Genomic DNA, 44477 nt, shown 5'->3' with positions numbered 1-44477 from the left:
TGGCTTTCCAGAAGCCGCGCCGCGACCATCGGTTGAAGCGGTTGTAGACCGTGGTCCGCGGGCCGTAGGCGGCCGGGCAATCGCGCCAGCGGCAGCCCGACGTCAGCACGTGCAGGATGCCAGAGATGATCTGCCGGTCGTCCTTGCGCTCGGGTCCGGGCTGATCCTTGGGCATGAACGGTCCGATCACCGCCCATTGCTCATCCGAGAGCCAGAACAGGTCCGCCATCACCGCCTCCAGGCCGCAGAACGGCCGCCTGGAATCACAAAACGACAGACCCCGCAACGGCTTGGTTCGGTTCACACCCTAGGGCGCGTTTCGCCCACGTCAGTAGCCGAAAGGCTCTCGGTTGCGGTGGATGTCGCCTTCCGGAGCCGCAATCCGGGCCCCTCGCCGATCTCCTTAATGAAGGTCACGCCAGCTGCTCTGACGTGGTGGGCCCGGCAGGACTCGAACCTGCAACCAGACCGTTATGAGCGGTCGGCTCTAACCATTGAGCTACAGCCCCCTAGGCCCGGATAGCCGTTGCGGCTTAGCATGCGCAACTCGGGCCGCTGCCACGAAGCAGGGATGGGGTCAGTGCCGCACGGTCGGCACGACGCCCGCGAAAGATGCCATGCCGTCCGCTTCGACCGTCGCGGTGAAGGCCTCGTAAGCCTTACGGTCCGTCGTGAAGGTCTCCTGCCAAGCGGTGCAGCCGCCAGACGACAGATCGATCACCACTAACTGCCAGGGGTCCTGCGTGTCGGCGTAGCGGTAGATCTCGACGTCGACGATCGCACCATCGCGACTGAAAGAGCCCGACAGCGGAGAGTGCTCGAATTCTCGATCCTCATCGTCCACTGACCGCTTCCATTCGCTCTACGGCCTTGCCCACGGCCTCACGCAAGACGGTCGGCCAAGCCACATCATGGTCGTGGAGAAATTGGGCGGCGCTGATGAGGGCCTTAAGCCTCTCCGGACGGGCGGACTCCTCCGCCTCAGACTGCAGGAACTGCTCTGCCAGCGCCGTCGCGAGCCGAAGGATTTCATGGAGCTCATCGGGCTGGGCGTCAGTGTCGCTCACTTCAGGTAGCCCTTCGCCTTCAGGTGCTCGGTAAGGGATTCGCCTATGGCGTCGTGCATCACGGCTTTTTTGCCTCAGCTTTGGCGGCGTCCCGTTCAAGGCGCGCGGCCTTCAGGTGTGCGGTGTTCTGGTCCGCCGCACTGACTGCCGGCTCATCAAAGGCCTTGCTGCCAAACCGGTCCTGCATCTTCGCAAAAGCTGCCTCAGCCTGAATACGCTCTTTGCTGTGGTTGTCTGCCATACGGCAATCCTCAATTCGCTCCCTCTGGAACGTCGCGCTACCACACGCGACGCGACCGGAGCACCAGTTAATGCGCGACCGCGTCATCGCGGAAGCCGCGGGCGTCGAAGATCCGCCGGACGATACCGGTGCGCTTCGCCTCGTCCAGCCACGCCGTAACGCAGGCGAGGGCGGCGGGGCGCCCCTTAGGCACGGCGACGGCGACCTGCGTCTGCTGGAAGCCGCCCGCGACGATCCGGGAACCTGGAACCTGCAGGACCACCGGCCGCAGCGTGTCGCGCGAGAGGGCAATGGCGTCCGCCTGCCCAGCGCGCATGCGCGCGACCGCCTCGGCCACGGACGGGACGGGGAGGGGTTGCGTCCGGGTCAGCGTGCGGGCGGAGGCGCGGAACGTCGTCGTGCCGTCGATAGCCACGACCCGGAGACCCGCCCGATCCACCTGCGCCACGTCGGTGATGCCCGACCCGACGCTAACCAGATAGGTGCTCTCCAGGTCGTAGTAGCCCGGCCCGAAATCGATCACCTGCCGCCGGGCCACGTCGACCGGCATGAAGCTGACATCGATCGCCGCGGCCTCGAGGGCGGCGGCCGCGGCGCCCGAGTTCGGGAACAGGGTGACGGCCAGCGGCAGGCCGACCTGCCGGGCGAGATCCGCGCTCAGATCGGCTGTCACGCCGTCGAGCGCTCCGTCGGCGGCACGGCTGACGAAGATTAGGCCAGCGGACGGCGCCTCAACGAGACCGACTCGGAGCATACCGGTCGGAGCGAGTTCCGCTTTCACGGAGGCATCCTGCACGGGGCTAGCTATCGTCATACCGGCGAGAGGAGCAGAAGCGAGCAGAGAAGTGACGCGCTTTGGGATCGCAGCGGTGACACCTTGGTGACACCGACCATCCCAAGATCAGGGCTGACGCCTGCTAAGCCATTGATAATATTGGCGCACCCGACACGATTCGAACGTGTGACCTTTGCGTTCGAAGGGTTAGCCTAACATGTTTTCCCGTGATTGCTAGAGTTTACTCGTTATTGCCAAACCGCTGCTGCCCCTTGTGAAATTGGCGCGCCGGGCATTTCTCTCGTCTCCGCCGGATGGGCTCGGTTTGCTTCCGCGTGCTTCCGCAGTGCTTCGGCAGAACCGGAGGGGAGGGCATGCCCAAGCTCAGCAAGCGCGTGGTCGAGGCGGCCGAGTCGCAAGGCCGGGACTACTTCTTCTGGTGCGATGAGCTCCCGGGCTTCGGGGTGCGCATCTTCGCATCCGGCCGGCGCAGCTACCTCGTGTAGTACCGCGCCAGCGGGCGGTCGAGGCGCTTCACGATAGGGCTGCACGGCGCCCTGACGGCTGACGAAGCCCGCCGTGAGGCGAAGGGGCTGCTGGGCCAAGTGGCGAAGGGCGAGGATCCGGCGGAGGAGCGCGCCACGCGGCGGGGCTCCATGCAGGTTGCGGGAGCGATGAGTGAGACCGGCCAAGCCTGAGCGATCAGATGGTGGCCGGGAACTCGGGCGCCGCAGCAATGACATGCCGACCCTGCAGGATCACGAACGGTCCCGACGGTACCGAGACGCCCAACGCATCCGGTCGGCTCGCTCACTGGCAGCTCGGCCTGTGCACGGCCCTCATGGACCGCTGCATCGATCGCTTGGGCGACGTCGCCGAGACTGCCCGCCGCGACAGCGAGGCCGACCTGCTCGCCACCGCCGCTGAAGCCCTGAGGACGAGGCTCTGAGACATGGGTGACGAAATTCGCTTCCAGATCCGCTCGAAGCCGGCTCGCATGGAGGAGCAGACGCGCGTCGCGCTGGCGCTCCTGCGGAGCAGGGGTGGGTGGCCCCAGGATTGGGCTCCATTCAATCCGGCGCTGCGTCGTGCCCTGGCACGTGGCGATTGGGCGCCGTTGGGCGCCGGTGTGGCCAAGGACGCGACGGCGCTCGAGCCGAAGCTGGTCAAAGGCCTGGACAGCAAGGAAGGCCTCGATCTCGGCGACGGCACGATGAAGATGCCGGACGGGTCGATCCGGTCAATCGTCCCGGCGGCGCCAGCTGGTGGGATCGGTGGCGGTGGCGGCCGCGGAATGCCCGAACTCCGTGAGCACGTGGCCGAGTTGGGCCGGCACATCGAGCGCTTTGGCCAGTCCGGCTTCCACGCTCAGATCGAAGTGACGGGGCTGCGGCAGGCGGGCCTGCGAGCCACTTCCATGAGGATCAAGGCCCGTGGCGGCCTGAGTGCCGACTTGGGGGTGACTGAGCCCGGCGCCAAGGAAGACATGAGCGACTGGACCTGAGGGCCTCGATCTCTCTCAGACATGTTCAGCAACTATCCTGGAAGCCGGCATATATCCAACGTTCTCCGTCGTCCCAGCATAGATACGCCTTGACTAGGCGTCGTTGTTGCTACGTGAGTCTCAGCCACATACGCAGGAGGCTTCAATGGACGACATTACATCAACCTCGGCTCTGGATCAGAGCAACCTAATCGAGCTCACGGCCGATATCGTGTCCGCTTACGTCTCGAAAAACTCTGTGCCTACGTCCGAAATGCCGGCGCTTCTGTCCGCGATCCACGGCGCGCTCAACGGCTTGAACAACCCCGCCGCTCCGGCCGAGGCTAAGGTCGACCGCGCCACTCCGAGCCAGATCCGGAAGTCGATCAGCAACGACGCGCTGATCAGTTTTGAGGATGGCAAGTCGTACAAGACCCTGAAGCGGCACCTCAAAGGAGTGGGCCTTACCCCGAACGAATATCGGGCGAAGTGGGGCCTGCCGGTCGACTACCCCATGACCGCCCCGAGCTACTCCGAGATGCGCTCGGCCCTGGCGAAGAACACCGGCCTCGGCAACCTGCGCAGGAACGCAGCCCCGAAGGCTGCCGTCACCGACGAGAAAGTTGCGGAGGCGCCCAAGGCCCGGGGCCGGAAGAAGGTGGCCGAGCCTGCGGTCGCGCCGGCCGAGAAGCCTGTCCGCGCTCGCAAGGCGAAGAAGGCTGCTGTCGCCGCGGAGTGAATCTGCCTAGCGCGAGAGCGGTGGGAAGCCGCCAGCCCGCGCGCGGGTCTACCCAGCATCCCTGATGCGATCACCTTGAACCGCCCGGCTCCGGCCGCGGCGGTTTATCTTTTCGGATCTGAGCTTCAAGGATGTCGAAGCTTATCGACCGCATCAGCCAAGATGGGCAGCGGGATCTCATAATCCGCATGCACACCGCCGACATTTGAAGGGTGCCCGCAAAGAAACTCCATTTGGAAGCCAAGAGCTCCCACTTGCGCGTTGAAAGCGCCCCAATTGTTGAGCTCGGGGTGCGCGAGGATGAGCAGTCTCACCGACGGATCGCAGAAGATGACGTTCTGAAGCGCCGATCCATTGGCCGCGACGATGTGGCTGGCTTCCTGGAATATTCGGACTTGCTCCGCAAAGTCGTAGTTCTCGATGATGATAGTCTCGTAGCCCTCTTTCGAAAGCAGCCCCGCGACATCCGTATCGTTCGCGAGACGACGCCACGTGCTGGTCCTGCGCGAGAGGAATATCTTGCGGTGCGGTCCAGACGGCTTCGGGAGTCCCCGCTCAACGCGCGCCTTGATGAAGCGATAAGACTGAGGATTTACCGCGTTCAGCTCATTGGCTTGCATCTGATGCGGCATCAGGTGGACGGGGAAGAAGGTCAGAGGGCAGGAATACAATAGCCTGGCCGCCCGCACCGCTCCCGAACGCGGGAGCCTGTATATGTCGTTCTTCGTGATCAGGCCGAGCAGATCATGATGCGACTGCGGCATGTCATCGTCGACGACGATCGTCGATGTCGCGAAGCTCGCGTGCTGTTCCAGAAATTCAAGCCGCGAGATGTAGTCGGACAGCCAGTGCCCATACGCGTTGCTCGCGACGCCGCACAGCATGACGGCGCGGTCGAGCTCGACGATATCGTATCCGCTGATATCGAGGGCGAAGCTCGTGCCGGACTTTCCGATGACGATCCGATCCGAGGCGTGGAGCACCTTGCGCTCCTGCTGAGGACTGCCGCCGGTCTCATTGAGGGCGCCGCCGCTCGACAGGAGGACGGTGTTGGACCGGGCAAAGAGCGTCGCGTCGATCAAGCTCGGGAAACGAATCGGTTGATCGGGGAGGTGCGTGGTGTTCGGCTCGTGCGGCTGACCGTACAGATGCGGCTGGCCGATCGGCGTCCCCTCCGCGAACCGGAACGCGGGATTTGCGGAACAGTCGGCTGCCGACAGGGTCGACGGATGGACTTGGCGAGCGACGAAGGCGCCAGACCTGACATCGCCGCCGGCGGCGGGTTCGTGCGTCAGTCTGGCGAGGGCGCGTTCGTAGAGCCAGTAGAGCAGTCGCCTGTCCGCGCGGTAGGCGGTGCGGGCGCGGTCCACAATGGTCTCGATGTACCGATCGCGATCCTGCGGCGACTTCGACGCGCCGAACGCCCGCAATAGGACCGGCACCGCCGTCAGGCCTTCGAACGCAGCCTTCGCGCGATCGTGGTCACGGGGGGACAGGCGCGAGAATTCCGCGAGGCACTCCTGCAATCGCAGGACCGACGCCCGTCGCTCCTGCGCAGCGGCGTCGCGTCCGACGCGGCCGCGCACGCCGTGGACTCCGATCAAGGCTTGCGTGGTCGCGTAGCCGAGCAGGTCGCGCACGGCGCCCCCGCGCGCGCAGGATCGACGCATCTGCTCGGCGTAGATGTCCTCGACGTCCGATCGGCGCTTGCCGCGGCAAGCCAGCGCGAGCAGGAGCGCGGGGGAGGCAATCAGCAACGCGGCTTCGAAGCGCTTGCTCAAGGAACGAATGGGTTCTCCCAAACCGTAATCAGCGAAATGTTCTGCCAGATCTACGCCACTCGCAACAACATCTGGATACCGTTCTTGGTAAAACTGCCGGTCCATTAAGGACCGAATAAGAGCAATTTTTGCCCGTCTGAAGACGCCCATCTGTATACCCAGCCAGGACCGCGCTAGCACGATCTTAATGCAGCCCTAGGTGGATATTGCAGTGCTGGCAACAGCCTCAAGTCGACAGCGCTGAGCCTATCGGCCCCGCTGGCACCGCCGCGTGGGGCTATTTCGCGCGCATCAAGCCTTGAGCGCTCACGCGTGGCCTGGATGCATCAACTGACCGAAAACAACCTGTGGTCGGTATTCCGGGCTGGACTCAAGGTTCAGTCCGTCAGACGATTTATCCATGGCCCTGACCCTCGTTCTCGCCGTCGCTGCACCACTTGGCACTGCGGTTGCAGCTGTCCTCTGGTCCGGCCTCGTCGTCCGAGGAATGCATAAACTCCCGGCGTCTCAGGCGAGTAACGATCTGCGCACGTGGTGAAGCCATATGCCCGGCCGGCCAATTGCCGGCGCGGGCTTCTTTGGCCTACATGGCTGGCGCTGAGCAGCTGCGCCCTAATTGCAGGTCAACTTCCGGCCTTCAGCCATGCCGACCTTCCGGTAATGCTCCAGACCGGACTTGATCGCTCGGCCAATGACCGCTCGGCGCACGTCCGGATTGCAGCGCAGATATTCCATCTCGTTGAAAGCGTAGTCACCACGTCCGCCCCGCGAGCCTCGGTCATAGTCCCGATCATAATCGCGGCGGTCACGGTCGCCGTAGCCACGATCGCCGTAGCCCCGATCTCCGTAGCCTCGGTCGCGGGGTCCGTAGTCGCCGCGATCGTAGCCGTAGTCGCGCCCGCCGTATGGCTGTGCGAAGGCCGGAGCGGTTCCGCTGAGTAGCGCCAGGCCAAGGACGGTCGCTGAAATCACCTTCATGTCGTGCTCTCCGTTGTTGCGGGGCGTGAACGCTTTCAAAGATGGGTAGTTCGATTTGCCTGGGCGGGCGTCGGGTCCTCGCTTCCAGCGTCACTACCGTTGGGGGGGCTTGTCTTTCCCTGCTCCTAACCCACTCTCAGTTTCAGGTTTGGCGGGATTACTCCCTTGTCGGTGCCGAGCCTAAGAAGCCCGCCCGGTCCGCCGGCGCGGGCTTTTTCGTGCCTGGAATCCTGGCGCGGGACGGCTCGCCCGCCGGCATCCGCACGACACAGAAACCAAGGCCGGCCATTCTGTCGCCGGGCCGCGTTGCATATCGGCTCCCGCAGGTGAGGCAATCGTATCCCATGCCGCCGCATAGCGAGCCGCTCGCTCCCACCACCCGAGGCGAAAAAGCTGGCCGGCTCGCAGCGAGCGAGATGATCAAGACGCTGAGCCCGCAGACAGGTAGCGTTCAGGGCCTCGTGCGCCGGGTCGAGGAGGTCGGCATCATCGTGGCCCAGGAGCATCTGAAAGCCGGCATGCTGCCCGCTGAAGTCCGGGCTTGGCACATCGGTTTCCAAGCGGGGATGAGCCTCGAGCTCGGAGATTTCATGCGCCGCTTTTGAACAGCCTCCTGACGCTCTCGAACTGATGCCTGCAACATTCCTGAAAGTATCGTCACGCTCAGCTTCCCAGAATAGTTTGGTCATGAAAGTTTCGAAGATATCGAGGCGTGGTTAGATTTTCAGAAAAACCGTCTTAAGAGGTGGGCGAATCCGAATTAGTGCTCAGGTACTAACTGCTCAATGAATCCAGCGCCCGCTGGGATCACCAGCAGGCGCCTTTCCTGTGCGTGCCCGTTGTTGATAGTACGATAGGGCGCCTTGCTCTTATCTCGCCCCGTTACCCGCCGGTATGTCAGCAAGCCCCGCAATCGATCTTCCGCTCGCCGTCGCCTCCTGGCTTTCGCTCGATCGCTGGCTGCACGAGAATAGCCCACCGGTCTCGGGCGCCGCACGGGTCAGCTGAAACCCCTGACCGGTCTTTGCTTTCCGAACGTCGTCCACACCGCTCCACCACGATTCCTCGCGCCGCGGCCGCCGTCGGTTGAAGCGCATCGCCGCCTCAGGCTTGTTCCGTATTCGTTCGCGAGCGGAAGGCCACCAGAATGGGGCGCCTGGCGGATGCGGGGCCCGGTCGGGTCTTCGTCGACTGCGCGGCCTGCAAGCGCTCGGGCCGCTACACCGTCGCCAGCCTGATTGACCGCTATGGGGCCGACACCTCGACGCTCGACCTGCTCCGGCACCTGACAGCCTCGTGCCACTACCAGCGCGCGCCCGGGGCGCCGCCCGCGCGGAAGTACGAGCACCTGTGCCTCGCGGCGATCACGCTGCCGCCAGCGCTCAAGCAAATCCCGCCGGTGCCGCCGGGCCCCCCCTACACGATCGAGATCTGGGACCGGATCGGCGGCAAGCTCGAGTTGCACCTCGCCACGATCTACCCGCTGACCGCGGCGATCGCCGCATTCGAGGCCGCCTGCCTGGAATGGCCGACGAACGAGGTCATCCTGCGGGATCGGGCTCGGATCGTGCGGAAGCGGGAGCTGCCGCCGCGGAGCGCCACCGGGTGACATTCCGGCCTCACACGCGGCCTCGGGCCGCGACAACGGCTTGCCGCCGGAGCATCTACCCTAGAACGGCCGTATGCCGACCGCCACCTACCTCGCGCCGCGCGCTCGCCGCCGAACTCATGATGAGCGAGAGCACCGTGGACGATTACGTCCGACGGGGCCTCCTGCCGCCGCCGATACGCATCTCGCCCAGCTGCGTGCGCTGGCGACCGTGGACGCCATCCTCGGCCCCTAAGAACCCGAGATGGTCGGTTGAGGATCTGAGCCCAGAGGAGCGTGCGGCTTGCGCGATCGAGGCGTCGCGGCAGCCTACGCTTTCGGATCGAGCAGCCGCGGACGGTGTCGCTCGGATACTCGCCGCCTCGAAAGAGCGGTCTCGGCCGACGAGGAAGGCTAAGGGCCGTTCAGCCGCCTAGCGATCACATTTGCGATAACGCGATTTGGGACAGCACCGGCTCGGAAGAACGCACGATGCTTCCGCAGCGCTTCCGCGGCAATCTCTCAACCGCAGGGCTTAGCCCCCTAGGTCATTGAGAAGATTGGCGCACCCGACACGATTCGAACGTGTGACCTTTGCCTTCGGAGGGCAACGCTCTATCCAGCTGAGCTACGGGTGCTGGCCGTGGCCATTCCCTAGCCCAACCACGCCGGGAGCGCAACGGCGCCCGCACCGTCGCGTGCGGACGCGGGCGACGCGGCCAGATCTCCGGCGCGTGTTGCCCCGGCGTCCTTGCCTTCGCGCGCCGTTTCCCGGCCCCTGGGCGGCGGGCAGAGGCGTCGCGGAGCGGGTAGGGGTGGCGGAGACGACGGGCGGCCGGGATCCGCGGGCGAACAATTTCGGGTCCCTGCGCCTCCTGTTCGCGGGCCTGGTGATCCTCGCGCACGCCCCCGAGCTCGTGGACGGGAACCGGTCCCGGGAGTTGCTGACGCAGGTCTTCGGAACCCTGTCCCTGGGGGAGATCGCCGTCGACGGCTTCTTCCTCGTGAGCGGCTACCTGATCACCGCGAGCTACCGCGCCAAGCGCTCCTTCAGCGACTATCTCGCGCGGCGGGCGCTGCGGATCTACCCGGCCTTCGTGGTCGCGTCCCTGCTCTGCATCGCCGTCGTCGCGCCCCTCGGCGGCGGCAACCTCGCGGCCGCCTCGCCGCTCGAGACGCTGCTGCGGCTGTCGTTGCTGCTGATGCCGGTGGTCCCGGGCGCCTTCGCCGAGTTGCCCTACCCGCTGCTCAACGGCTCGATGTGGACCATTCCGTGCGAGTTCGGCTGCTACCTGCTGCTCGGCCTCGTCGGCACCGCCCGCGCCCTGCGCCGCCGCGGGCGCTATCTCGGCCTGCTCGGGGGGCTCGGCAGCCTCCTCGCCCTGCGCTGGCTCTTCCTGCCCGTCGGGCATCCGGGCGACACCCTCGGATCCCTGTCGGAGATGATCCGCCTCACCTTCGTGTTCTGCTGCGGCGGCGCCTTCCGGCTGTTCGCCGACCGGATCGCCTACACGCGGCGCGGCGCGACCCGCGCCGCCCTGCTGCTCCTGCCGCTGATGTTCAGCCGACCGCTGGCCGAGCCGGCCTTCGCGATCCTCGGCGGCTACCTGATCTTCTGGTTCGCCTTCGCGGTGCGCCCCACCGTCCTCAGCCGCGCCACCGCCCAGGTCGACCCGTCCTACGGGCTCTACCTCTACGCGTGGCCGGTGCAGAACCTGCTGGTCGCGCGGATCCCCGGCATCTCGCCCTGGACGGTCGCCGCCCTAGCCCTCGCGGCCGCCATCCCGCTCGGCCTGCTGAGCTGGTACCTGATCGAGCGGCCGATGCTCCGGTTCAGGCCGGGACCGGGCGGCGCGCCGCCGGAGCCCGGCCCGATCCCGGCGGCCGGGGCCGCCCTCGGGGCCTAGCGCCGGAACACCCGCGGTGGCGCCGGTAACCGGCGCCACCGCGGCGCGTTCTCGATGGACCATCGGGACGCGGCCGCGGAGGCGGGACATGACGCAGGCTCTGGATCGCGCGACGCTCGACCGGCTGGTCGCCCTCGGCCGCGACCGGGGCCTCCTCACCGCCGACGATCTGCGCGCCGCGCTGCCCGTCGAGCGGATGGACGTCGACGCCCTGGTCCTCGTGATGCTGGAGCTGGAGGCGGCGGGCGTGAGCGTCGAGCCGGAGGCCTTCGGCCCCCCGACGGACCGGGCGATCCCGGTCTCGGTCGCCCTCCCGGCGCCGCAGCCCGGCACGCCGCCGGTCCGGGCCGCGGAGGCGGGGCAGGGCGCGGCCTTCGCGCCGCCCGCATCCGCCGCGCCGGCCGCCCCGGAGCCGATCCCGGACGACGGCGCCGATGCCGGCCGGGCTGTCCTCCTGGCAGGCCTGGCGACCGTGCTGATCCTCGGCGCCCTGCTCCTGATGCTGTGAGCCACCGGCGCGGAACGCTTCGGGCCGCGGCCCCGTTGGCGAGAGCCGGCCGGTGACGGCCCCGAGGATTCTCGTATCCATGCGTCAGACCCCGGACGGAACCCTCGCCCTGCTGATCGCGGCCCTGCGCGAGGGCACGGCGCATGTCGAGGCGCTGCTCACGCTGGCGCGGACGGAGGTCGACGGCAATTTCCGGGCGATCGTGTCGCTGATCGCCATCATCGGCACGATCCCGGTGCTGCTGATCGTCACCTTCTTCCTCGGCCTCGACGCCGTGGTGAAGCTGCTGGCCGTGCCGTTCGGTGCCGAGGCGCCGGCCGCGCTGATCGTCGCCGCGCCGTTCCTCGTCATAGCGCTCGGCCTCGGCTGGATGGGCGCCCGCCGGATGGCGCTCTCGAACCTCGAGCCCTGGCGGACGTGGCGGCAGGTGAAGCGCGACGTCCGGGAGGTGACGCGCGCCGGCGCGTGATATCTGGACCGGAAAACCCAAAGATATCAACGTATTGCAGAGGAATGCTCGCGCGCACTCTGAGCGCGAGTCGACCGCGCGCGACGCGCGGCGTGCGGAGGAGCGCGTTCAACCGATCTGCCAGGATCCGTGCTCAAAGCTCTGCTCTGACGACTGAATCCGCCCGAGCCGGTCTGCACCTAGCCCGTCGGCGCCAGCATGGTGCCGAGACCCGGATCGAGCGGGACGTCGAGGCGGCAGCGCAGGCCCTCGACCTCGAAGGCGAGGTCGACGGTGCCGGCGAGTTCGCGCCGCACGCCGCCGGCGATCAGCCGCGTCCCGAAGCCCACCCGGGTCGGCGCCCGCACCGGCGGGCCGCCGCGCTCCTCCCAGCTGAGCCGCAGGCGCCGCTCCCCGGCCGCGCCGGCGGCGAGCGACCACGCCACCCGGACGCGGCCCTCGCGGACCGAGAGGGCGCCGTACTTGGCCGCGTTGGTGGTCAGCTCGTGGACCGTCATGCCGAGGGCCAGCACCTCGCGGGGGCTCAGCGACACGTCCGGCCCGTCCAGGCGGATCTGGTCGTCGCCGGTCCGGTAGGGTCCGAGCTCGCTCTTCAGCACCTCGCGCAGGGGGGCCCCGCTCCAGTCCTCGCGGGTCAGGAGGTCGTGGGTCTTCGACAGGGCCAGGATCCGCGCCTCCAGGACCTCCGCGGAGCCGCGGGACTGCCGGGCGAGGGCCTGGACGGTGGCCAGGGTATTCTTCACCCGGTGGTTCAGCTCGTGCAGCATCGTGCCCTGCTGCGCCTGCAGGGCGCGCCCGCGCTGGATCTCCGCGCGCAGCTCGGCGGTGTTGCGCTGGAGGGTGCCGGCCATGGCGTCGAGCTTGCTGCCGAGCCGGTCGAACTCCGCGGCCCCGCGCAGGCCGGTGCGGGCGGCGAGGTCGCCGGCCTGCCACGCCGCCGCGGTGCGCAGGAGCCGGTCGACCGGGCGCCGGATGAACACCCGCCCGGCCACGAGGGCGGCGGCGAGCGCCAGGGCCGCCCCCAGGGCGATCAGGATCAGCCCGCGGCGGGTGGCGGCGTCGATATCCGCGAAGGCGGTGGCGTAGTCGCGCCCGACGACGACGCGCACCCCGGCCAGCGGGCCGTCCGGCATCGCGGTAGCGATGATCCGCTTCCGGCCGTCGAGGCCGGCGGCGACGCGGACGTCGCTGCCCTGGGCCTCCAGCATGGCGGCCCGGTCGGGCGGGATCGGCCTGCCGATCCAGGCCGCCTCGTCCGGGCGGCGGGCGATGATCAGGCCGTCCCGGTCCGTCACGGTGATCGCCGTCTCGGGCTGATGGAGCGCCTGCTCCAGGTGATCGGAGAGCCAGTCGAGGTCGACGGCGGCGAGCAGGACGCCCGCCGGGGCCCCCGCCGACTCGCCGACATGAACGGCCCGGGCGAAGTGGATCGACGGCCGCTTCGTCTGGAAGCCGACCGCGTAGCCGCCCACCGCGTAGCCGCCCCGCTCCAGGGCGCGGCGGTGATAGGCCCGGCCGCGGCTCGAGTACGAGCCCGCGGGCGCGCCGGCGCTGTCGCAGATCACGGCCCCGTCGGGCTCGGTGAGGGCGATCAGCAGCACGTGCGGCAGCCGCGCGGCAGCCCGCCGCAGGTAGGCGGTGCAGGCCGCCGGCTCCCGCACCTGCACGGTGGCATCCTCGGAGATCAGGTCGAGGGCCTGCTGCATCCGCTCGGAGATCTGGGCGAAATCCTCCGCGACGTCCCGCGCGGTGGCGCGGGCGTCGGCCCGCACGGCCGCGTCGCGGCTCGCCCGCAGGGCGACCTCGTTGTAGCCCTGGATCGCCAGCGCCGGGGCGAGGGCGAGCAGGACGAGCAGCAGGATGCGGGTCGTCAGCGACAGTGGCATCGGCGGTCAGTCGCGACCGGCTATCGGCGCGGGCGCCCGCGCGGCCAGGGTCTCCACGGAGCACGGCTCGGTGATCATCCGCATCCCCGATTCGAGTCCGCAGGTGGCGAAGGTCGCGTTCTCGGCGGAGCCGGTGATGACCTGGACCCTCGGATCCGGCCGTCGCGGCCACCGGGCAGGCCGCCATGGCCGACCAGCAGCCCGGCCGCCGCGTCCGCGCCCATGGGGCGCCGCCGGATCGGGCGGATGCGATCGGCGCGCGCGGGGGCGGATTCGAGGGCCGGACGCCGTCTCATGTCGGCGTTGTTGCAGAACCGGTCGGCCCTTGCCAGTGCGCCGCGCGGTCGGGGCGGCGGGAGCGTGGGCCGGCTCGCCTCAGCGCCCCCGGGGCCGGCCGGCCTCCGGACGCAGGTGCAGGAAGCTGCGCTCGCCGGTCGCGGCCTCGGCCACGTGCTGGATCGTGTCGAGCAGATCGGACACGGCCCGCGGCCCGGCCGGCCGGAAGCCCGCCCTCGGCTCGACCCAGCGTCCCTGCGTGCGGTCCGCGGCGATCTGCGCCTCGCTCAGCGCGTCGAAATCCCGGCGTCGGGTCATGGCTCAGCCCTCCGCCGGGGACTCTGTCGGGGGCATGGTTGACGAAAGGTTAACGCCGGATCCGGCGGGGCGGCGCGTCGCGAATACCCGCCGGCTTGATCCTCGGCACAGGCCTCTCTAAACAGCGAAAACCGAGGTAAATCAATAGATTAATGTGATTATAAACTGCGGTCTCCGGACCGGCCCGGATCGCGGCACCGGTCGAGGTACGGCGTGCGGGGGGCGATGACCGGTTCCGCCGGACCCGCCATCGGCACCCGGGTCGTCGACACCCTGGCAGCCCTGCGGCCGCTGGCGCCGTTCTTCTGCCTGTACGTGACCTTCGGGGCGACGCTCGGCTTCCTGTCCGGCGGGGCGCCGCTGATCCTGCGGGCGCGGGGCGTGGAGCTGGCCGAGGTCGGGCTGCTGCAGCTCATCAACCTGCCGGTCGGGCTCACCTTCCTGTGGGCGCCCCTGCTCGACCGGCTCCGCCTGCCGATCCTCGGCCACCGGATCGGCTGGATCGCGGCCGCGCAGGCCGCCTCGGTGCTCCTGCTGGTCGTCCTGAGCCTCGGCGAGGCTTGGCCGCTCCCGGCGCTGCTCGCCCTGGCGATCGCCGCCTGCGCCTGCGTGGCGACCATGGACATCGCCCTCGAGGCCCTTGTGGTCGAGACCGTGCCGGCGGAGCGGCGCGCCTTCGTGGCCTCGGCCAAGCTGTGCGGCGCCTCCCTCGGCGGGATCCTGGGGGTCGGCGTGCTGGTCGGCTCCTACGACAGCCTGGGCTGGCGCGGGGCGGTCCTGTCCTGCGCGGCCCTCGACGCCCTCTGCCTGCTGCCGATCCTGGGCTACCCGGAGTCGCGCCTGCGCGAGACCCGGAGCGCCGGTGCCGGCACCGCGGCCGGTGCGGGCCCGGAACGCTGGTCGGACTCCCTGGCGCGGCTGCGCCGCCTGGGCGGTCGCGTGCTGGTGCTCGGCGCCTACTTCGCCGCCTCCTACCTCGTGGGCGGGCCCAACACCCTGGCGCTCCTCGATCTCGGCGTCCCGCTCGGGCAGGTCGGCACGCTCACCGGCACCGTGCTCCCGGCCGTGAACCTCGTCATGGCGCTGGCGGCCGGATGGCTGGCCGCGCGGTTCGGCACGGTCCGGCTGATCGCCGTGGGGGCCCTCGGCGTCCTGGCCTCCGGGGGCCTGATGGTCGTCGCCTGCGCGGGCCGGGTGCCGGATCTCGGCATCACCGCCGCCGTGCTGGGCTTCGTCGCGGGCGGGTTCCTGGGCGTGCCGGTCTTCAACATGATCTACCGCTGGGCCCAGGGGCCGAAGCCCGCCACCGACTACGCGCTCCTGTTCGGCGCCGCCTTCTTCGCCGCGATGCCGCTGCGGGTGGCGGCCCCGGCGCTCGCCGGCTGGATCGGCTGGCCGGGCTACTTCGCCACCACCCTGCCGCTCTACGCCGCCGCGGTGGCGTGGCTCGCCGTCGCCGTGGACCGGACCCTGCGCGACGACGGGGCGGCGCGATGATCGCCGAGGTCGCCGCCCAGGTTCCCGACACGCTCGCGGCCTACCGGCACGGGGTCGCCGAGGGCCCAGGCGGCCCGGACGCGCTGCCCCTCGGCGCCCTGCGGGACGAGGCCGTGTTCGACGCGACGCTGGCCGCCTTCGGGGCCGGGTTCGGCGCGGAGTTCCGGACCGCCGACCCGCGGGTCCAGGTCTCCTACTGGAGCCAGTTCTACCTCGCGGCCCTGGCGACGCCGGCGCTGACCGCCCTGGTGCGCCTCGGCCGGCCGCTGCCGCTCGCCTTCGACGCGGTCAGCCTCGAGCTCGACGCGGCCGGCCGGCCGCGCCGCTTCCGCCTGCCCGCGGACGGGCCGGCCCGCGCGGCCTGCCCGGCGCCCGGCCTGACCGGGCTGGTGGAGGCGCATCTGCGCCCGTTCGTCGAGCTCTGCCACGCCCGGTGCGGGATCGCCCCCAGGGTCCTCTGGGGCAACGCCGCGGTGATCCTCGACTACGTCGCCCGGGAACTCGGGGACCCGCTCGCCGGGCTGGCTGGGGACGGGGAGGGGGCCGGCACCACCTGCGCGAGCGCCTGTACCACCACCTGCCCTACCGCCCGCGCCGCCGCCCGCGCCGCCGCCTGTGACGACGTCGCGGCCTGCCTCGGATGGCGCGCCGGCCCCGGCTGCGCTAGGAGCCCGCTCGAGAGTCCTCTTGCGCAGGCGCTCTGCCCGGGACCTTCGGGCTGCCGGCGGCGGCGCGTCTGCTGCCTGCGCCACCGCCTGCCGGGGGTGCCGTCCTGCGGCGCGCTCTGCCCCGTCGAGTGCGCCGCCCAACGTTGATCCGAGCCGCGCGATGCTGAAGGCCTTCCTCGCCTATTACCGGCCGTACCGGACGCTGTTCCTGGTCGATTTCGGCTGCGCGGTGCTGTCGGGCCTGCTGGAGCTCGGCTTCCCCATCGCCGTGAAGGGCTTCATCGACAGCCTGCTGCCCCGGCAGGACTGGGGCCTGATCCTGCTCGCCGCGGCCGCGCTGGCGCTGGTCTACGTCGCCAATGCCGGCCTGATGGTGGTGGTCACCTACTGGGGCCACGTGCTCGGCATCAACATCGAGACCACGATGCGGGCGCGGGCCTTCGACCACCTGCAGAAGCTCTCCTTCCGCTTCTACGACGGCCAGAAGACCGGCCACCTCGTGGCCCGGGTGACCAAGGACCTGGAGGAGATCGGCGAGGTCGCCCATCACGGGCCCGAGGACCTGTTCATCGCCGTGATGACGCTGTTCGGCGCCTTCGCGCTGATGCTCTACGTCCACGCGCCGCTGGCGCTGATCACCGCGGCGATCCTGCCGCTGATCGCCTTCGTGTCGATCCGCTACGGCGGCCGCATGACCCGCAACTGGCAGGCCCAGTACGGCCGGGTCGGCGCCTTCAACGCGCGGATCGAGGAGAATGTCGGCGGGATGCGGGTGGTGCAGGCCTTCGCCAACGAGCCCCACGAGCGCGCCCTCTTCGCCCTCGACAACGCCCGCTACCGGGACACCAAGCTCGAGGCCTACCGGCTGATGGCGGCCGGCCTGTCGATCAACTACCTGGGCCTGCGCCTCGTCCAGATCGCGGTGCTGCTCGGCGGCGCCGCCTTCGTGGTCCGGGGCGACCTGACGCCCGGGGGCTTCGTGGGCTTCCTGCTGCTGGTGGGCGTGTTCTACCGGCCGCTGGAGAAGATCGGCGCCGTGGTCGAGACGTACCCGAAGGGGGTCGCGGGCTTCCGCCGCTACCAGGAACTGCTGGCCACCGAGCCCGACATCACCGACCGGCCCGGCGCCCGCGCGGTCGGCGCCCTGCGCGGCGACATCCGTTTCGAGGGGGTGGGCTTCGGCTACGGGCCCGGCCGCCCGGTCTTCGCCGGCCTCGACCTCGCGGTGGCGGCCGGCGAGACGGTGGCGTTCGTGGGTCCCTCGGGGGTCGGCAAGACCACCCTCTGCGCCCTGCTGCCGCGCTTCTACGAGGTCGAGGCGGGCCGCATCACCGTCGACGGGATCGACATCCGCGACATCACCCTGGCGAGCCTGCGCCGCCAGATCGGCATCGTGCAGCAGGACGTGTTCCTGTTCGCCGGCACGATCCGCGAGAACATCGCCTACGGTCGCCTCGACGCCGCAGAGGCCGAGATCGACGCCGCCGCGCGGCGCGCCCGTCTCGGCGGGCTGATCGACAGCCTGCCGGAGGGCCTCGACACCGTGGTGGGCGAGCGCGGCGTGCGCCTGTCGGGCGGCCAGAAGCAGCGCATCGCCATCGCGCGGGTCTTCCTCAAGAACCCGCCGATCCTGATCCTCGACGAGGCGACCTCAGCGCTCGACACCGAGACCGAGCGGGAGATCCAGCGGGCGCTCGCCGAGCTCGCCCGCGGGCGCACGACCCTGGTGATCGCCCACCGCCTCGCCACCATCCGGGACGCCGACCGCATCGTGGTCCTGGGGGAGGGCGGGGTCGCCGAGGAGGGCCGGCACGCGGCTCTGCTCGCCGCCGGCGGCCCCTACAGCCGCCTGCACGCGGCGCAGTTCGGGCGCGGCGAAGCCGGCGCGGGCGTCCTCGCGGCGGAGTGAGAGCCGGCCTCGCTAGGGTGCCGCCGGCGCGCTCGACTCGCGCACGACGAGGCGCGCGGGGAACAGCGTCTGGGCGAGGTCGTCCGGCGGCCGCGTCCCCTCGATCAGTTCGACCAGCGTCGCGAAGGCGGACCGGACCATGTCGAGCACCGGGACATCGACCGAGGTCAGGCTCGGGATCGCGTAGGCCCCCTGGCTGAAGTTGTCGAAGCCGACGACGCGGATCTCCGCGGGGACCCGCACGCCGCCCTCGTGCAGCGCCCGCAGCACGCCGAACGCCACCCGGTCGCTGGCGGCCACGACGGCGTCCGGCCGGGCGCCGGGTCCGGCCTCCAGGAGAGCCCGCGCGGCCCGGTAGCCGCCCGCGGCGGTCCCGTCGCAGGAGATCACGAGGGCGTCGCGCAGGGGCAGCCCCGCCTCCGCGAGGGCATCCCGGTAGCCGCGGAACCGCTCGGTGGCGGCGGCGGGCCGGCGCGCGTCGCCCGCGAGCAGGCAGATCGACCGGCTCCCCGCCGCGATCAGGTGGCGGACGGCCCCGTGGACCGCGTCGCGCTCCGCCAGCGCGACGTAGTGCGTGCCGGGCACCTCCAGGCCGAACACCACGAACGGGCATCGCTTGGCCTGGAGCAGGCCGATCAGCGGGTCGTCCCGATCCTCGGCGAAGACCACGAGGCCGTCGACCCGGGCCTCGCTGACGAGGCCGGCGATCCGGCCCGGGCCGTCCGGGTCGTCGGCGCGGCGGCAGCGGTGGACCAGGGTGTAGCCCTGCCGGTCGGTGACGGTGCCGAAGGTCCGGAGGACGTGGCCGTGATCGGCCGTCTCCCCCGGGCGGCCCCCGTCGGCGGCGGGCTCCGGCGCCGGAGCGAACACGCAGGCGATGCTGCGACTGGGCTTCTTGCGCAGGGACCGGGCGGCGAGGCTGGGCACGAAGTCCAGGTCGCGCATGGCCGTCTCGATGGTCTCGCGCGTGGTCCGGGCGACCTTCTGCGGGTGGTTCAGGACCAGCGAGACCGTCTGGAAGCTCACGCCGGCCCGTCGGGCGACGTCCTTGATCGTCGTCTGGCCCATCGTCACCTCGAGAGCCGGTCCGGATGGCCGCGCCCCCCGCGCGACGCTGCCTCGTTCGGTGCGCCAATCTAGATCTGTATCGATCGGAGATAAAGCCGCGGGCCGGGCGGCGAAGACGGCGTATGCCCGCGCAAAGGCTGCGCAGGACCGGTCATTCGCGCGCGAAATCCGATCCATCCTGCGGTTTCTCGGTGCCCCGATCCCGCCGTTCGGACGGCCCGCCGGGCAGGAACCTTGTCCCCCCTGTGCGGTTCGCCGGGCAGCACCTCAAGCGATGATCGGGGCGTCGGGTGCCTCACCCAATCCGGATGCCACTCCCATGATGCACCGTCGCATGCACAGACGCGCTCTCCTCACCACGATGCTGGGCGCCACCGCGGCCCTGGCGGTCACCCGCACAGCCCTCGCGCAGGTCACACCGGCCGGCGTGATTCCGACCGGCGCCTATCTCCAGATGGCCACCGGCGGCGGGCTGTTCCTGGAGAACACGGCCCGCGACGCCCACGCGAAGACCACCAATCCCGCCGTCAAGAAGTTCGCCCGCGCGGAGGTGGTCGAGCAGGTGAACCTCGCCCGCAAGATCAGCGCCTACACGGGCGGCGCCCCGATCCCGGGCCCGGCCGCGGCGGGCCCGGGTGGCCTGATCGGCGGCCTCGTCGCGGCGCCGGTGGCGGTGGCCGGCACGGCCGTGAATGCGGCGGGCAGCGTCGCCGGCAGTGTTGCGGGCGGTGTGATCGGCGGACCGGCTCCGGCCCAGGGCATGACCACCGACGCGCAGAAGGCGCAGATCCTGGCGCAGCTCAGCGCCATGCCGCCGGGGCCGCAATATGATGCCACCTTCGTGAACGCCTCGCTCCAGGGCCATCAAGAGGCGCTGAGCATCCACGGCGCCTACGCCCGGTCGGGCGAGGATCCCGGCCTGTGCGCGATCGCCCGCGGCGCCCTGCCGCTGATCAACCTGCACATCGCCCGGCTCGACCGGATGCAGGCGATGATGGGCGCTCAGCCGGGGTGAGCGGCCGGACGACGGGGTCGGTGCGCCGCGCGGCGCACCGGCCTCCTCGCGGTTGTCTCGTAGTTGTCTCGCAATTGTCCCACCGGCCTCGAACAGGACCCCGTCAGCCGGCCCGATCGCGCAGGCGCCGCACCAATCTGAGCAGCACGCCGCGGATATGGGATCGAAGCTGGGTGTTTTCTGCCATGGGACGCCGTTCGAAGCGCCGGATCGCGGCGCCTCGAGAAACACATCCCTTGGACGGACCGTTGCTACGTAAAAAGCGGGATCGTTGCCGCGGCCGAGCCGCAGAACCACCCTCCAAGGACGTAGCCCGTGGCCCGGATCGACGGCGCCCCGCGGCCCATATGATGGGACCGGATCGTCGACAGCACGCTCCTGATGTGCGCGCGCAGCTTGTCCTTGCGGAGCGCGGCCGTCTCGGCGCACGGGTCGGGCGGGTTGGCGGAGGTCGACATGTCACGGGGCCCCGGCTCAGGCGCGCCACCGCTCCGGGCCGTCGGACGACGGCGGGGGGACGCTTGAGATTCTTGTACTTGATAACGTGAGCGGAATCTCGGGCGGACGGCGCAGATCCGAGCAAACTCCATGTTTTAGATGCATTAAGGTTTATCCGACCGAAGACCTTTCCCAGTCGTGTATCGCACTACGTAGAGATATCCGGACGATCGCCGCGGGGCTGCAGCAGGGGGGAGGTCGGTGTCCGAGCGCTTCTACTTCGACCTCGAGAGCGGCGAGGAGACGATCCGGGACGACGACGGCGTGGAGGTCGGCAGCCTGGCCGAGGCCATGGCCGAGGCGCGCAGCGTCATCGCCGAGATGGCCGACGAGGTCTGCGCGGCCGATCCCGACCGGTCCTGGAGCTTGGTCGTGCGCGACGCCGCCGGGCACGCCCGCCACCGGCTGCCGATCCGGCGGTAGCGCCCGACAAGAAGCCCGCCGCGGCCTGGCCGGGCGGGCTTGAAGGTGATCTCGTCTCGGAGAAGGCCCGACCGTAGACCCGGCACGGGGCGACCGCATCCCCCATCCGGAGGACGCCGACGCACGATCCCGCGACCGCAGGCCCGCGACTGCCGACCCGCGACCGCCCGCCGCGGCAGCTCGGACGCCGGAGGACCCGCCCCGCTGGAGGAAAGATCTGCGCAGGGGACTCACGTCCTCGGCGCCGGGTCGGTCAGCCCGCGAAGGCGCGGGGCGGCAGGCCGGCGACGCCGACGTCGAGCTCGAACAGCGCGCCGGCCTCCGGCACGTGCTCGGCCCCCCGCGCCGCCGAGGTGACGAACAGCCGGTCGAGGCCGGGACCCGCGAAGGCGCAGCTCGTGATGTTGGGGACGGGCAGGGGGATCGCGCGCAGCAGGCGCCCCGCGGGATCGAAGCGGCTGAGCCGGCCGCCGCCCCAGTGGGCGATCCACAGGCAGCCCTCTTCGTCCGTGGTCATGCCGTCGGGCCAGCCCCAGTCGTCGGGGAAGCGGAGGAAGGGCCGCTTGCCCGTCAGCGCCCCGTCGGCGGCGAGGTCGAAGGCGTAGACCGTCCGGGCGGCGCTGTCGCTGTGATAGAGGATCCGGCCGTCGCGGCTGAAGGTCGGCCCGTTGGCGACGCCGTAGCTGGTATCCATCCGCCGCCACGTCAGGTCCGGGTCGAGCCGATGCAGGGCGCCCGACACCACGGTCTCGGCCTGGTGCATGCTCCCGGCCCAGATCCGGCCGGCGCCGTCGACCTTGGCGTCGTTCAGGCGGTTGTCGGGATCGTCGGGCTCGGGGTCGCCGATCGGCGCGAGGCGGTCCGCCTCCAGGTCGTAGGTCGCGAAGCCGCTCTTCAGCCCGACGACGAAGTCGCGCCGGCCCGCGCGGGGGATGATCCAGCCGAGCGGTTCCGGGAACGGGCGCGCGCCCACGGCCCCGTCGGCGAGGTCCAGCCAGTTCAGGGCCGGCGCCTCGATATCGACCCAGAACAGCACGCCCCGCTCCGGAACCCAGACCGGGCCCTCGCCGAGCCGATCGCGCCCGGGCCGGTCGAGGATGCGGATCCGTGGGTCCATGGCGGGCTCCCCGATCTGGCCGACGCTCAGGCGCCGGCCGGCCGCGCTGCGGCGCCGGTCCGGCAACCCCAGAGCGCGTAGAACAGGACGTAGAGCTCGCAGGCGGCGGTGATCAGGAAGGAGTGCTGCAGCCCGTACCGGTCCGCCGCCCAGCCCTGCACCACCACCAGCGACCCGCCCGCGATCGCCATGATCAGCAGCCCGGCGCCCTCCTCGGTGAGCGGACCGAGGCCGCGGATGCCCAGGGTGAAGATCGTCGGGAACATGATCGCGTGGAACAGGCCGACCGAGATCAGCGCCCACAGGGCGAGGTGGCCGGTCGCGAAGGTCGCCACCAGCATCACCGCGCAGGCGCCGATCGCCGCGCCGGCCAGCACGGTCTGGGCCGGGCGCCGCTGCATCAGGTAGCTGCCGACGAAGCGGCCGACCATCATGCCGCCCCAGAGCAGGAACAGGTAGCGCGAGGCCTGGGCGTGGGTCAGGTCGCCGATCTCGGGCTGCGACACGAAGTTGATGAACAGGTTCGACACCCCGATCTCGGCGACCAGGTAGATGAAGATCGCCGGCACGCCGAGCACGAGGTTGCGGTGGCGCCAGAGCGACAGGCCGGCGCGCTCGGCCCTGGCGGCCCGGGCGGTGGTACCGCCGGAACCGCTGATGGCGGGCAGCGGGAAGCGGGCGATGACCGCGGCGAGGACGACGAGCACCACCGCCACGATCAGGTAGGGCAGCTGCACCGACTGCGCGTCGGCCAGGCGCTCGGCCGGGGTCAGGGTGGCCCCGGCGGCGGCGTTGCCCGAGGCCGAGCGGCCGAGGATCAGGTAGCCCCCGAACAGCGGCGCCAGGGTCGTCCCGAGGGAGTTGAACGCCTGCACGAGGTTGAGCCGCGCCGGGGCGCTCTCGGCCGGGCCGACCACCGCCACGTAGGGGTTCGCGGCGACCTGCAGGAGGGTGATGCCGCTGGCGATCACGAACAGGGCCGTGAGCGTGATTGCGTAGGAGACCCGGTGGGCGGCCAGGATCATCCCGAGCGTGCCCAGCGCCATGATGCCCAGTCCCGTCACCAGGGCGCGCTGGTAGCCGACGCGCTCGATCAGCTTGGCCGCCGGGATCGAGGCGACGAAGTAGGCGATGAACCAGACGGACTCGATCAGCGTGGTCTGCGTGTAGTCGAGGTCGAATACGCTGCGCAGGTGCGGCAGCAGCGTGTTGTTGATGACCGTGATGAAGCCCCACATGAAGAACAGGCTCGCCAGCAGCGACAGGGCCGGGCGGTAGCCGCCCCGGTCGCGCGCGGCCTCCGCCCCCGTCCGGGGCGCCGCGGTCCCCGCGGTCGCGATCGGTCCTGCCATCCGGCGTTGTCCTCTGCCTCTCGGGCCACCTTGTCGGGGTCCTGTGTTGTTCCTTTTATTTGTCTGAGTATATATCGGGTTCGCGGACGTCAACCGCGAGTCCCGTCGCGGTCCGGCGCACGACCGGCGCGGCGGGCGGAATCACGAAGGGGGAGAGCGCGATGCGTGGAGTGGGATCCCTGGCGCTGTGCGCCTGTGCGGCCCTGCCGGGCCTGACGCCGGCACCGGCCCGGGCGGCCGAGCCGACCCGGGCGGTGTTCGGCACGCTGCCGGACGGCCGGACGGTGGAGGAGGTGACGCTGACGAACGGCAAGGGCGTCACGGCGCGGATCCTGTCGTGGGGGGCGCTCCTGCGGAGCCTCGACGTGCCGGACCGCTCCGGCAAGGCCGCGGACGTCGTGCTCGGCTACAATGACCTCGCCTCCTACCTGGCCAAGGGCAACTATTTCGGCGCGAGCGTCGGGCGCTACGCCAACCGCATCCGCGCCGGGCGCTTCACCCTCGACGGCCGGACCTACACGCTGGCCACCAACGACGGCCCGAACGCCCTGCACGGCGGCGCGTCCGGCTTCGACAAGCAGCTCTGGACGATCACCGCGGTCAAGGGCGGCGCGGCCCCCTCGGTCACCCTGCGCTACGTCAGTCCGGACGGCGAGGAGGGCTATCCCGGCACGCTGACGGCGACCGCCACCTACGCGCTGGACGACACGAACACCCTCACGGTCACCTACGAGGCGACGACCGACAAGCCGACGATCGTCAACCTGACCAACCACAGCTTCTTCAACCTCGCGGGCGAGGGCTCGGGACGCTCGATCCTCGACCAGATTCTGACCATCCCGGCGGAGCGCTTCACGCCGGTCGACGCCACCCTGATCCCGACCGGGGAACACCTGCCGGTGGCCGGCACGCCCTTCGACTTCCGCGAGCCCGCGGTGATCGGCGCGCGGATCCGCGACGGGCAGGACGCGCAGATCGTGCGCGGGCGCGGCTACGACCACAACTGGGTCGTGACCGACGCGCCCACGGCCGAGCCGCACCCGGTGGCGCGGGTCGAGGATCCGGGATCGGGCCGCGTCCTCGACGTGGCGAGCAACCAGCCCGGCCTCCAGTTCTACGCCGGCAACTTCCTCAACGGGACCGCGGTCGGTAAGTCCGGCCTTGCCTACCGCCAGTCGGACGCCCTGGCGCTGGAGCCGGAGCTCTTCCCCGACACGCCGAACCAGGCGGCCTTCGGCTCGGCCCGGCTCGATCCCGGCAAGACCTACCGGAACGTGATCACCTACCGCTTCTCGACCAGCCCCGCCCACCGGACCCAGAAATGACCGACCGACCGATTGCACGGCCCCTGCGCTCGCGCGCGTGGTTCGACAACCCCGACAATATCGACATGACGGCGCTCTACCTGGAGCGCTACCTAAACTTCGGCCTCAGCCTTGAGGAGCTGCGCTCGGGCAAGCCGATCATCGGCATCGCTCAGACCGGCTCGGACCTGTCCCCGTGCAATCGCCACCACCTCGTCCTCGCGGAGCGGATCCGCGAGGGCATCCGCGAGGCGGGCGGGATCGTCCTCGAATTCCCCGTCCACCCGATCCAGGAGACCGGCAAACGGCCGACCGCCGGCCTCGACCGCAACCTCGCCTATCTCGGGCTCGTGGAGCTGCTCTACGGCTACCCCCTCGACGGGGTCGTGCTGACCACGGGCTGCGACAAGACCACCCCGGCCTGCCTGATGGCGGCCGCCACCGTGAACATCCCGGCCATCGCCCTGTCGGTGGGGCCGATGCTCAACGGCTGGTTCAAGGGCCAGCGCACCGGATCCGGCACGATCGTCTGGAAGGCCCGCGAGATGCTGGCGGCCGGCGAGATCGACCACGACGGCTTCATCAAGCTGGTGACCTCGTCGGCGCCCTCGACCGGCTTCTGCAACACGATGGGCACCGCCACCACGATGAACACGCTGGCCGAGGCGCTCGGCATGATGCTGCCCGGCTCGGCCGCGATCCCGGCGCCCTACCGCGACCGGCAGGAGGCCGCCTACCTGACGGGCAAGCGCGTCGTCGCCATGGTGGCCGAGGACCTGAAGCCCTCCGACATCCTGACCCGCGACGCCTTCCTCAACGCCATCGCGGTCAATTCCGCGATCGGCGGCTCGACCAACGCGCCGATCCACCTCGCGGCGATCGCCCGCCACATGGGGGTCGCGCTCGACATCGCGGACTGGCAGACCCACGGCCTCGACGTGCCGCTCCTCGTCAACCTGCAGCCGGCGGGCGCCTATCTCGGCGAGGATTACTACCGCGCCGGCAGCTTGCCCGCGGTGGTGGCGCAGCTCATGCGCCGCGGCCTGATCCGCGAGGGCGCGCTGACGGTGAACGGGCGCACCCTCGGCGACAATTGCCGCGGCGCCGCGATCGAGGACGAGGACGTGATCCGGCCGATCGACCGGCCGCTCAAGGAGGCGGCGGGCTTCCTGGTCCTGCGCGGCAACCTGTTCGACGCCGCGGTGATGAAGACCAGCGTCATCGGCGCGGAGTTCCGCAGCCGCTACCTGTCGAACCCGGAGGATCCGGACGCCTTCGAGGGTCCCGTCGTGGTGTTCGACGGGCCGGAGGATTACCACGCCCGGATCGACGACCCGAGCCTCGGCATCACCGAGGAGACCCTGCTGGTCATGCGCGGGGCCGGGCCCGTGGGCTACCCGGGGGCGGCCGAGGTGGTGAACATGCGCCCGCCCGCGCAGCTGATCCGGGCCGGCGTGCACGCGCTGCCCTGCCTCGGCGACGGGCGCCAGTCCGGCACCTCCGGCTCGCCGTCGATCCTCAACGCCTCGCCCGAGGCGGCGGCCGGCGGCGGCCTCGCCCTCCTGCGCACCGGCGACCGGGTGCGGATCGACCTGCGCCGCGGCACCGCCGACATGCTGGTCGACGCCGACGAGATCGCGCGGCGGCGCGCGGCCCTGGAGGCGGCGGGCGGCTACGCCTATCCGGCCTCGCAGACCCCCTGGCAGGCGATGCAGCGCGCCGCGGTGGGGCAGATGCACACCGGGGCCATCCTGGAGGGCGCCGAGGCGTTCCAGCGCATCGCGCAGACGCGGGGCGTGCCGCGCGACAACCACTGAGGCCGCTGAGGCCACTGGGGCCACTCGGGCGATGTCCGGGCCGGCGGCGCCCCGCCGCCGGCACCGTCAGGGCCGCATCGCCAGCTCGGTGTCGGCGAGGGCGAGGCGGACCAGCTCGGTCATCGTCGCGCGGGCGGCGTCCGGGTCGCCCGCCACGATCGCGTCGTAGAGGGCACGGTGATCCGGCATCGGATCCCGGGGCAGGCCCTGGCGGCGGTGCTTGAAGATCGTCGTCCACGTGACCGCGGCGGCGATGGAGCTCGACAGGGCGATCAGCGCGCCGTTGCGGGCCGCTTCCAGGATCGTGTTGTGGAAGGCCTGGTCGGCGGCCCGCCCGGCCTCGGTGGCGAGGCCGTGGCGGCCCATCTCCTCCAGGGCGTGCCCCATCCGGGCGATGTCGAGGCCGGAGCGCCGCTCGGCCGCGAGCGCGGCCGCGGCCGGCTCGACGATCATCCGCAGCTCGAACAGGTCGCGGATGAAGGACTCGCTCGGCTCCGACTCGAAGGCCCAGGCGAGGATGTCGGGATCGAGCAGGTTCCAGCGGCTGCGCTGGCTGACGCGGGTGCCGGTGCGCGGGCGGCTCTCCACGAGCCCTTTCGCGCTCAGGATGCGGATCGCCTCGCGATAGGCGGTGCGCGAGACGTTCAATTTCTCAGAGAATTCGATCTCGCCGGGCAGCACGTCCCCGGGCGCGTAGCGGCCGCCGAGGATCGCCGCGCCCAGATCGCGGGCGACCGAGCCGTGGATGCGGCGCGACCCCGAGGCGAGGGGCAGCGTCACGTTCTCCGAGCTCCGCTCCTGCCTCACCGCATCCACCTCCGGTCCGGGCCACCGGGTCGGGGCAGGAACGGCGTGATCGTATCCTGAAGTTGTAGGAGCGCAAAGAGGAACGCCCGCCGCACCGAAGGCGCGGCCGCGCTTGCGGCCGGAGGCGAACTGCTCTAGCCCAATTGTATGAGTAATGAATCGACAGGATCCGTCACGGTCCGCGGCAGCGTCCGGGTCGGCGCGGGGGTCGCCCCCGCGATGGTGCAGGGCGGTCCGTTCCCGGCGACCTCGGGCGGCCGCGACGGCGCGGTCGGGCCGCTGGCGACCGAGCGGATGCCGCGCCCAGTCCTCCACCGGGACCTGGCGCGCCGGATCGACGGCGCTCGCGCCCCGCAACCCGGCCACTGACGGGCCGCCGCGCGACCCTCGACGGCCGCGCGTTCAGGACGCCCCGAAGCGGTCGTCCCCGGGAGGACACAGATGGGACGATCACTCCTACAATTTTGCGCCGCCGACGAGCAGCGCGGCGTCGCGCTGCTCGTCGGCGGCCGGGCGCGGCGGGTGCTCGGCGTCGACAGCGTGCTGGCCCTGGCGCGGAGGGCCCTCGCCGCGGGGGACGATCTGGCCGCGACGGCGGGGCGCGCGGGGTTCGGCGCGCCCGTCGATCTCGACGCGGTCCGGCTCCTGCCGCCCGTCGATCACGCCGATCCCGCGCACCTCCTGCTGAGCGGCACCGGCCTGACGCATCTCGGCTCCGCCGAGGGCCGCGACGCGATGCACCGCGCGGCCGCGACCGACCCGGCGCCAACCGATTCGATTCGCATGTTCCGGATGGGCGTCGAGGGCGGGAAGCCGGCGCCGGGCGAGACCGGCGCGCAGCCCGAGTGGTTCTACAAGGGCGACGGCTCCGGCCTCGTCGCCTGCGGCGAGCCGCTGATCTCGCCGGCCTTCGCCCGCGACGGCGGCGAGGAGCCGGAGATCGCCGGGATCTACCTGATCGACGCCGACGGAACGCCGGTGCGCCTCGGCTTCGCCCTGGCGAACGAGTTCTCCGACCACGTGACCGAGCGCGGCAACTACCTGTGGCTCGCCCATTCCAAGCTCCGCCCGGCCGCCCTCGGCCCGGAGCTGTGGCTCGGTGCCCTGCCGCCGGACGTGCGCGGCACGAGCCGCATCCTGCGCGACGGAGCCGTGCTCTGGGAGAAGCCGTTCCTGTCCGGGGAGGCCAACATGTCCCACAGCATCGCCAATCTGGAGCTGCACCACTTCAAGTACGCGCCGTTCCGGCGCCCCGGCGACGTGCACGTCCACTTCTTCGGGACCGCGACCCTGTCGTTCAGCGACGGCGTCGCAACCCGGCCGGGCGACGTGTTCGAGATCGCGGCGGCGCCGTTCACGCTGCCCCTGCGCAACCCGCTGGCGATCGCGCCGGCGGACGCGCCGTCCGTGCGGGTGCTCTGACATGGCGGCCCCGATCCGCATCGGCCTCGTGGGCGTCGGCAAGATCGCCCGCGACCAGCACCTGCCGGCCATCGCCGCCTCGCCGGACTACGCGCTCGTGGCGGTGGCGAGCCGGCACGGCGGCCTCGACGGGGTGCCGAGCTACGGCAGCCTGGAGGCGATGCTGGCGGCGCACGGCGACCTCGACGCCGTCGCCCTGTGCCAGCCGCCGCAGGCGCGGTGCGCGGCGGCCGTGGCGGCGATCGCGGCCGGACGCCACGTCTTCCTCGAGAAGCCCCCGGGCGCGACGCTGGCCGAGGTCGGGCTCCTTGTCGCGGCCGCGCGGGACCGGGGCGTGAGCCTGTTCGCGAGCTGGCACTCCCGCTACGCGCCGGGGGTGGAGCCCGCCCGCCGGTGGCTGTCGGGCCGCAGGATCCGGTCGGTGGCGATCGCCTGGCTGGAGGATGTCCAGCACTGGCACCCGGGCCAGGACTGGATCTGGGACGCGGGCGGGATGGGCGTGTTCGATCCGGGGATCAACGCCCTGTCGATCGCCACCCACATCCTGCCGCCGTTCTTCCTCACCGGCGCGACCCTGTCGGTCCCGGCGAACCGGCAGGCGCCGATCGCCGCCGACCTGCACTTCGCGGACGTCGCCGGCACCCCGATCCGCGCCCGGTTCGACTGGCGCCAGACCGGGCCGCAGACCTGGGACATCCGCGTCGAGACCGACGACGGCCCCCTGGTCCTGTCGCGGGGCGGGGCCGCCCTGTCGATCGCCGGCCGCGACCAGCCGCTCCCGCCCGAGGCGGAGTACCGCGGCCTCTACGACCGCTTCGCCGCCCTGGTCCGCTCCGGCACCAGCGACGTCGACCTGAATCCGCTGATCCACGCCGCCGACGCCTTCATGCGCGGCGAGCGCCGCACGGTGGAGGCCTTCACGGACTGACCGGGAGGCCCCCTGCGGGACACGAACGCGACAGAGCCAGGCAAGGCCGCGCGGTTAAGGGGGAGTCACACATGGGAAAGCATCGGGGAAAGCATTGGCGATGGGCCGCGCTGGCGTTCTGCGCCGCGTCGGTCACGGCGGGCGCGCGCCCGGCGGTCGCGCAGGTCGAGGCGACGGCCCCGGACGGGGGACCGTCCCTGGTCAATCCGGGACCGAAGGCGAGCCCGGCGCAGAAGGCCCGGTATCGGGCGAACCGCGCCCGGCGGCGGGTCATCCGGGAGGCGCGGAGCTTCTCGGGCGCCAGCAGCGCCGCCGCCAGCCTCGACGTGCAGGGCAGCAGCGCGACGCCGCCCAGCCTGCCGCCGGGCACCCTCGATCTCGGCAACGGGATCAGCATGGTCCTGAACTACACGGGCGAGTTCGCCGCCAACCCGTCCGGCGGCATCCGGCAGGGATCGGCCTATGCGGGCCAGATCGCGTTCGGCCTCGACGCCGATCTCGCCCGCCTCGCCGGCATCGACGGCGGCTCGGTCCACACCGTCGTCACCCAGCGCCACGGCCGGAGCCTGGCCCAGGATGACATCGGCTTCAACGGCAGCGTGCAGGAGATCTACGGCGGCGGCCAGACCGCCCATCTGACGCTGCTGTCCTACGAGCAGAAGCTGTTCGACAACCGGCTCGACATCGAGGTGGGCCGCCTGCTCGCCAACCCCAACTTCCTGGCTTCGCCGCTCTACTGCAACTTCCAGAACAACGCGACCTGCGGCGCGCCCAAGTCCATCTTCAAGCTGACGAACTTCACCTACTGGCCGATCGCCACCTGGGGCGGCCACGCCAAGGCCTGGGTCAACGACAAGGTGTTCCTGCACGCCGGCATCTACGAGGTGAACCCGCGCGACCAGCTGCCGACCCGGAACGGCATCGACTGGTCGACCAGCGGCGCCACCGGATTCCTGGTGCCGGTGGAGGTCGGCTACGCGACCAATTTCGGCAACGATCCGCTGCCGCGCAACTACAGCATCGGCGCCGTCTTCGACCGGTCGGACTACAAGGATCCCGTGCTCGACCAGCGGGGCGGGGCTCAGGTCTTCAGCGGTCTCGATCCGCTGACCCGGTTCGGGCGATCGGCGGTCTACGCCCGCTTCGACCAGATGGTCTAGCGGCCGGACCCGAGCGGCGTCCAGGGCCTGTCTGTGTTCGGCGTCGTGATCGGCGGCACCGGCGGCCGGCAGACCCAGGATTACTTCCTGGAGGGCGGCGCCGTGCTGACCGGCACCTTCCCGGGTCGGCCCTACGACACCCTCGGCCTCGTCTTCGCCATGGAGAAGCTCTCGCCGCTGGGCACGGCCAACATCCGGGCGGCGCGCGCGTCAGTGGGGCTCGGCACCCGGAACGTCGAGTCCATGCAGACCATCCTGGAGCTGAGCTACGGCATCCAGCTCACCCCGGCGGTGCGGCTGATGCCGAACCTGCAATACGTGATCGACCCGGACCAGACCCGCTTCCCGTTCCGCCCGAAGCCGATCCCGGATGCCTTCGTGATCGGTGCGAAACTGTCGGTGGACCTGTTCACCCTGGCCGGCCTGGCGAAGGGGCCGGGCAGCCAGTAACACGCCGACCACCCCGGCGTCCGCGCCCTGCGCGCGTCGCGTTCCCCGGGAACTGGGCGCCGGGGAGGGGCATCCTGCAACCGTGAGACGCGGGGCGCGACCGCCGGCGGCGTTTCGCGCCCCGCGCGCCATCGTGTACGAGACCGGGCTCCGCGTTCCGTCACGCGGTCGACGGGCCGCCCGCCCGCGGGACGACGGCAGGGACCTGGACATGGCAGTGACCGATCACGACGCGGCACCGGTCTCCACCGGGGTGACCGGCCTCGACCACATCCTGGCCGGCGGCTACGCGTCCCAGCGCTCGCACCTCATCGAGGGGCGGCCCGGATCCGGCAAGACGACGCTGGCGATGCAGTTCCTCCTCGACGGCGTACACCGGGGCGAGCGCTGCCTGTACATCACGCTCTCGGAGAGCCGGCGCGAGCTCCTGAACGTCGCGGAGCGCCACGGCTGGTCCCTCGACGGCATCGAGATTTGCGAGCTCGTCGCGCCGGAACTCAGCCTCGACCCCGGGCAGCAGCAGAGCCTCGTCCACTCGTCCGACCTCGAGCTCGGCGAGACCGTCCGGATGGCGATCGCCGAGATCGAGCGGCTCAAGCCGCAGCGCGTGGTGTTCGACAGCCTCTCGGAGATCCGGCTGCTCTCGCAGGGATCGCTGCGCTACCGCAGGCAGGTCCACGCCCTGCGCAGCTTCCTGCTCATCCAGAACACCACGGCGCTGCTCCTCGACGATCTCACCGCCGAGACGGACGACCTGAACCTGCACAGCCTCAGCCACGCCGTGATCCGGCTGGAGCAGCTCGCGCCCCTGTACGGCGGCGAGCGGCGGCGCCTGCGCGTGATCAAGATGCGCGGCACGCCGTTCCGGGGCGGTTTCCACGACTACGTGATCCGGCGCGGCGGGCTCACGGTGTTCCCGCGCCTCGTCGCGGCCGAGCATCTCGGCACCTTTCCCGACGACCGGTGCGGCACGGGCAGCCCCGAACTGGACCAGCTGCTCGGCGGCGGCCTCGACCGGGGCACCAGCACCATGCTGATCGGCCCGTCCGGCGTCGGCAAGTCCACGGTGGCGCTCACCTGCGTCACCGCGGCGATCGCCCGCGGCGAGCGGGCGCTGATCCTCAGCTTCGACGAGACCACCGGCGTCCTCAGTCGCCGGGCCCGCGGCCTCGCCATGCCGGTCGACGACGCGATCGCCGCCGGATCGCTCATCGTCGAGCAGATCGACCCGGCCGAGGTCTCGCCCGGCGAACTCGCCGACATCGTCCAGAACGCGGTCGAGCACCGGGGCGTGACGACGGTCGTGATCGACTCCCTGACCGGCTATCACAACGCCATGCCGGAGGAGAATTACCTGCTCCTGCAGATGCACGAGATGCTGACCTACCTGAACCAGCAGGGCGTGCTCTCGCTCCTCGTCCTGGCCCAGCACGGCATGATCGGGGCGATGGGCGCGACTGTCGACCTCACCTACCTCAGCGACACGATCCTGCTGTTCCGCACCTTCGAGGCCGACGGGCGGCTGCGGCGCGCGATCTCGGTCGTGAAGAAGCGGACCGGCAGCCACGAGGACACGATCCGCGAATTGCGGATCGACTCCGGCGGGATCCGCGTTGGCGAACCGCTCAGCGCGTTCCGAGGTATCATGACCGGCGTTCCGACATTCGAGGGTGAGCGGTCGTCGCTCCTGCCAACCCGCGCGGCTGATGACCGAGGCTGAACTGCCGGTTCTCATCTTCGCGCCGGGTGGCCGCGACGCCGCCGTCGCCGCGGCGATCCTCGGCGAGGCGCGGATCGCGGCACAGGTGTGCGCCAGCCTCGCGGACGTGGTCTCCCGGCTCGACGCGGCCGCCTGCGCGGTCCTCACCGAGGAGGCGCTGCTGTCCTCGAACCGCCAGGCCCTGGCGGACTGGATCGCCGCGCAGCCGCCCTGGTCCGATTTCCCGTTCATCCTCCTGCGGCTGCGGGGCGCCGAGCCCAACGCGCAGCTGACCGACATGCTCGGCAACGTCAGCGTGCTGGAACGCCCGTTCCACCCGGCGACGCTGGTCATGGCGGCCCGCTCGGCCCACCGCGCCAAGCGCCGGCAGCTCGAGGCGCGCGCCCATCTCGAGGAGCGCGAGCGCACGACCGAGCGGCAGGCGCTCCTGATCCGCGAGCTGCATCACCGGGTGAAGAACACGCTGGCCACCGTGCAGGCGCTGCTCGGGGCCTCGGCCCGGTCCGCGACCAGCGTCGACGCGTTCTACGCGTCGTTCTCGGCGCGGGTGATCTCGCTGGCCAAGACCCACAATCTCCTGACCGAGGATTACTGGCAGCAGGCGCCCCTGCGCGAGATGCTGATGAACGAGCTCGGGCCCTACAACGACGTCGAGGGCGCCCGCATCCAGCTGGACGGCCCCGCGATCGACCTGATGGGCGACCTCGCGGTCCCGACCGGCATGGCCATCCACGAGCTGACGACCAACGCGGCCAAGCACGGCGCCCTGTCGGTCCCGGAGGGCCGGATCGCGATCCGGTGGGATATCGAGCAGACGCCGGCCGCCCGCATGCTGCACCTCGACTGGACCGAGCGGGGTGGTCCGGCCACGGCGGTGCCGACGCGGAAGGGCTTCGGCTCGACGCTGCTGCAGCGTGTCCTGAAGGTCCAGTGCCAAGCGGACATCGCCTTCGATTTCCAGCCGGCCGGGCTGCACTTCACCATGCGGGCGCCGCTGCCCGAGACGCGCGTCGTCCCGGCGTACTGAGGCGGTCAGGGTTCCGGACCCGACGCCGCGCCTGTCGCGGGGCGTGCGCTTTCACACAGAAGCGTCTTGCGTTCTGCGGTCCTGATCGAACTTATCGCAGGTGCGAGATTTAGGATGTCGCAGCACAGCGATACGTCTTGCGATGAATAGATTTGCTCCTCTCGTGGCGGCCGCACTGGCCTGGGCCGTGTTCGGTACCTGGGCCGAAGCCCGTCGCTCGTCCTTGCAGAAGGACGTTCCGGCGCTCCGCCCAGGGATCGAGGCCGATCTGGCCGCGAGACACTGTCCGGCCGTCCGGATCGACACGGAGCGCTTCCGTCAGTTCTCGCGCGAGAACCATCTGAACCACGCGGACTTCTTCACGAAGAAGCGCTCGGTCGCCCTGCAGCACGACCTCGACGCGGAGCTGGCGCAGCTCCGGGAGCGTCCGGAAGAGGCCTGCGCGCAGATGTGGACCAAGTACGGCGACGACGGCACCGTGCAGCACCTCCTCGTCCGCAAGTAGGCACCGCCTGCCGATCCGGAGCCGCAGGGCGCGTCGTCGACGACGACGCTGGCGACCGCGAGGGTGTCAGCGCGGGCGGCGTTCCGGTCGCGTCGGCCTCCCCCGCCGCCCCGGATCCCGGGGCTGGCGATTCGGTTCCGAGTCCGCCCACGTATCGAGAACACGCTTCTCCCGCCGGGCGCGTTGAGAGAATAAAACCCCGTCTCTCGCGCCGATGAACCGCCGACACGCAAGATCTCGCGCCCATCCCGCGCGGCGGTCGAGATGAAAGCCCATATTGGACGCCCGATTTCGGGGAGAACGTTTTTCCTTCACCGGGCAATTGGGAACGCCGTTTCATTGACGGCGGAAGTCGCAGCCATCAATTCTAGCGGCCTGTTCGGATGTCCGGCCGCGCAACCTCCGTTCTTCGGGATCGGGGCGGTCCGTCATCCTGTCTCACCGCAAGGCATCCGGAATGACACGACCGAGACTCGTCGGGCTGAGCGCCAACGTGCAGCGGCCCTCGAAGACCCGCACGCTGGTGGATGCCGTGCTCCGCGAGGCCAGCGCCCAGGCTCCCCTCGACGCGGAGATCCTCGACTTCGTCGATGCCGGGACCGGCCTCGGCGCCGCCTGGACACGCGACCAGCTCGCGCCGGCCGCGCGCGGCGTGCTCGCGGCCATCGAGGAGGCGGACGGGCTGGTCGTCGGCTCGCCGGTCTACAAGGGCGCCTATACCGGCCTGTTCAAGCACCTGTTCGACCTGGTCGATCCGGGGGCGCTCGCCGGGAAGCCCGTGGCGATCGTGGCCACGGGCGGCGGCGCGCGCCACGCCCTCGTGGTCGAGCACGCGTTCCGGCCGCTCTTCGGCTTCTTCGGGGCGCTCCAGATCCCGACCGCGGTCTACGCCTCCGATCCCGATTTCAGCGACGGCGCGCTGACGGAGGCCGGGGTGCGCGCCCGCGCCCGCGAGGCCGGCGGGCAGCTCGCCGCGCTGCTCGTGCACCGGGCGGCCGCGGCGCCGCTCACCCTCGCCGCCGCCGAGTGAGCCGGCCGATGCTCGACCGTCGCGCCCTGCTGGCCGCCCTCGCGGCCCTGCCCCTCGCGCCGGCCCTCACCCCGGCGTTAGCCCCGGGCGCCCGGGCGGCCGAGCCCGGCGTGCTGCGGATCGGCTACCAGAAGAACGGCATCCTGGTCGTCGCCAAGCAGCAGAAGATCATCGAGAAGCGCCTGGAGCCCCTCGGATACGCGGTGCGCTGGGTCGAGTTCTCCTTCGGGCCGCCGCTGCTGGAGGCCCTGTCGCTGGACGGGATCGATCTCGGCCAGACCGGCGACGCCCCGCCGATCTTCGCGCAGGCCGCGCGCTCCAACCTCGTCTACGCGGCCGCCCAGGAGGCCGGCGGCTCCGGCGCCGGGATCCTGCTGCCGAAGGGCTCGGAGATCCGCAGCCTCGCCGAGCTCAAGGGCAAGCGCGTCGCCTTCGCCAAGGCGTCGAGCTCCCACAACCTGACCATCGCGGCGCTGGAGAAGGCCGGCCTGAGCTACGCCGACATCGAGCCGGTGACGCTGGCGCCCGCGGACGCCGCGGCCGCCTTCGCCCGGGGCAGCATCGACGCCTGGACGATCTGGGACCCGTACTTCGCCATCGCCGAGCAGGGGGAGGGCGTGCGCGTGCTGGTGCGCGCCACCGACGTCACCCCGCAGAACAACTTCTTCCTGGCGAGCCGGCCCTTCGCGGAGAGCCGGGCCCCGGTCCTCACCGCGGCGATCGACGCCCTGGGCGAGGTGGCGGCCTGGTGCACGCAGAATCGCGGCGCGGTGGCGGAACTCCTGTCGCAGGGCACCGGCGTGCCGCTGGCCGCGACGCGGCGGGCGGTGGACCGGACCGACTACGTGATCGGACCGATGACCGACCGCGTCGCCGCCGAGCAGCAGCGGGTCGCCGACCGCTTCCACGCCCTGAAGCTGATCCCGAAGCCGATCCGCATCGCCGACGCGGTCTGGACGCCCCCCGCCCGCAACGGCTGAGACGACCGCAGAGAGCCATGACCGACCGATCGCCCCGCGCGCTGTCCCTGTCATCCGCCGGCGCCCCCGCCCCGAACCGCCGCCTCCTCCTGTCCGCCGGCCTCGGCCTCGCGGCTGCCCCGCTGCTGCGGCCGGCCCGCGCGGCCGGCACCATCCGCATCGGCTACCAGAAATACGGGTCCCTCGTGCTGCTGAAGGCCCGCGGCACCCTGGAGAAGGCCCTCCAGCCCCTCGGCACCGCGGTGGCGTGGTCCGAGTTCCCGTCCGGGCCGCCGCTCCTGGAGGCGCTGAATGCCGGGGCGATCGATCTCGGCTCGGCCGGCGAGGCGCCGCCGATCTTCGCCCAAGCGGCGAGCCCGGAGCTGCGCTACGTGGCCGCCGAGCCGCCGGCGCCGCGGGGCGAGGCGATCCTCGTGCCCAAGGACAGCCCGATCCGCAGCGTCGCCGACCTGCGCGGCAAGACCGTCGCCCTCAACAAGGGATCGAACGTCCACTACCTGCTGGTGCGCGCCCTGGAGCAGGCGGGCGTCCCCTACGACGCGGTGACGCTCGCCTACCTCGCGCCGGCCGACGCCAACGCCGCGTTCGTGCGCGGCTCCGTCGATGCCTGGGTGATCTGGGACCCGTTCCAGGCCGCCGCCGAGCGCGCCACGGGCGCCCGGGTCCTGGTCGACGGGCGCGGGGTCGACGGGCACGCGCTCGCCCCCAACCGCCAGTTCTACCTGTCCCGGCGCGGCTTCACCGACACCAGCCCCGCGATCGTCTCGGCCGTGCTGCAGGCGATCGGGGAGATCGACGCCTGGGCGGAGGGCCATGCCGACGCCGTGGCGGCGGAACTGGCGCCCTCGGTGGGCATCCCCGCGCCGGTTCTCGCCGTGGCGCTCGGCCGCCTGTCCTACGGCGTCGCGCCCCTCGACGCAGCCGCGATCGCCGACCAGCAGAGGGTCGCCGACAGCTTCCACCGTCTCGGGCTCCTGCCGAAGCCCGTCCGGGTCGCCGACGCGGTCTGGACGCCCCCCCGGCCCGCGGACGCCCTCAAGTCCGAGAAGCGGACGGAGAACCGCTGATGCGCCCCTCGAAGCTCGTTCGCCTGCGCGACTCCGCGGTGCCCTGGCTGCTGCCGGCCGCCATCCTGCTGGGCTGGCAGGCCGCGGTCTCGGCCGGCCTCGTCTCCAACCGCTTCATGCCGGCGCCCCTCGACGTGGTCCGGGCCGGCTGGGAGGCCGGGCGGACCGGGGAGCTCTGGACCAATCTCGGCGTCAGCACCCTGCGGGCGCTGGCGGGCTTCGTGATCGGCGGCGGCATCGGCTTCGGGCTCGGCCTCGCCAACGGCCTGTCGCGCCTGTCGGAGCGGCTCACCGACACCTCGGTGCAGATGGTGCGCAACGTGCCCCACCTGTCGCTGATCCCGCTGGTGATCCTGTGGTTCGGCATCGGCGAGGAGGCCAAGCTGTTCCTCGTGGCGCTCGGCGTGTTCTTCCCGATCTACGCCAACACCCTGCACGGCATCCGCTCGGTGGATCCGGGCCTCGTGGAGATGGGCCGGGTCTACGGCATGTCCCGCACCGAGCTGTTCACCCGCGTGGTGCTGCCCGGCGCCCTGCCGTCGATCTTCGTGGGCCTGCGCTACGCGCTAGGCATCATGTGGCTGACGCTGATCGTCGCCGAGACGATCTCGGCCTCGTCGGGGCTCGGCTACATGGCCATGCAGGCCCGGGAGTTCATGCTGGTCGACGTCGTCGTGCTGGCGATCCTGATCTACGCCGCCCTCGGCAAGTTCGCCGACGCCCTGACCCGCCAGCTCGAGCGCGCCTGCCTCGCCTGGAACCCCGCCTACAGGAGCGCCTGATGCTGCTCGACGCCGTCCGCCGCGAGGCGCTTCCCGACCCGGGCACGGATCCGCGCCCGGCGCCCGGCGCCGCCCCGGGGCACAGGCAAGCGGATCTGCCCGCGGAGCCGCCCGCGGATCTGCCCCCGTCACCGCCGGCCCGCGGGATCGCCGTCACCGTCCGCGACCTGGACAAGAGCTTCGACGGCACCGCCGTCATCGAGGGCCTGAACCTGTTCCTGCCGGCCGGCGGGTTCACCGCGGTGGTCGGCCGCTCCGGCTGCGGCAAGAGCACCCTGCTGCGCCTCATCCTCGGGCTCGACACGCCCACGGGCGGGCGGATCGACCTGGAGGGGCCGGAGCGCTCCCCGCGCCGGTCCGAGCCGCCGAAGCGGATCATGTTCCAGGAGCCGCGGCTGCTGCCCTGGGCGCGGGTCGTCGACAACGTCGCGGTCGGCCTGTCGGGGCACGGCTCCCGGGCCGAGCGCCGGGAGCGGGCGCTCGCGGCGCTCGCCGAGGTCGGCCTCGCCGACAAGGCCGGGCAGTGGCCCGCCACCCTGTCGGGCGGCCAGCGCCAGCGCGTGGCCCTGGCCCGGGCGCTGGTGAGCCGGCCGGGCCTGCTCGCCCTCGACGAGCCGCTGGGCGCCCTCGACGCCCTGACCCGGATCGGCATGCAGGACCTGATCGAGCGGATCTGGCGGGCGCAGGGGTTCACCGCTCTCCTCGTCACGCACGACGTCGCCGAGGCCGTGGCGCTGGCCGACCGCATCCTCGTGGTCGAGGCCGGCCGGATCGCCCTCGACCTGCGGGTCGACGTGCCGCGGCCGCGCCGGCGCGGGGATCCGGACCTCGCCCGCCTCGAGGGCCGCATCCTCGATCACCTGCTCGGATCGCAGCCGACCGCCTGAACGCGGGCCGCCGTTTCCCGGAAGCGGCGGCCCGCCCTAGCTCTCGACGATCACCGGATCCGCGCAGTCGGGTCCGGCTTTTCCGCATCCGGCCACCGGGCCGCACAGGAGATTCCGATGACAGCAGCCAATGACGGACGCGCCGACGTCCTCTGGTTCCTGCCGACCCACGGCGACGGCCGCTATCTCGGCGCGCGGGAGGGGGCCCGGGACGTCTCGCTCAGCTATCTCCGGCAGATCGCGCAGGGGGCGGACGAGCTCGGCTATTACGGCGTGCTGCTGCCCACCGGACGCTCCTGCGAGGATTCCTGGATCGTCGCCTCGGCGCTGGCGCCGCTGACCAAGCAGCTGCGCTTCCTCGTGGCGGTGCGGCCGGGCCTGATGGAGCCCTCCGCGGCGGCCCGCATGACCGCGACCCTCGACCGGATCTCGGACGGGCGCCTCCTGATCAACGTCGTCACCGGCGGCGACCCGGTGGAACTCGCCGGCGACGGCGTGTTCCTGTCCCACGACGAACGCTACGCCGTCACCGACGAGTTCCTGACGATCTGGCGCGGCCTGCTCGCGGGCGAGACCGTGACCTTCCGGGGCGATCACCTGCGCACCGAGAACGGCCGGCTGATCTTCCCGCCGGTGCAGAAGCCCTATCCGCCGCTCTATTTCGGCGGCTCGTCGGCGGCCGGCATGGCGGTCGCGGCCGAGCATTGCGACGTCTACCTGACCTGGGGCGAACCCCCGGCCCAGGTCGCCGAGAAGATCGCCGCCGCCCGGGAGGCCGCCGAGGCGAAGGGCAAGACCTTCTCGTACGGCATCCGCCTGCACGTCATCGCCCGCGAGACCGAGGCCGCGGCCTGGGAGGCCGCCGAGCAGCTGATCTCGAAGCTCGACGACGCCACCATCGCCAAGGCGCAGGAGACCCTGAAGCGGCAGGATTCCGTCGGCCAGAGCCGCATGATGGCGCTCCACGGCGGCAGCCGCGACAAGCTCGTGGTGGCGCCGAACCTCTGGGCCGGCGTCGGCCTCGTCCGCGGCGGCGCCGGGACGGCGCTGGTCGGCTCGGCCGACCAGGTCGCCGACCGGATGAAGGAGTACATCGATCTCGGGATCGACCGCTTCATCCTCTCGGGCTACCCGCACCTGGAGGAGGCCTACCGGTTCGCCGAGCTGGTCTTCCCGAAGCTGCCGCTGCGCGCCACGACCGGGCGGCCGGCCGGCAATGCCCGCAACGACGGCCCGTTCGGCGAGATCATCGCCAACGACCTCGTGCCGACCCGCCGCGTCAGCGCGCACTGACCGGCGGCCCCGCCGGCACGGGGCATGGCTGATCTGCGTTCGGGCGGCCCGGACGTCATGGTCATGCCATCCTTGGCGCCCATCCGCACCGCCCATCGCCGCGCGACCCGCTCGCGCGGCCTGGACGAGCGTAGGATTTCGATGACTTCGACCAAGACGGCCCTCCTGGCCATCGGTCTGTGCCTCGGCCCCGCCGCGGCCTTCGCGGAGCAATCCCCGGCCCGGGAAGCCCTCAAGCAGTACTGCACCGGCGACTACATGGATTTCTGCAGCGCCTACGCACCGGGTGGCCCGGAGGTCGAGGCCTGCTTCAAGGCCAACCTCAAGAAGCTCTCCCCGAACTGCTCGGCGGCGATCACCGCCTACAAGAAGGAGCAGCGGGCGACCAAGCGCGTCAGCGAGGCGCGCTGAGGGCCGAACGACCGTCGCGGCGGCCGCGACCCGGGAGCCCCCGACGGCGCGGCGGATCGGCTGATCCGCCGCGCGATCCACCGCGGCGATCCCACAATGCTGCCGCGCGGAAGCGGCCTGCACGATAATTTAAGCCGGCGCCTGCCATCGGTTGAGAACTGGCGTGGCCAAGGTCAGGTCCTGCGATTCGGCGACGATCCGTGCACGTGATCGCACGGGATCTGCCCCGGGATCTGCGATCTCCGCGCCCATCGGGATTTCGAGACGCGGGTACCGTGCCGATGACGACAACCGACCTGACGTCCGCCGGGACCGCATCCCCGGCCGGCGGCCGCGCGGCGATCCTGCGCGGGGCCCGCATCGGAGCGGCGGCGGCCGTCACCGTGATGGTGCTGCTCCTCGACCTCATCAGCTACTCCCAGCTCATCTTCTCGGGGCCGCTGGTGGAGAGCCGCGCGGCCGGCCTGTCGGCGCTGCTCGCGGCCTACGTGCTGGGCAGCCTCGTCTTCATCGCGCTGCGCCGCACCGCGCGGATCTCGCTGTCCTTCATCGGCGCGGCCGCGATCGTGCAGGCGGCGATCGCCTCGGCGGTCGCCGGGCAGCTCGAGGCCGCGGGCGTCACCGATCCGGAGACGGTCGGCCAGCTCGTGCTCGTCGCCTGCGGCGTCTCGACCTTCGCCACCGGCGTGATCTTCGCGTTGCTCGGCACCCTGCGGGCCTCCCTGCTGGTGCAGCTCCTGCCCTACCCGGTGCTCGCCGGCTTCCTCGGCGGCGTCGGCCTGCTGTTCCTGCGCAGCGGCGTGCAGATCGGCGGCCATGTCGACGACCCGCTCGCGGCCCTGCTCCACGCCGTCGATCCGGCGAACCTCGATCCGGGCCGGATCGATGCCGGGGCGCTCGCGCGCATCGCCCTGACCCTCGTGATCGGGTTCTGCGCCTTCTACCTCCCCCGGATCGTTCGGCACTGGGGGACCTACCCGACGGTGATCCTGTCGAGCCTCGCGGTGGTCCATCTCGGGCTGGCCTGGACGGGCACCAGCGTCGCCGCCGGGCAGGCATCGGGATGGCTGATCGAGCCGCTGCCGACGGGCACGCTGCTGCGGCCGCCCGCCATCGGCAGCCTGACGGCCTTCGATCCGCACCTGCTCCTGCCGATCTGGCCCAAGATCGCCACCCTGGTCGTCGTGGCGGTGATCATCCAGATCCTCTACGTGGTGAGCGTCGAGCTGGAGATCCGGCGCGACCTCGACATCGACCGGATGTTCGTCGCCTCGGGCGCCACCAACTTGGTCGGCAGCGTGTTCGGCAGCTCCGCGATGGGCTTCGGCCGGACCTCGACGCTGCTGCTGCACAACATCGGCGGCGGCCACTGGCTCGGCTGGTGGCTGACCCTCGCGGTCATGGCGGCGCTCCTCATCGTCGGCGCGAGCCCCCTGGCGCTGCTGCCCCGCCCGCTGGCCGGCGGCGCCCTGATCGCCATCGGCATCGGGCTCCTGTTCAACCTCGGCGTCGCCAGCCGGACCCTGCCGGGCTGGGAGATCGCCATCGCGCTGGTCGTGTGCACCGCCACCGCGTATTTCGGGGCCACCACGGGCTTCCTCGTCGGCGTCCTGCTGGCGATCCTGATCTTCGGGGTCCAGTACGGGCAGATCGGCGCGATCCGCCGGTCGCTCTCCGGGGCGGACCGGCGCAGCAGCGTGATCCGCGGCCCCGACGCCGCCGCGCGGCTCGAGGCGGCCGGCGGCCGGACCCGGATCTACACCCTGCAGGGCTACCTGTTCTTCCTCAACGCGCAGGCGATCTTCCGCCGGGCCGCCGCGGAGGCCGGGGATCTGCGCGTGCTGATCCTGGATTTCCGCGAGACCGTGGGACTCGACAGCTCGGCGCTGATCGCGTTCCGCAAGGTTGGCCAGCTCGCCGAGCAGCGGCGCTTCGAGGTGCTGCTGGTCCACGTGGATCCGGTCGCGCGCCTGCTGATCACCCGCAACGGCCTCACCGCCGACCCGCGTGTCCGGATCCTTGACACGCTGGACGAGGCCCTGCGCGCCGCCGAGGCGACGCTCCTGGCGGAGGCCGGCGGCGCCGGCCCGGGGGAAGTCGCCGTCTTCGCCCGGCACATGGCCGACCGGCTCGGCAGCACGTTCGGCCCGGACGACTTCGCGCCCTACCTGACGGTCCGCGAGCTCGCGGCGGGCGCGGCGCTGATGCGCCAGGGGGAGGCGGCCGATGCCCTCTACTTCCTGGAGCAGGGCCTCGTCTCCATCGAGATGGAGGTCCCCGGCCGCGGCAACCTGCGCCTGCGCACCACCACGGCCGGCACGGTGATCGGCGAGATCGCGCTGGTCCAGGGCGGGCGGCGCACCGCCACCGCCGTCGCCGAGAGCCCCTGCCGGGTGGTCGTCATCGACCGTGCCGCCCTCGCGCGGATGGAGCGGGAGCGCCCGGACCTCGCGCTCGCCTTCCAGCGCTTCCTGATCCTGGAACTGGCCGGCAAGGTCTCCGACACGAACCGGCTGCTCGAGGCCGAGATGCAGTGAGGCGCCCGGCGGCGCCCGCTCTCCCGGTCAGGGGTCAGGCCGCCGCCAGCACCACGGCGAGCCCGAGATGGGTGACTTGGTGCAGGAACTGGTCGATGCCGATCAGCCACCAGAACCGGGCGTCCGTGGCCGGCAGGCGGGTCCGCTGGCCGACCAGCACCTTGCCGCGATCGATCCCCGTGTGGATCGCGAAATCAACGAGCGCCAGCCACCACAGGGCCGGCTTCACCGCCAGCGCGATCGCCAGCGTGCCGAGGCCGTGCAGGCCGGTATGGGCGCAGAGGGGCGCGAGCCAGGCGGACGACCGCTGCTTGCCCTGCGCCATCCAGTTGGTCTGAAGGAAGAAGTCCGCCGCGAGGTGCTTCACGGCGAACGCCAGGACCAGCAGCGCGAAGGCACCCACCGGGACGAGCGTATCGACGGACGGCATCGCGGCCCTGGCTCTCCTGCCGCGATCCTGCGGGGACGGGTTCGGCGGCGCGCACCGCGCGCCGAATCGAGGAAGCGCCAGCATACACGCGCCGACGGACCCTGGCGCGACCGGAAATCCGGCGCGGCCGCCGGCCCGATCTCGGGCGCGGCACCGTGGAATGCAGAGTCCGGAACGATTTCCCGCCCCGCGCCGGGGCGAACGTCCAGATCTTTCATCTATTCCCTCGAACGGATGTCGATATTTCGAGTTTTAATAATTCCAATCCACGAAGATAGACGTTGTTACACAGAAGAGCCGCGTGTTACGCGTCCCACCCGCACGCGCCGTGCCGATGGGACATTGTGAGCGGGACAG

General features: G+C 71.2%; 43 protein-coding genes, 2 tRNA genes and 2 pseudogenes (1 of these 47 only partly in view). 31 read left to right on the top strand and 16 right to left on the bottom strand.

The genetic code is table 11. The features are described 5' to 3' along the window. The 6 genes from BM314_RS23955 to BM314_RS23935 all read right to left on the bottom strand — a co-directional run. Positions 1-229: transposase (locus BM314_RS23955; RefSeq protein ID WP_139237875.1), on the bottom strand; the 229-nt coding region annotated here is incomplete at its 3' end. Between the two features lie 204 nt (positions 230-433). Continuing rightward, positions 434-509: transfer RNA gene (locus BM314_RS23950), tRNA-Ile, on the bottom strand. Positions 510-577: 68 nt separating this feature from the next. Beyond that, entirely contained in the window at positions 578-844 is a 267-nt protein-coding gene (locus tag BM314_RS23945; RefSeq protein ID WP_091980695.1) for a hypothetical protein, read from the bottom strand. Continuing rightward, entirely contained in the window at positions 834-1067 is a 234-nt protein-coding gene (locus BM314_RS23940) for a hypothetical protein (RefSeq protein WP_091980693.1), read from the bottom strand. The genes BM314_RS23945 and BM314_RS23940 overlap by 11 nt, the downstream gene beginning before the upstream one ends. Positions 1068-1125: 58 nt before the next feature. After that, complete coding sequence (locus BM314_RS30015; RefSeq protein ID WP_107353643.1) at positions 1126-1308, bottom strand: hypothetical protein; 183 nt, start codon at positions 1306-1308, stop codon at positions 1126-1128. A gap of 67 nt (positions 1309-1375) precedes the next feature. Then, positions 1376-2062 (bottom strand): transporter substrate-binding domain-containing protein, encoded by a 687-nt coding sequence (locus tag BM314_RS23935; RefSeq protein WP_091980691.1) that lies wholly within the window; start codon positions 2060-2062, stop codon positions 1376-1378. Between the two features lie 395 nt (positions 2063-2457). On the opposite strand from BM314_RS23935, the pseudogene BM314_RS23930 reads away from it, so the two are divergent. The 3 genes and pseudogenes from BM314_RS23930 to BM314_RS23915 all read left to right on the top strand — a co-directional run. Then, positions 2458-2721 (top strand): annotated as a pseudogene (locus BM314_RS23930) (Arm DNA-binding domain-containing protein); the annotation flags it as partial. A gap of 314 nt (positions 2722-3035) precedes the next feature. Further along, complete coding sequence (locus tag BM314_RS23920; protein WP_244540020.1) at positions 3036-3587, top strand: hypothetical protein; 552 nt, start codon at positions 3036-3038, stop codon at positions 3585-3587. A gap of 145 nt (positions 3588-3732) precedes the next feature. Beyond that, positions 3733-4305: a Ros/MucR family transcriptional regulator gene (locus BM314_RS23915; RefSeq protein ID WP_091980687.1), complete on the top strand. Its 573-nt coding sequence runs from the start codon at positions 3733-3735 to the stop codon at positions 4303-4305. Between the two features lie 125 nt (positions 4306-4430). On the opposite strand, the gene BM314_RS23910 is transcribed toward BM314_RS23915, so the two are convergent. Both BM314_RS23910 and BM314_RS23905 read right to left on the bottom strand, forming a co-directional pair. Continuing rightward, the gene (locus tag BM314_RS23910) at positions 4431-6086 is read right to left on the bottom strand and encodes a glycosyltransferase family 61 protein (protein ID WP_170868165.1); all 1656 of its coding nucleotides are present in this window, start codon (positions 6084-6086) and stop codon (positions 4431-4433) included. Positions 6087-6698: 612 nt separating this feature from the next. Beyond that, entirely contained in the window at positions 6699-7064 is a 366-nt protein-coding gene (locus BM314_RS23905; protein ID WP_091980683.1) for a hypothetical protein, read from the bottom strand. A gap of 416 nt (positions 7065-7480) precedes the next feature. On the opposite strand from BM314_RS23905, the gene BM314_RS23900 reads away from it, so the two are divergent. Then, positions 7481-7669: a hypothetical protein gene (locus tag BM314_RS23900; protein ID WP_091980681.1), complete on the top strand. Its 189-nt coding sequence runs from the start codon at positions 7481-7483 to the stop codon at positions 7667-7669. A 542-nt stretch (positions 7670-8211) separates the two neighbouring features. Continuing rightward, the gene (locus BM314_RS23895) at positions 8212-8673 is read left to right on the top strand and encodes a hypothetical protein (protein WP_091980678.1); all 462 of its coding nucleotides are present in this window, start codon (positions 8212-8214) and stop codon (positions 8671-8673) included. A 540-nt stretch (positions 8674-9213) separates the two neighbouring features. On the opposite strand, the gene BM314_RS23890 is transcribed toward BM314_RS23895, so the two are convergent. Beyond that, positions 9214-9290 (bottom strand) — tRNA-Arg (locus BM314_RS23890). Between the two features lie 177 nt (positions 9291-9467). Here BM314_RS23890 and BM314_RS23885 point away from each other — a divergent pair. The 3 genes from BM314_RS23885 to BM314_RS23875 all read left to right on the top strand — a co-directional run bounded on the left by BM314_RS23885 (position 9468) and on the right by BM314_RS23875 (position 11536). Then, on the top strand, positions 9468-10559 hold the full coding sequence (locus tag BM314_RS23885; RefSeq protein WP_091980676.1) for an acyltransferase family protein: 1092 nt from the start codon (positions 9468-9470) through the stop codon (positions 10557-10559). 88 nt (positions 10560-10647) lie between these two features. Then, positions 10648-11067 (top strand): RNA polymerase sigma factor region1.1 domain-containing protein, encoded by a 420-nt coding sequence (locus tag BM314_RS23880; RefSeq protein WP_091980673.1) that lies wholly within the window; start codon positions 10648-10650, stop codon positions 11065-11067. A 79-nt stretch (positions 11068-11146) separates the two neighbouring features. Next, positions 11147-11536: a phage holin family protein gene (locus BM314_RS23875; RefSeq protein ID WP_091980671.1), complete on the top strand. Its 390-nt coding sequence runs from the start codon at positions 11147-11149 to the stop codon at positions 11534-11536. Positions 11537-11715: 179 nt separating this feature from the next. Here BM314_RS23875 and BM314_RS23870 read toward each other — a convergent pair whose 3' ends face one another. Together BM314_RS23870 and BM314_RS23865 are read right to left on the bottom strand one after the other, a co-directional pair. Next, positions 11716-13422 carry a sensor histidine kinase gene (locus BM314_RS23870; protein WP_091980669.1) on the bottom strand — a complete coding sequence of 569 codons (1707 nt, stop codon included), beginning with the start codon at positions 13420-13422 and terminating at the stop codon, positions 11716-11718. Between the two features lie 375 nt (positions 13423-13797). Next, positions 13798-14016, bottom strand: a complete 219-nt coding sequence (locus BM314_RS23865) for a hypothetical protein (RefSeq protein ID WP_020094759.1) — start codon at positions 14014-14016, stop codon at positions 13798-13800. Between the two features lie 225 nt (positions 14017-14241). Here BM314_RS23865 and BM314_RS23860 point away from each other — a divergent pair, with 225 nt between their 5' ends. The 3 genes from BM314_RS23860 to BM314_RS23850 are packed head-to-tail and all read left to right on the top strand — an operon-like array spanning position 14242 to position 18090. After that, a complete protein-coding gene (locus BM314_RS23860; RefSeq protein ID WP_091980666.1) occupies positions 14242-15513 on the top strand; it encodes an MFS transporter in 1272 nt (423 codons plus the stop codon). Continuing rightward, on the top strand, positions 15510-16328 hold the full coding sequence (gene fhuF / locus BM314_RS23855) for a siderophore-iron reductase FhuF (protein WP_091980663.1): 819 nt from the start codon (positions 15510-15512) through the stop codon (positions 16326-16328). The genes BM314_RS23860 and fhuF overlap by 4 nt, the downstream gene beginning before the upstream one ends. A 13-nt stretch (positions 16329-16341) precedes the next feature. Beyond that, positions 16342-18090 (top strand): ABC transporter ATP-binding protein, encoded by a 1749-nt coding sequence (locus BM314_RS23850; protein ID WP_091980661.1) that lies wholly within the window; start codon positions 16342-16344, stop codon positions 18088-18090. Between the two features lie 12 nt (positions 18091-18102). On the opposite strand, the gene BM314_RS23845 is transcribed toward BM314_RS23850, so the two are convergent. Beyond that, entirely contained in the window at positions 18103-19158 is a 1056-nt protein-coding gene (locus BM314_RS23845) for a LacI family DNA-binding transcriptional regulator (RefSeq protein WP_091980659.1), read from the bottom strand. A gap of 334 nt (positions 19159-19492) precedes the next feature. On the opposite strand from BM314_RS23845, the gene BM314_RS23840 reads away from it, so the two are divergent. Together BM314_RS23840 and BM314_RS23830 are read left to right on the top strand one after the other, a co-directional pair. After that, positions 19493-20173, top strand: coding sequence for a DUF4142 domain-containing protein (locus tag BM314_RS23840; RefSeq protein WP_091980704.1), 681 nt, complete (start codon positions 19493-19495; stop codon positions 20171-20173). A gap of 699 nt (positions 20174-20872) precedes the next feature. Further along, positions 20873-21094, top strand: a complete 222-nt coding sequence (locus tag BM314_RS23830) for a DUF6894 family protein (protein WP_091980657.1) — start codon at positions 20873-20875, stop codon at positions 21092-21094. 253 nt (positions 21095-21347) lie between these two features. Here BM314_RS23830 and BM314_RS23825 read toward each other — a convergent pair whose 3' ends face one another. Both BM314_RS23825 and BM314_RS23820 read right to left on the bottom strand, forming a co-directional pair. Next, positions 21348-22211, bottom strand: a complete 864-nt coding sequence (locus BM314_RS23825; protein ID WP_091980702.1) for an SMP-30/gluconolactonase/LRE family protein — start codon at positions 22209-22211, stop codon at positions 21348-21350. A 26-nt stretch (positions 22212-22237) separates the two neighbouring features. After that, complete coding sequence (locus BM314_RS23820) at positions 22238-23563, bottom strand: sugar MFS transporter (RefSeq protein WP_091980655.1); 1326 nt, start codon at positions 23561-23563, stop codon at positions 22238-22240. Positions 23564-23724: 161 nt separating this feature from the next. Here BM314_RS23820 and BM314_RS23815 point away from each other — a divergent pair, with 161 nt between their 5' ends. Together BM314_RS23815 and BM314_RS23810 are read left to right on the top strand one after the other, a co-directional pair. Next, positions 23725-24888 carry an aldose epimerase family protein gene (locus tag BM314_RS23815; protein WP_170868164.1) on the top strand — a complete coding sequence of 388 codons (1164 nt, stop codon included), beginning with the start codon at positions 23725-23727 and terminating at the stop codon, positions 24886-24888. Beyond that, positions 24885-26684: an IlvD/Edd family dehydratase gene (locus BM314_RS23810; RefSeq protein ID WP_020094770.1), complete on the top strand. Its 1800-nt coding sequence runs from the start codon at positions 24885-24887 to the stop codon at positions 26682-26684. Before BM314_RS23815 ends, BM314_RS23810 begins: the two co-directional genes overlap by 4 nt. Before the next feature lie 66 nt (positions 26685-26750). Here BM314_RS23810 and BM314_RS23805 read toward each other — a convergent pair whose 3' ends face one another. After that, the gene (locus tag BM314_RS23805; protein ID WP_244491948.1) at positions 26751-27464 is read right to left on the bottom strand and encodes a FadR/GntR family transcriptional regulator; all 714 of its coding nucleotides are present in this window, start codon (positions 27462-27464) and stop codon (positions 26751-26753) included. 174 nt (positions 27465-27638) lie between these two features. Between BM314_RS23805 and BM314_RS23800 the strand changes: the two genes are divergently transcribed. The 15 genes and pseudogenes from BM314_RS23800 to BM314_RS23730 all read left to right on the top strand — a co-directional run bounded on the left by BM314_RS23800 (position 27639) and on the right by BM314_RS23730 (position 43690). Continuing rightward, positions 27639-27860, top strand: a complete 222-nt coding sequence (locus tag BM314_RS23800) for a hypothetical protein (RefSeq protein WP_091980652.1) — start codon at positions 27639-27641, stop codon at positions 27858-27860. Positions 27861-27932: 72 nt separating this feature from the next. Further along, the gene (gene araD1, locus BM314_RS23795; RefSeq protein ID WP_091980650.1) at positions 27933-28913 is read left to right on the top strand and encodes an AraD1 family protein; all 981 of its coding nucleotides are present in this window, start codon (positions 27933-27935) and stop codon (positions 28911-28913) included. Position 28914: 1 nt separating this feature from the next. Then, positions 28915-29841 carry a Gfo/Idh/MocA family protein gene (locus BM314_RS23790; RefSeq protein WP_091980648.1) on the top strand — a complete coding sequence of 309 codons (927 nt, stop codon included), beginning with the start codon at positions 28915-28917 and terminating at the stop codon, positions 29839-29841. Positions 29842-29912: 71 nt separating this feature from the next. Then, positions 29913-31451 (top strand): annotated as a pseudogene (locus tag BM314_RS23785) (carbohydrate porin). Positions 31452-31662: 211 nt separating this feature from the next. After that, positions 31663-33171 carry an ATPase domain-containing protein gene (locus tag BM314_RS23780; protein WP_091928614.1) on the top strand — a complete coding sequence of 503 codons (1509 nt, stop codon included), beginning with the start codon at positions 31663-31665 and terminating at the stop codon, positions 33169-33171. Next, positions 33158-34198 (top strand): sensor histidine kinase, encoded by a 1041-nt coding sequence (locus BM314_RS23775; protein WP_020094777.1) that lies wholly within the window; start codon positions 33158-33160, stop codon positions 34196-34198. The genes BM314_RS23780 and BM314_RS23775 overlap by 14 nt, the downstream gene beginning before the upstream one ends. Before the next feature lie 142 nt (positions 34199-34340). Further along, positions 34341-34703, top strand: a complete 363-nt coding sequence (locus BM314_RS23770; protein WP_091980646.1) for a hypothetical protein — start codon at positions 34341-34343, stop codon at positions 34701-34703. Positions 34704-35160: 457 nt separating this feature from the next. After that, a complete protein-coding gene (msuE, locus tag BM314_RS23765) occupies positions 35161-35733 on the top strand; it encodes an FMN reductase (RefSeq protein WP_091682601.1) in 573 nt (190 codons plus the stop codon). An 8-nt stretch (positions 35734-35741) separates the two neighbouring features. Continuing rightward, entirely contained in the window at positions 35742-36713 is a 972-nt protein-coding gene (locus BM314_RS23760) for an aliphatic sulfonate ABC transporter substrate-binding protein (protein ID WP_091980643.1), read from the top strand. Between the two features lie 17 nt (positions 36714-36730). Continuing rightward, positions 36731-37780 carry a sulfonate ABC transporter substrate-binding protein gene (locus BM314_RS23755; protein WP_091980642.1) on the top strand — a complete coding sequence of 350 codons (1050 nt, stop codon included), beginning with the start codon at positions 36731-36733 and terminating at the stop codon, positions 37778-37780. Beyond that, a complete protein-coding gene (ssuC, locus tag BM314_RS23750) occupies positions 37780-38562 on the top strand; it encodes an aliphatic sulfonate ABC transporter permease SsuC (protein ID WP_056527222.1) in 783 nt (260 codons plus the stop codon). Before BM314_RS23755 ends, ssuC begins: the two co-directional genes overlap by 1 nt. Continuing rightward, positions 38562-39449, top strand: coding sequence for an ABC transporter ATP-binding protein (locus tag BM314_RS23745; RefSeq protein WP_170868163.1), 888 nt, complete (start codon positions 38562-38564; stop codon positions 39447-39449). The genes ssuC and BM314_RS23745 overlap by 1 nt, the downstream gene beginning before the upstream one ends. A 117-nt stretch (positions 39450-39566) precedes the next feature. Then, positions 39567-40742 carry an FMNH2-dependent alkanesulfonate monooxygenase gene (gene ssuD, locus BM314_RS23740; protein WP_020094784.1) on the top strand — a complete coding sequence of 392 codons (1176 nt, stop codon included), beginning with the start codon at positions 39567-39569 and terminating at the stop codon, positions 40740-40742. A gap of 141 nt (positions 40743-40883) precedes the next feature. Next, the gene (locus BM314_RS23735) at positions 40884-41153 is read left to right on the top strand and encodes a hypothetical protein (protein ID WP_012318328.1); all 270 of its coding nucleotides are present in this window, start codon (positions 40884-40886) and stop codon (positions 41151-41153) included. Between the two features lie 281 nt (positions 41154-41434). Further along, positions 41435-43690, top strand: coding sequence for a cyclic nucleotide-binding domain-containing protein (locus BM314_RS23730; protein ID WP_091980640.1), 2256 nt, complete (start codon positions 41435-41437; stop codon positions 43688-43690). A 34-nt stretch (positions 43691-43724) separates the two neighbouring features. On the opposite strand, the gene BM314_RS23725 is transcribed toward BM314_RS23730, so the two are convergent. Then, entirely contained in the window at positions 43725-44120 is a 396-nt protein-coding gene (locus tag BM314_RS23725) for a DUF3307 domain-containing protein (protein WP_091682595.1), read from the bottom strand. Positions 44121-44464: 344 nt separating this feature from the next. Between BM314_RS23725 and BM314_RS23720 the strand changes: the two genes are divergently transcribed. Continuing rightward, a protein-coding gene (locus BM314_RS23720; protein WP_244540019.1) for a sigma-70 family RNA polymerase sigma factor crosses the window boundary here: on the top strand, positions 44465-44477 show its 5' end (the start). Its footprint extends 707 nt past the window's final position; the window shows 13 of its 720 coding nt (coding positions 1-13); it begins with the start codon at positions 44465-44467; the stop codon falls past the right edge of the window.

Source organism: Methylobacterium sp. 13MFTsu3.1M2 (genome assembly GCF_900112625.1).
Lineage (GTDB): Bacteria > Pseudomonadota > Alphaproteobacteria > Rhizobiales > Beijerinckiaceae > Methylobacterium.
The sequence above is the reverse complement of the archived record's forward strand: the minus strand, read 5'-3'. Positions and strand labels throughout refer to the sequence as shown.

Excerpts from the sequence above, each read along its gene's own strand:
- BM314_RS23755 (WP_091980642.1), top strand. The coding sequence starts at position 36,731 with ATGACCGACCGATCGCCCCGCGCGCTGTCCCTGTCATCCGCCGGCGCC.
- BM314_RS23815 (WP_170868164.1), top strand. The coding sequence starts at position 23,725 with ATGCGTGGAGTGGGATCCCTGGCGCTGTGCGCCTGTGCGGCCCTGCCG.
- BM314_RS23780 (WP_091928614.1), top strand. The coding sequence starts at position 31,663 with ATGGCAGTGACCGATCACGACGCGGCACCGGTCTCCACCGGGGTGACC.
- BM314_RS23895 (WP_091980678.1), top strand. The coding sequence starts at position 8,212 with ATGGGGCGCCTGGCGGATGCGGGGCCCGGTCGGGTCTTCGTCGACTGC.
- BM314_RS23730 (WP_091980640.1), top strand. The coding sequence starts at position 41,435 with ATGACGACAACCGACCTGACGTCCGCCGGGACCGCATCCCCGGCCGGC.
- ssuD (WP_020094784.1), top strand. The coding sequence starts at position 39,567 with ATGACAGCAGCCAATGACGGACGCGCCGACGTCCTCTGGTTCCTGCCG.
- araD1 (WP_091980650.1), top strand. The coding sequence starts at position 27,933 with ATGGGACGATCACTCCTACAATTTTGCGCCGCCGACGAGCAGCGCGGC.
- BM314_RS23865 (WP_020094759.1), bottom strand. The coding sequence starts at position 14,016 with ATGACCCGACGCCGGGATTTCGACGCGCTGAGCGAGGCGCAGATCGCC.
- BM314_RS23810 (WP_020094770.1), top strand. The coding sequence starts at position 24,885 with ATGACCGACCGACCGATTGCACGGCCCCTGCGCTCGCGCGCGTGGTTC.
- BM314_RS23790 (WP_091980648.1), top strand. The coding sequence starts at position 28,915 with ATGGCGGCCCCGATCCGCATCGGCCTCGTGGGCGTCGGCAAGATCGCC.
- BM314_RS23745 (WP_170868163.1), top strand. The coding sequence starts at position 38,562 with ATGCTGCTCGACGCCGTCCGCCGCGAGGCGCTTCCCGACCCGGGCACG.
- BM314_RS23725 (WP_091682595.1), bottom strand. The coding sequence starts at position 44,120 with ATGCCGTCCGTCGATACGCTCGTCCCGGTGGGTGCCTTCGCGCTGCTG.
- BM314_RS23770 (WP_091980646.1), top strand. The coding sequence starts at position 34,341 with ATGAATAGATTTGCTCCTCTCGTGGCGGCCGCACTGGCCTGGGCCGTG.
- BM314_RS23825 (WP_091980702.1), bottom strand. The coding sequence starts at position 22,211 with ATGGACCCACGGATCCGCATCCTCGACCGGCCCGGGCGCGATCGGCTC.
- BM314_RS23905 (WP_091980683.1), bottom strand. The coding sequence starts at position 7,064 with ATGAAGGTGATTTCAGCGACCGTCCTTGGCCTGGCGCTACTCAGCGGA.
- BM314_RS23850 (WP_091980661.1), top strand. The coding sequence starts at position 16,342 with ATGCTGAAGGCCTTCCTCGCCTATTACCGGCCGTACCGGACGCTGTTC.
- fhuF (WP_091980663.1), top strand. The coding sequence starts at position 15,510 with ATGATCGCCGAGGTCGCCGCCCAGGTTCCCGACACGCTCGCGGCCTAC.
- msuE (WP_091682601.1), top strand. The coding sequence starts at position 35,161 with ATGACACGACCGAGACTCGTCGGGCTGAGCGCCAACGTGCAGCGGCCC.
- BM314_RS23860 (WP_091980666.1), top strand. The coding sequence starts at position 14,242 with ATGACCGGTTCCGCCGGACCCGCCATCGGCACCCGGGTCGTCGACACC.
- BM314_RS23900 (WP_091980681.1), top strand. The coding sequence starts at position 7,481 with ATGATCAAGACGCTGAGCCCGCAGACAGGTAGCGTTCAGGGCCTCGTG.
- BM314_RS23735 (WP_012318328.1), top strand. The coding sequence starts at position 40,884 with ATGACTTCGACCAAGACGGCCCTCCTGGCCATCGGTCTGTGCCTCGGC.
- BM314_RS23775 (WP_020094777.1), top strand. The coding sequence starts at position 33,158 with ATGACCGAGGCTGAACTGCCGGTTCTCATCTTCGCGCCGGGTGGCCGC.
- BM314_RS23840 (WP_091980704.1), top strand. The coding sequence starts at position 19,493 with ATGCACAGACGCGCTCTCCTCACCACGATGCTGGGCGCCACCGCGGCC.
- BM314_RS23870 (WP_091980669.1), bottom strand. The coding sequence starts at position 13,422 with ATGCCACTGTCGCTGACGACCCGCATCCTGCTGCTCGTCCTGCTCGCC.
- BM314_RS23760 (WP_091980643.1), top strand. The coding sequence starts at position 35,742 with ATGCTCGACCGTCGCGCCCTGCTGGCCGCCCTCGCGGCCCTGCCCCTC.
- BM314_RS23845 (WP_091980659.1), bottom strand. The coding sequence starts at position 19,158 with ATGGGCCAGACGACGATCAAGGACGTCGCCCGACGGGCCGGCGTGAGC.
- BM314_RS23920 (WP_244540020.1), top strand. The coding sequence starts at position 3,036 with ATGGGTGACGAAATTCGCTTCCAGATCCGCTCGAAGCCGGCTCGCATG.
- ssuC (WP_056527222.1), top strand. The coding sequence starts at position 37,780 with ATGCGCCCCTCGAAGCTCGTTCGCCTGCGCGACTCCGCGGTGCCCTGG.
- BM314_RS23935 (WP_091980691.1), bottom strand. The coding sequence starts at position 2,062 with ATGCTCCGAGTCGGTCTCGTTGAGGCGCCGTCCGCTGGCCTAATCTTC.
- BM314_RS23800 (WP_091980652.1), top strand. The coding sequence starts at position 27,639 with ATGAGTAATGAATCGACAGGATCCGTCACGGTCCGCGGCAGCGTCCGG.
- BM314_RS23875 (WP_091980671.1), top strand. The coding sequence starts at position 11,147 with ATGCGTCAGACCCCGGACGGAACCCTCGCCCTGCTGATCGCGGCCCTG.
- BM314_RS30015 (WP_107353643.1), bottom strand. The coding sequence starts at position 1,308 with ATGGCAGACAACCACAGCAAAGAGCGTATTCAGGCTGAGGCAGCTTTT.
- BM314_RS23820 (WP_091980655.1), bottom strand. The coding sequence starts at position 23,563 with ATGGCAGGACCGATCGCGACCGCGGGGACCGCGGCGCCCCGGACGGGG.
- BM314_RS23880 (WP_091980673.1), top strand. The coding sequence starts at position 10,648 with ATGACGCAGGCTCTGGATCGCGCGACGCTCGACCGGCTGGTCGCCCTC.
- BM314_RS23915 (WP_091980687.1), top strand. The coding sequence starts at position 3,733 with ATGGACGACATTACATCAACCTCGGCTCTGGATCAGAGCAACCTAATC.